The sequence below is a fragment of the Micromonospora sp. CA-248212 genome (assembly GCF_050948405.1).
Taxonomy (GTDB): domain Bacteria; phylum Actinomycetota; class Actinomycetes; order Mycobacteriales; family Micromonosporaceae; genus Micromonospora.
Map to the genome: position 1 here is coordinate 6,978,013 of NZ_CP192023.1, position 44,488 is coordinate 7,022,500.

At 70.2% G+C, this 44,488-nt stretch carries 43 protein-coding genes, 2 tRNA genes, 2 rRNA genes, 1 other RNA gene and 1 pseudogene (2 of these 49 running past the window's edge); 21 read left to right on the forward strand and 28 right to left on the reverse strand.

Annotated features, from left to right (window positions below):
• The 6 genes from ACQP03_RS32835 to ACQP03_RS32860 form a co-directional block, all read right to left on the reverse strand.
• On the reverse strand, window positions 1-411 hold the 5' end (the start) of the coding sequence (locus ACQP03_RS32835; protein WP_357132901.1) for an ABC transporter permease. The gene continues 597 nt to the left of window position 1, outside the view; the window shows 411 of its 1,008 coding nt (coding positions 1-411); the start codon lies at window positions 409-411; its stop codon lies off the left edge, out of view.
• Window positions 412-508: 97 nt separating this feature from the next.
• A complete protein-coding gene (locus ACQP03_RS32840) occupies window positions 509-2,182 on the reverse strand; it encodes an ABC transporter substrate-binding protein (protein WP_357132903.1) in 1,674 nt (557 codons plus the stop codon).
• A gap of 254 nt (window positions 2,183-2,436) precedes the next feature.
• The gene (locus ACQP03_RS32845; protein ID WP_357132905.1) at window positions 2,437-2,880 is read right to left on the reverse strand and encodes a hypothetical protein; all 444 of its coding nucleotides are present in this window, start codon (window positions 2,878-2,880) and stop codon (window positions 2,437-2,439) included.
• An 86-nt stretch (window positions 2,881-2,966) separates the two neighbouring features.
• Window positions 2,967-3,560: a recombination mediator RecR gene (gene recR / locus ACQP03_RS32850; RefSeq protein ID WP_355052561.1), complete on the reverse strand. Its 594-nt coding sequence runs from the start codon at window positions 3,558-3,560 to the stop codon at window positions 2,967-2,969.
• An 8-nt stretch (window positions 3,561-3,568) separates the two neighbouring features.
• Window positions 3,569-3,877, reverse strand: a complete 309-nt coding sequence (locus ACQP03_RS32855) for a YbaB/EbfC family nucleoid-associated protein (protein ID WP_357132973.1) — start codon at window positions 3,875-3,877, stop codon at window positions 3,569-3,571.
• Window positions 3,878-4,135: 258 nt separating this feature from the next.
• A complete protein-coding gene (locus tag ACQP03_RS32860; protein ID WP_433459601.1) occupies window positions 4,136-5,395 on the reverse strand; it encodes a hypothetical protein in 1,260 nt (419 codons plus the stop codon).
• A gap of 97 nt (window positions 5,396-5,492) precedes the next feature.
• Here ACQP03_RS32860 and ACQP03_RS32865 point away from each other — a divergent pair, with 97 nt between their 5' ends.
• Window positions 5,493-6,233, forward strand: coding sequence for a DUF998 domain-containing protein (locus ACQP03_RS32865; protein WP_357132909.1), 741 nt, complete (start codon window positions 5,493-5,495; stop codon window positions 6,231-6,233).
• On the opposite strand, the gene ACQP03_RS32870 is transcribed toward ACQP03_RS32865, so the two are convergent.
• Complete coding sequence (locus ACQP03_RS32870; RefSeq protein ID WP_357172705.1) at window positions 6,130-8,991, reverse strand: DNA polymerase III subunit gamma and tau; 2,862 nt, start codon at window positions 8,989-8,991, stop codon at window positions 6,130-6,132. The genes ACQP03_RS32865 and ACQP03_RS32870 overlap by 104 nt on opposite strands.
• 181 nt (window positions 8,992-9,172) lie before the next feature.
• An RNA gene (ffs, locus tag ACQP03_RS32875) (signal recognition particle sRNA small type) lies at window positions 9,173-9,262 on the reverse strand.
• Window positions 9,263-9,344: 82 nt separating this feature from the next.
• Here ffs and ACQP03_RS32880 point away from each other — a divergent pair.
• Together ACQP03_RS32880 and ACQP03_RS32885 are read left to right on the forward strand one after the other, a co-directional pair.
• A tRNA-Ser gene (locus tag ACQP03_RS32880) sits at window positions 9,345-9,429 on the forward strand.
• A gap of 76 nt (window positions 9,430-9,505) precedes the next feature.
• The gene (locus tag ACQP03_RS32885) at window positions 9,506-10,342 is read left to right on the forward strand and encodes a class I SAM-dependent methyltransferase (RefSeq protein ID WP_357392899.1); all 837 of its coding nucleotides are present in this window, start codon (window positions 9,506-9,508) and stop codon (window positions 10,340-10,342) included.
• A 63-nt stretch (window positions 10,343-10,405) separates the two neighbouring features.
• Here the strand turns inward: ACQP03_RS32885 and ACQP03_RS32890 are convergent, their stop codons facing one another.
• On the reverse strand, window positions 10,406-10,648 hold the full coding sequence (locus ACQP03_RS32890; RefSeq protein ID WP_357392898.1) for a flavin reductase: 243 nt from the start codon (window positions 10,646-10,648) through the stop codon (window positions 10,406-10,408).
• A 198-nt stretch (window positions 10,649-10,846) separates the two neighbouring features.
• Here ACQP03_RS32890 and ACQP03_RS32895 point away from each other — a divergent pair.
• The 4 genes and pseudogenes from ACQP03_RS32895 (at window position 10,847) to ACQP03_RS32910 (ending at window position 13,067) form a co-directional block, all read left to right on the forward strand.
• Window positions 10,847-11,613, forward strand: a pseudogene (locus ACQP03_RS32895) (helix-turn-helix domain-containing protein).
• Window positions 11,604-11,795, forward strand: a complete 192-nt coding sequence (locus ACQP03_RS32900; protein WP_357132918.1) for a DUF397 domain-containing protein — start codon at window positions 11,604-11,606, stop codon at window positions 11,793-11,795. The pseudogene ACQP03_RS32895 and the gene ACQP03_RS32900 overlap by 10 nt, the downstream one beginning before the upstream one ends.
• A 130-nt stretch (window positions 11,796-11,925) precedes the next feature.
• On the forward strand, window positions 11,926-12,480 hold the full coding sequence (locus ACQP03_RS32905) for a hypothetical protein (RefSeq protein ID WP_357132975.1): 555 nt from the start codon (window positions 11,926-11,928) through the stop codon (window positions 12,478-12,480).
• A gap of 92 nt (window positions 12,481-12,572) precedes the next feature.
• Complete coding sequence (locus ACQP03_RS32910; protein WP_357132977.1) at window positions 12,573-13,067, forward strand: hypothetical protein; 495 nt, start codon at window positions 12,573-12,575, stop codon at window positions 13,065-13,067.
• 57 nt (window positions 13,068-13,124) lie between these two features.
• On the opposite strand, the gene ACQP03_RS32915 is transcribed toward ACQP03_RS32910, so the two are convergent.
• Window positions 13,125-14,741, reverse strand: coding sequence for a carboxylesterase/lipase family protein (locus ACQP03_RS32915; RefSeq protein ID WP_433459605.1), 1,617 nt, complete (start codon window positions 14,739-14,741; stop codon window positions 13,125-13,127).
• Window positions 14,742-14,917: 176 nt separating this feature from the next.
• Here ACQP03_RS32915 and ACQP03_RS32920 point away from each other — a divergent pair, with 176 nt between their 5' ends.
• Complete coding sequence (locus ACQP03_RS32920; RefSeq protein WP_357132922.1) at window positions 14,918-15,853, forward strand: TetR/AcrR family transcriptional regulator C-terminal domain-containing protein; 936 nt, start codon at window positions 14,918-14,920, stop codon at window positions 15,851-15,853.
• A gap of 4 nt (window positions 15,854-15,857) precedes the next feature.
• Here the strand turns inward: ACQP03_RS32920 and ACQP03_RS32925 are convergent, their stop codons facing one another.
• Window positions 15,858-16,490: a TetR/AcrR family transcriptional regulator gene (locus ACQP03_RS32925; RefSeq protein WP_357132924.1), complete on the reverse strand. Its 633-nt coding sequence runs from the start codon at window positions 16,488-16,490 to the stop codon at window positions 15,858-15,860.
• A gap of 129 nt (window positions 16,491-16,619) precedes the next feature.
• Here ACQP03_RS32925 and ACQP03_RS32930 point away from each other — a divergent pair, with 129 nt between their 5' ends.
• The 6 genes from ACQP03_RS32930 (at window position 16,620) to ACQP03_RS32955 (ending at window position 21,878) form a co-directional block, all read left to right on the forward strand.
• On the forward strand, window positions 16,620-17,369 hold the full coding sequence (locus ACQP03_RS32930; protein ID WP_433459608.1) for an SDR family oxidoreductase: 750 nt from the start codon (window positions 16,620-16,622) through the stop codon (window positions 17,367-17,369).
• A 291-nt stretch (window positions 17,370-17,660) separates the two neighbouring features.
• Window positions 17,661-18,518 (forward strand): isocitrate lyase/PEP mutase family protein, encoded by an 858-nt coding sequence (locus tag ACQP03_RS32935; RefSeq protein ID WP_433459610.1) that lies wholly within the window; start codon window positions 17,661-17,663, stop codon window positions 18,516-18,518.
• Between the two features lies 1 nt (window position 18,519).
• A complete protein-coding gene (locus tag ACQP03_RS32940) occupies window positions 18,520-19,095 on the forward strand; it encodes a histidine phosphatase family protein (RefSeq protein ID WP_357132930.1) in 576 nt (191 codons plus the stop codon).
• 70 nt (window positions 19,096-19,165) lie between these two features.
• Window positions 19,166-20,221, forward strand: coding sequence for a thiamine pyrophosphate-dependent enzyme (locus tag ACQP03_RS32945; RefSeq protein WP_396832496.1), 1,056 nt, complete (start codon window positions 19,166-19,168; stop codon window positions 20,219-20,221).
• 48 nt (window positions 20,222-20,269) lie between these two features.
• Window positions 20,270-21,097 carry a TauD/TfdA family dioxygenase gene (locus ACQP03_RS32950; RefSeq protein WP_396832510.1) on the forward strand — a complete coding sequence of 276 codons (828 nt, stop codon included), beginning with the start codon at window positions 20,270-20,272 and terminating at the stop codon, window positions 21,095-21,097.
• A 4-nt stretch (window positions 21,098-21,101) separates the two neighbouring features.
• Window positions 21,102-21,878, forward strand: coding sequence for a class I SAM-dependent methyltransferase (locus ACQP03_RS32955; protein WP_357132936.1), 777 nt, complete (start codon window positions 21,102-21,104; stop codon window positions 21,876-21,878).
• A gap of 6 nt (window positions 21,879-21,884) precedes the next feature.
• On the opposite strand, the gene ACQP03_RS32960 is transcribed toward ACQP03_RS32955, so the two are convergent.
• Together ACQP03_RS32960 and ACQP03_RS32965 are read right to left on the reverse strand one after the other, a co-directional pair.
• On the reverse strand, window positions 21,885-22,658 hold the full coding sequence (locus ACQP03_RS32960) for a hypothetical protein (protein ID WP_357132938.1): 774 nt from the start codon (window positions 22,656-22,658) through the stop codon (window positions 21,885-21,887).
• A 208-nt stretch (window positions 22,659-22,866) separates the two neighbouring features.
• Window positions 22,867-22,953 (reverse strand) — tRNA-Ser (locus ACQP03_RS32965).
• A gap of 75 nt (window positions 22,954-23,028) precedes the next feature.
• Between ACQP03_RS32965 and deoD the strand changes: the two genes are divergently transcribed.
• Window positions 23,029-23,736: a purine-nucleoside phosphorylase gene (deoD, locus tag ACQP03_RS32970; RefSeq protein WP_334627940.1), complete on the forward strand. Its 708-nt coding sequence runs from the start codon at window positions 23,029-23,031 to the stop codon at window positions 23,734-23,736.
• A gap of 128 nt (window positions 23,737-23,864) precedes the next feature.
• Here the strand turns inward: deoD and ACQP03_RS32975 are convergent, their stop codons facing one another.
• Genes ACQP03_RS32975 through ACQP03_RS32990 form a run of 4 tightly spaced genes read right to left on the reverse strand, consistent with a single transcriptional unit; the run spans window position 23,865 to window position 27,362 of the window.
• On the reverse strand, window positions 23,865-25,064 hold the full coding sequence (locus ACQP03_RS32975) for an ABC transporter permease (RefSeq protein ID WP_357398980.1): 1,200 nt from the start codon (window positions 25,062-25,064) through the stop codon (window positions 23,865-23,867).
• Complete coding sequence (locus ACQP03_RS32980) at window positions 25,064-25,747, reverse strand: ABC transporter ATP-binding protein (RefSeq protein ID WP_396832511.1); 684 nt, start codon at window positions 25,745-25,747, stop codon at window positions 25,064-25,066. Before ACQP03_RS32980 ends, ACQP03_RS32975 begins: the two co-directional genes overlap by 1 nt.
• Before the next feature lie 8 nt (window positions 25,748-25,755).
• On the reverse strand, window positions 25,756-26,844 hold the full coding sequence (locus tag ACQP03_RS32985) for a peptidoglycan-binding protein (protein WP_357172731.1): 1,089 nt from the start codon (window positions 26,842-26,844) through the stop codon (window positions 25,756-25,758).
• A complete protein-coding gene (locus ACQP03_RS32990; RefSeq protein ID WP_357132945.1) occupies window positions 26,841-27,362 on the reverse strand; it encodes a hypothetical protein in 522 nt (173 codons plus the stop codon). The genes ACQP03_RS32985 and ACQP03_RS32990 overlap by 4 nt, the downstream gene beginning before the upstream one ends.
• A 132-nt stretch (window positions 27,363-27,494) precedes the next feature.
• Between ACQP03_RS32990 and ACQP03_RS32995 the strand changes: the two genes are divergently transcribed.
• The gene (locus ACQP03_RS32995; protein ID WP_357132947.1) at window positions 27,495-28,151 is read left to right on the forward strand and encodes a response regulator transcription factor; all 657 of its coding nucleotides are present in this window, start codon (window positions 27,495-27,497) and stop codon (window positions 28,149-28,151) included.
• Window positions 28,148-29,311: a sensor histidine kinase gene (locus ACQP03_RS33000; RefSeq protein ID WP_357132949.1), complete on the forward strand. Its 1,164-nt coding sequence runs from the start codon at window positions 28,148-28,150 to the stop codon at window positions 29,309-29,311. Before ACQP03_RS32995 ends, ACQP03_RS33000 begins: the two co-directional genes overlap by 4 nt.
• A 42-nt stretch (window positions 29,312-29,353) precedes the next feature.
• Here the strand turns inward: ACQP03_RS33000 and ACQP03_RS33005 are convergent, their stop codons facing one another.
• The 4 genes from ACQP03_RS33005 to ACQP03_RS33020 all read right to left on the reverse strand — a co-directional run bounded on the left by ACQP03_RS33005 (window position 29,354) and on the right by ACQP03_RS33020 (window position 31,251).
• Window positions 29,354-29,905, reverse strand: coding sequence for a nucleoside deaminase (locus tag ACQP03_RS33005; protein WP_363661552.1), 552 nt, complete (start codon window positions 29,903-29,905; stop codon window positions 29,354-29,356).
• 31 nt (window positions 29,906-29,936) lie between these two features.
• Complete coding sequence (locus ACQP03_RS33010; RefSeq protein WP_357132951.1) at window positions 29,937-30,464, reverse strand: tRNA adenosine deaminase-associated protein; 528 nt, start codon at window positions 30,462-30,464, stop codon at window positions 29,937-29,939.
• Between the two features lie 117 nt (window positions 30,465-30,581).
• On the reverse strand, window positions 30,582-30,749 hold the full coding sequence (locus ACQP03_RS33015; RefSeq protein WP_266247104.1) for a hypothetical protein: 168 nt from the start codon (window positions 30,747-30,749) through the stop codon (window positions 30,582-30,584).
• Window positions 30,750-30,861: 112 nt separating this feature from the next.
• Window positions 30,862-31,251, reverse strand: coding sequence for a hypothetical protein (locus tag ACQP03_RS33020; RefSeq protein ID WP_396832498.1), 390 nt, complete (start codon window positions 31,249-31,251; stop codon window positions 30,862-30,864).
• A gap of 61 nt (window positions 31,252-31,312) precedes the next feature.
• On the opposite strand from ACQP03_RS33020, the gene ACQP03_RS33025 reads away from it, so the two are divergent.
• Together ACQP03_RS33025 and ACQP03_RS33030 are read left to right on the forward strand one after the other, a co-directional pair.
• Window positions 31,313-32,080, forward strand: a complete 768-nt coding sequence (locus ACQP03_RS33025; protein WP_357172743.1) for a M23 family metallopeptidase — start codon at window positions 31,313-31,315, stop codon at window positions 32,078-32,080.
• A gap of 1 nt (window position 32,081) precedes the next feature.
• Complete coding sequence (locus ACQP03_RS33030) at window positions 32,082-33,152, forward strand: PHP domain-containing protein (protein ID WP_357132957.1); 1,071 nt, start codon at window positions 32,082-32,084, stop codon at window positions 33,150-33,152.
• A gap of 35 nt (window positions 33,153-33,187) precedes the next feature.
• On the opposite strand, the gene ACQP03_RS33035 is transcribed toward ACQP03_RS33030, so the two are convergent.
• Window positions 33,188-34,210: a DMT family transporter gene (locus ACQP03_RS33035; protein WP_396832499.1), complete on the reverse strand. Its 1,023-nt coding sequence runs from the start codon at window positions 34,208-34,210 to the stop codon at window positions 33,188-33,190.
• Between the two features lie 107 nt (window positions 34,211-34,317).
• Between ACQP03_RS33035 and ACQP03_RS33040 the strand changes: the two genes are divergently transcribed.
• Window positions 34,318-35,988 (forward strand): DUF885 domain-containing protein, encoded by a 1,671-nt coding sequence (locus ACQP03_RS33040; RefSeq protein ID WP_357132959.1) that lies wholly within the window; start codon window positions 34,318-34,320, stop codon window positions 35,986-35,988.
• 54 nt (window positions 35,989-36,042) lie between these two features.
• On the opposite strand, the gene ACQP03_RS33045 is transcribed toward ACQP03_RS33040, so the two are convergent.
• The 3 genes from ACQP03_RS33045 to nudC all read right to left on the reverse strand — a co-directional run bounded on the left by ACQP03_RS33045 (window position 36,043) and on the right by nudC (window position 39,619).
• Window positions 36,043-37,626, reverse strand: coding sequence for a DUF6114 domain-containing protein (locus tag ACQP03_RS33045; RefSeq protein ID WP_433459619.1), 1,584 nt, complete (start codon window positions 37,624-37,626; stop codon window positions 36,043-36,045).
• A gap of 80 nt (window positions 37,627-37,706) precedes the next feature.
• Window positions 37,707-38,258: a DUF6230 family protein gene (locus ACQP03_RS33050; RefSeq protein ID WP_357134900.1), complete on the reverse strand. Its 552-nt coding sequence runs from the start codon at window positions 38,256-38,258 to the stop codon at window positions 37,707-37,709.
• Window positions 38,259-38,698: 440 nt separating this feature from the next.
• Window positions 38,699-39,619 carry an NAD(+) diphosphatase gene (gene nudC / locus ACQP03_RS33055; protein ID WP_357134898.1) on the reverse strand — a complete coding sequence of 307 codons (921 nt, stop codon included), beginning with the start codon at window positions 39,617-39,619 and terminating at the stop codon, window positions 38,699-38,701.
• Window positions 39,620-39,800: 181 nt separating this feature from the next.
• On the opposite strand from nudC, the gene ACQP03_RS33060 reads away from it, so the two are divergent.
• On the forward strand, window positions 39,801-41,630 hold the full coding sequence (locus tag ACQP03_RS33060; protein ID WP_433459621.1) for a VanW family protein: 1,830 nt from the start codon (window positions 39,801-39,803) through the stop codon (window positions 41,628-41,630).
• Here ACQP03_RS33060 and ACQP03_RS33065 read toward each other — a convergent pair.
• The 3 genes from ACQP03_RS33065 to ACQP03_RS33075 all read right to left on the reverse strand — a co-directional run.
• Entirely contained in the window at window positions 41,603-41,857 is a 255-nt protein-coding gene (locus ACQP03_RS33065) for a hypothetical protein (protein WP_357134894.1), read from the reverse strand. The genes ACQP03_RS33060 and ACQP03_RS33065 overlap by 28 nt on opposite strands.
• A 219-nt stretch (window positions 41,858-42,076) precedes the next feature.
• Window positions 42,077-42,193: ribosomal RNA gene (gene rrf, locus ACQP03_RS33070) — 5S ribosomal RNA — on the reverse strand.
• Window positions 42,194-42,270: 77 nt separating this feature from the next.
• Window positions 42,271-44,488 (reverse strand): 23S ribosomal RNA (locus tag ACQP03_RS33075) (it continues 893 nt past the right edge of the window).

Genomic DNA, 44,488 nt, shown 5'->3' on the forward strand with positions numbered 1-44,488 from the left:
CAGCGTGCCCACCACCGTCAGGTGGTCGAGGATCCGGCCGCGCCAGCGGGCGGCGAGATAACCCAGTGGGACGCCCAGCCCAACCGCGATGAGCATCGCCGTGAGGGCGAGCTCCACGGTGGCCGGGAAGGCCCGGCCGATGACCTCGGTGACCGGGTCACCGGTACGGATCGAGTTGCCGAGGTCACCGGTGAGGATCCGCTGCATGAACTTGCCGTACTGCACGAGGATCGGCTGGTCGTAACCGAGCGCCTTGGTCAGCAGAGCCCTGGTCTCGGGGGTCGCCCGTTCACCGAGCAGCGCGTCGACCGGGCCGCCGGGCAGGTTCCGCAACCAGACGAAGATCAGCGCCGACAGGGCTATCAGCGTCACCACCAGCTGTAGCAGGCGGCGGACTATGACTCGCAACATCTCTCACACACCAGACTCTCGATGGTCGCGGAATCGGCCCGGGCGGGGGAAACCCCCAACCCGGGCCGATTCCGCCTACGGCATCAGCCGATTGACGTCACTTCTTGACGCTGACGGTGTTGAACCGCTCGTCGGTCAGCGGGCTGGCCTTCAGGCCCTCGACGTCCTTGGTGACGACGATCGCCGGCGGCGCGTGCCAGACCGGCACGGCCGGCAGCCACTTGGCCGCGATGTCCCGGTTGACCTGCTCCCAGGCGGCCTTCTTGCCGGCGTCGTCGACGGTGCCGTCGGCCTTGGCGATGGCGTCGAACATCTCGGTCATGCCCTGGTCGCCGAACTCGGCCTTGCCCCGGCCGAAGAAGGTGCCGACGAAGTTGCCCGGGTCGTTGTAGTCACCGGTCCAGCCGAGGATGTGCAGGTCCTGCTTGCCGAACGTCTGCACGTCGTCCTTGAAGCCGCCGTTCCACGGGCGAGGAACGCCGTTGACCTTGATCCCCACGGCCTGGAGGTCGTTGGCGAGGATCGTGAAGATCTCCTGCGGGTTCGGCATGTACGGCCGGGAGACGTCCGGCGGGTAGTAGAAGTTCAGCGTCAGACCCTCGGCGCCGGCCTCCTTGAGGAGCTGCTTGGCCTTGTCCGGGTTGTACTCGTACTTCTGCACGTCCGGGGCGTAGCCGAGCACGGTGTCCGGCATGAACTCGTCGGCGACCTTGGCGCCGGTCGGGCCCTTGGTCTGCGCGAGCTGCTGGCGGTTGAGCGCGTAGGCGATCGCCTGCCGCACCCGCAGGTCCTTGAGCTTCGGGTTCTTCTGGTTGATGCCCAGGTAGAGGATGTTGAACGCAGGGCGGGCGATGACCTGGAAGCCCTCGTCGCCGAGCGCCTTGGTGTCGGCCGGGGCCGGGAAGTCGATGCCCTGGACGGTACCGGCACGCAGCTCCTGCTTGCGGGTGTTCTCGTCCTTGATGATCTTGATGATCATCTTGTCGACCTTGGCCTTGTCACCGAAGTAGTCCGGGTTCCGGTTGAGCGTGATCTCGCCCTTGGTCTTGTCCCAGCCACCGAAGGTGAACGGGCCGGTACCGACCGGGTGCTCGTTGGCGAAGGCGCTGTACTCGAACGAGTCGCCGTTCTGCTTCACCGTGTTGGCGTCGTACTTCTTCAGCGCCTCGGGGCTCGCGATCGAAAGCGAGGTCAGCGCGAAGGCGCCCGGGAAGGCACCCTTGTACTTCTTGAGCGAGAGGACGGCGGTTCCGTCGTCCTTGGCCTCGCACTTGTCGTAGATCGACTCGCCGGCGCCCTCGGCCTCGTTCTTGGCGAAGCCGCCGAAGACGTCCATGTAATAGATCATGTTCGCCTGGGCCGCGGCGCCCTGCATGTTGTACCAGCGGTCGAAGTTGTAGCAGACCGCCGCGGCGTTGAAGGGGGTGCCGTCGTGGAACTTCACGCCCTGCCGCAGCTTGAAGGTCCAGACCTTGCCCGTCGGGTCGTGCTCCCAGCTCTCGGCCAGGCCACCGGTCAGCTCAGCCGTGCCCGGCTTGTGGCTCACCAGGGTGTCGAACATCTGCCGGACCGGCCGGAACGACTCGCCGTCGTCGTTGAAGATCGGATCGAAGTTCTTCGGGTCACCGGCACCCGCGAAGATGAAGGTGCCGCCAGTCTTGGCCTCGCCACTGTCGCCGTCGCGCTCGCTCTCCGCGCAGCCGGCCGCGCCGACCGCCAGAGCGGCAACGGCCGCGATGGCCATGGCCGTTTTAAGCCTTCTCGCCTGCATCTCTCACCTCTGTCATGCGCATGACCACGCCGAGCTGTGGCTCGGTCCGTGTGCGGGAGGCTATGACATGTAACACCGGAAGCGGAACGGCCGTCAGGCAATCGCTACCAACCCGACACCTTGCGCAGACGTCTAACAGTCATCGGCAGGACGAACGCATCGAGCGACACATCGACCGCGTTGCTCTGGGACGCGACGAGGCCACCGTCGGCCACCGGATGACGCGGGCCACAGACGGCATCCGGAGCGGTCGATCAGGAAACGGGCGGTGGGCAGACCTCCAACCGCTCGACGTCCGCACCGGCCCGGGCCGCGCCCAGGTCGTGGAACGTCACACGGTGGCACGCGTCGACGCTGACCCTGCCGAACATCGTGCCGTAGGGGGCGGAACCGTACACGGTCACCACCAGGTCAGGTGCCCGGCGGACTTCCCGCACCTCGACCTGGGTGCCCTCCGCGACCACCGCCAGGCGTTCGTCGGTTGGCGTCGGGTCGTCGGTGGCGACCACGGCGTCGCCGAACGACCGGGCGTTCCGGATCACGGTGGCGTCGGCCGCGGCCTCACTCGCGCGACTCTTCGCCGCGAGTCTCCGGCTCCCCACCTCGATCGTCACAAGGACGCCGGCGAAGGCCAACGCCAGCACGGCCGTCAGCACCGCCGGAGCCCAGGACCGCTTTTCCGAACGCCGCGTCGCCACACGCCACCTCCCCAGGTACGCCGATGGGCCCGCGCTCATCGCGCGGACCCAGTCAGTTGTAGCCCACCGGTGACGATCTGTGGGGGTCAGACAGCCCGGCGGCCCTCGAAGGCACGACCCAGGGTGATCTCGTCGGCGTACTCGAGGTCGCCGCCGACCGGCAGACCGCTGGCCAGCCGGGTCACCGCGATCCCCATCGGCTTCACCATCAGCGCCAGGTAGGTGGCGGTCGCCTCGCCCTCGGTGTTGGGGTCGGTGGCGAGGATCAGCTCCCGCACCGCGCCGCCGCTCAACCGGGTCAACAGCTCCCGGATGCGCAGATTGTCCGGGCCGATCCCTTCCAGCGGATTGATCGCTCCACCCAGCACGTGGTAGCGGCCCCGGAACTCACCGGTCCGCTCAATGGCCACCACGTCCTTCGGCTCCTCCACCACGCACAGCACCTCGTCGGTGCGGCGCGGGTCGCGGCAGATCCGGCACTGCTCGGACTCGGCCACGTTGTAACAGGTCGTGCAGAAGCGCACCAGCTCCTTGACCTTGCGCAGCGCGCCGGCCAGCCGGTTCACGTCGGCGGGATCGGCCGAGAGGACGTGGAACGCGATCCGCTGGGCGCTCTTCGGGCCCACGCCCGGCAGTCGCCCCAGCTCGTCGATCAGATCCTGGATGGCGCCTTCGTACATCTGCCGGCTCAGAAACCGGGCAGGCCGAGGCCGCCCATGCCGCCGGTGACCGGGCCCATCTTGCGCTCGGTCAGCTCACGCGCCGCCTCGGCGGCGTTGTGCACGGCCGCCACCACCAGGTCTTCCAGCGTCTCCACATCGTCCGGGTCGACGGCCTTAGGGTCGATCTTGACGGCCTTCAGCTCGCCGGCACCGGACACGGTCGCGGTGACCAGCCCGCCGCCGGCCGTGCCGGTCAGCTCGGCCTCGGCCAGCTCGGCCTGAGCGACGGCGATCTGCTGCTGCATCTTCTGCGCCTGCTTCAGCATCTGCTGCATGTTCGGCTGTCCACCTGGGCGCACGGATGGCTCCTTCTCGCACTCGTCTGCTCGGCCGCCGACCAGCCTAGCCGCTGGGACCGACGTCGCCGTGCCCGGTGCGTCCGCCCACGCCGGGAGCGCCACGGCTGGCAGATCCGGTCGTCGGCGATGAGCCGGGCTGGGGAGATCGAGCCGCCGACCTCACCACCCGGCTCGGCGGACCGACCCGGTATCAGCGACATCGCGTGCCCCACCCGGCGGGTACGCGGTGGCTGGTCAGAACCGATCGAGCTGCGCGCGGACCAGCGACTCGACGATCGGCACCGACCCCGCCGAGCCGCCCGCCGCGCTGGCGATCACGATGAGCTGGTCGCGCCCGGCGACCGCCCACACGCCGGGCCGTTCGGCACCGATGAAGACCGTCGACCCCGGGACGCTGGCCAACTCGGCCAACTCCCCGGGAGTGACCTGCTGGAGGTCGGCATAGGAACGCCGGAACTGGTTGGCCGACTCGGTCGAGTTGAACTCGAGCAGGGTGATCGAGATCGAGGTGCCGTCCGGTTGTGTCCAGGCCGATCCGGCCACGTGGACGACGTCGGCGTCCGCCTGCTCGGCGAGCAGGAAGGTCCGCTCCCGGGAGAGCGGCAGCACCCGGCCCAGGTCGACCTGGTCGTCGCCCGCGGCGGGCGCGACGGTCGTCGAGCCGACCGGTGCCGCCACCACCAGGGTGTCGAGCGCATCGAGCTGCTGCTCCTGCGCCGATCCGATCGCGTGCCAGGTGACGGTGACCAGGAGGCCGGCCACACCGAGAACCGCCACCACCCCGACGATCGGTGCCGGACGCCGCCACCACGGGGCCATCGTTCGGACGTTCGGGCGTGATCCCTGCCAGACGAAGGGTGTCGACTCCGGCACCGCCGGCGGGATCGTCGCGGCCCGTTCGTCGTCAAGCGTGGCGTCCGCAGCCGGAAGCGCGGCGTCCACTGCCGGAAGCGCGGCGTCCACTGCCGGAAGCGCGGCGTCCACTGCCGGAACCGCGGCGGGGGCCGGCAGCTCCGGCAGCGTGGTGACGGCGCGCACGAGCAGCACCACCCCCACCAGGCCGAGCCACACGCCACCGAGGAGGGTCGTGCTGGGGCGGTCCTCCAATGGGAAGCCGCTGACGTCGATGGCTGCCGTGGCGGGCAGGAGGGTGCCGATTCCCAGCACCATGCCGAGCAGCATGGCCGCCAGCCGCAGACCGAACCGCCACGGCGGGCGCACCCAGGCCACCACCGGCAGCGCCAGCAGGGCCACCCATCCGACGCACAGCGGTTGCCAGTAGCCGGGTAGCTCGGTCAGCGCGAAGGTCCGCACCTCGGTCGAGGGCGGACTACCGATCAGTTGGTCAAGCGTGGTCAGACCCGGACGCACGGAGACCCATGGCACGGTCCATGCCTGAACCAGGATGAACAGACCGACGACGGTAGCCACCGCGGACTTGACGCGACGACTGCCGGTATCGGCCGCCCCCTCTCTGGCAGAGGTGATCTTCACGGCGCACATCCTGACAGCACAGGTACGGCTACCACTACCCCGAACCGGCCGTCTGCCGGTAGTGCGCCGCTACCCGCCGTACTGGTCTGCTCGACGTATGAATCTCAACCGCAGTGGCCGCGTCGCCGCGCTCTGCTGGGCGGTGGCCGCGCCGATCTTCCTCGTGGCCAGTCTGATCACCGGCCTGCGGTGGCGCGAGCCGACCTACAGTTGGGCCACCCACAACATCAGCGACCTCGGCAACGTGCACTGCGGGATCTGGGACACCACCCGTCCCCGTCTGGTCTGCTCGCCCTGGCATCCACTGATGAACGCGGCGATGCTGGCCACCGCCGTACTGCTCGCCACCGGACTGCTGCTGACCTGGCGACTGTTCGGCCGGGGCACGGTGGTGCGCTCGGCGCAGATCCTCCTGCTGCTGGCCGCCGGTGGGTACGCCCTCGCCGCGCGCTATCCGGCCGACGTCGACGAGAACCGACACGTGCTGGGCGCGTTCCTGATCATGGGTGTGGGCAACGTCGGCCTCCTGCTCGCCGGTTTCGCGCCCGACTCCACGGTGCTCGGCCGATGGCGACGACTCTCCCTCGCCGCCGGGCTCACCGCGTTGATCGGGACCGTCCTGTTCGTCGCCCAGCAGGGCACCGGCATCGGGGTGGGCGGCATGGAACGCGTCGCCGTACTGCCCTTCCCGCTGTGGGCCTGCTGCCTCGGCGTCCTGCTGGGCGAAGCGCCCGCTACCGAGCATCCACCTCGTCGATCTTCTCAGCGCCGAAGGTCTCCCGCAGCAGCCGTACCGCCTGCTCCTCGCTCGACTCCCGGGCCGTCTTCTCGTCGATGACCTCGTCCAACGGCTCGTCGCCCGGGTCGAACCCCTCGTAGGTGGGTTTCGCCGCCGGGGCCGCGCCGCCCGGCCGTCCGCCGCGCAACGGTCCGTCGTAGTCCGGGTCGTAGGGAGGTTCGCCCGCCCATTCCGCGTCCGCGGTGGGCCGGCTCGCCGATGGGGTACGCGCACCGCGCCCCGCCGCCGCCGCGCGAGCCGCGGCGATGGCGCTGCTCACCGGTGCGCCACCGGCTGACGCCGGCTGCCGGGTCGCCGGTGTCGGGTTGTCCCGCCCGCCCGGCTTACCGCCACCGGCCAGCGCGCCGGGGCCACCCGCAACACCGGGTCCGCCGCCGTTGGCGATACTGCCGTTCGTCCTTGCACCGTTCGTGCCGGTCGATGCGGGGTCGCCCGACGTGGCGTCGGAGCGTGCGGTGCCTTCGGCTGACGCGCCGCCGGGGCGGGCAGCCTCCGGCCAGGCCTCGTCATCGGCCGCCTCGGCGGCCGGCGCTCCGCCGCCGGGGAGCGCTGCCTCCGGCCAGTCGTCCTCCAGGCCGGCGGCGGTCGAGGTCGGCACGGCCGGTGGGGTGCTCGTCGGGCCCGAAGCGGCAGCCGCAGCGGGCACCGCACTCGGACGGGATGCCGCAGGCGGCGCACTCGACGGGCCGGAAAGGGCAGCCACAGTCGGCGCGGCGCTCTGGCCGGGCTCGACGGGCGGCGCGCTCGTCGGACTGGCGGCGGCCGCGTTCGGTGTGGCGGGTCGGGTCGGCGCGGCCGCCTGGGGACGCGGGCCGGACAGCGACGCGGCACCCCGCTCGCCGGCCACCTCGCAGCGGATCTGCCAGCGCCCGCCCAACTCCTCGTAGAGCGCGTCGGTGAGCACCGCCGCGTGGTCGGCCATCATCTTGGCCAGCACGGAGGACTTCACGGTCAGGACCAGCATGTCGCCGTCGAGTTCGCGGACCACCGCGTCGCGCATCAGGGCGGCGATCCGCTTGTTGGTCCGGTTGACCTTGCCGACCACGTCGGGCCAGACCCGCCGCACCGCTACCGCGTCCAGTGGCGGGGCCGGCGTACCGGGGCGGGGCGGAGCGGGCGTCGCCGGGTCGGGCAGTACAGCCGACGGCGGTACCGCGCGACGCGGGGTCGAGCCGGTGCCCGGTCCGGCGGGCGACACGGGCGCGGCCGTCGGGGCGGCGGCCGACGCGCCGGGCGACACCGGAATCGGGGAGTCCGCTCCCGAGGGCGCGTGCACACCTCGGCTGCCCGAGGCGACATCGGCCGAGCCAGCAGCGCCACCGGCACCCGAGGCGGCATCCGGCCTGCCAGCAGCGCCACCGGCCGCCGAGGTGGCATCTGCCGAGCCAGCGATTCCGGCGGCCGAGCCGGCGGCGGTAGCGGTCGGGGCGGCCGAGCCGGCGGCGGTCGGGGCGGTGGAAGCCGAGGCAGCTGCGGTTCGCGGAGCCGGGGACGCCGTCGGGTCGACATCCCACGGCGGGGCGGACGTCGGGGCGGCGGCGGGTGTGGGGGCTGCGGCAGCCGGGACCGGAGGGGCGTGCTGTGGGCGTACCCCTGGGGTGGTGGCCGGCGCGGACCCGGCGGGGTCGGCGCCACCCAGGGTGAGGCGGCGTTCCATCCGTTCGAGGCGCTGGAGCAGGCCGCCGGTGGAGTCGTCCACGCCGGGCAGCAGCATCCGGGCGCAGATCAACTCAAGCAGTAGGCGGGGTGCGGTGGTGCCGCGCATCTCGACCAGGCCGTCATGCACGATGTCGGCGCAGCGGGAGAGCGTGGCCGAGCCGAGTTGCGAAGCCTGGGCGGCCATCCGCTCGATCTGGTCGCCCGGGCCGTCGATCAGACCCTTCGCTGCGGCGTCCGGCACCTGCTGGATCACGATCAGGTCGCGGAGCCGTTCCAGCAGGTCGGAGGCGAACCGGCGCATGTCGTGCCCGGCCTCGGCGACCCGGTCGACGGTGGCGTAGGCGGCGGCACCGTCACCGGCGGCCAGCGCGTCGCACATCTCGTCGATCAGCGCGGAGTCGGTGACCCCGAGCAGGGAGACGGCCCGGGCGTAGCTGACGCCCTCCGGGCCGGCGCCGGCGATGAGCTGGTCGAGCACGGAGAGGCTGTCCCGCATGCTGCCGCCACCGGCGCGCACCACGAGCGGGAAGACCGCCGGCTCGACGGTGACGCCCTCGGCCTGGGTGAGCTGCTCCAGGTACGGGCGGACCACCTTCGGCGGGAACAGCCGGAACGGGTAGTGGTGGGTGCGCGACCGGATCGTGCCGAGGACCTTCTCCGGCTCGGTGGTGGCGAAGATGAACTTGACGTACTCCGGGGGCTCCTCGACCAGCTTGAGCAGGGCGTTGAAGCCCTGGGTCGAGACCATGTGCGCCTCGTCGATGATGTAGATCTTGAAGCGGCTGCTGGCCGGCGCGAAGAAGGCGCGCTCGCGCAGCTCGCGGGCGTCGTCGACGCCACCGTGGCTGGCCGCGTCGATCTCGATCACGTCGATGGAGCCGGTGCCGTCGGCGGCCAGCGAGCGGCAGGACGCACACTTGCCGCACGGTTCGGGGGTGGGGCCCTGCTCACAGTTGAGCGAGCGGGCCATGATCCGGGCGCTGGTGGTCTTGCCGCAGCCGCGCGGGCCGGAGAAGAGGTAGGCGTGGTTGAGCCGGCCGCTACGCAGCGCCTGCGACAACGGCTCGGTGACGTGCTCCTGCCCGATGACCTCGGCGAAGGTACGTGGCCGGTACTTGCGGTACAGCGCCAGCGTCACTCGTCCCGCCTCCTCTCGACCGAGCCATTCTGCGCCGGTCGGGCGCGGGTGACCACCCACCCCGCCGGGTCGCCTGGACCGTCGCGCTTGATCGACTCGGCTTCTTGGAAACCGGGGTGTCCGCGCGCCTCTGACAGCCCGACATCATGCACGTCGGTGTGGATCAAGGCCCCGGGAACGAAAAGGCCTCCCGTGCACCCGGCAGAGCTCGCTTATCCTTGCTGCCTTCCGGCCCTGGGGAGGTTCACGAGATACCGCCGCACGGGAGGTGACGCCAACCCTACCCGACGGCTCGTCGATCTTCGGGGGGTGGTGGGGTGTCCCGGTCGACGGCGGCCTGTATCCTGGCTCGCGGAGGATTCGCCTAGAGGCCTAGGGCGCACGCTTGGAAAGCGTGTTGGGTTTACACCCTCACGAGTTCGAATCTCGTATCCTCCGCTCGCGGAGCATGATCGACGCCCGGCAGACCGATAACAGGTCGGCCGGGCGTTGTCGTTGTGGTCTCATCGATGCCATGGCTGACTCGACCTGGCAGTGGGACGAGACGTTGTACGCCGGCAGCGCCCGGCACTACAGCGTCGGCCGGTGGCCGTACCCGCCCGAAGTCGCCGAGGCCGTCGGCACGGCGCTCGACCTGGACGGCACCGGCCGGCTCCTGGACGTGGGCTGCGGTCCCGGTTCGTTGACGCTGCTGCTCGCGCCCCTGTTCGAGGCGGCGGTCGGGGTGGACGCCGACCGGGACATGCTCACCGAGGCGCGACGCCTGGCCAGCGAGGCCGAGGTGACCAACGTCGAGTGGCGACACCTGCGGGCCGAGGAACTGCCCGCCGACCTGGGTACGTTCCGGGTCGCCACGTTCGCCCAGTCGTACCACTGGATGGATCGGCCGCTGGTGGCCCGCCGGGTCCGCGACATGCTCGCGCCCGACGGGGCCTGGGTTCACGTCGGCGCCACCACCCACCAGGGCATGGCCGACGACGACCCACTGCCGTACCCCCGTCCGCCCTGGCCGCGGATCAACGAACTGGTCGCGCGCTACCTGGGGCCGGTCCGCCGGGCCGGACAGGGCTCGCTGCCCACCGGCACCCCCAGTGGCGAGGGAGAGATCATGCTCGCCGCCGGCTTCTCCGGCCCCACCCGGCTGACCGTCGAGCAGGGGATGGTCGTGCAGCGGTCGGTGGACGAGCTGACGTCGGCGGTGTTCTCACTGTCCAGTTCGACGCCGCACCTGTTCGGCGATCGGCTGCCCGCCTTCGAGGCGGACCTGCGCGAGCTGTTGACGACGGCGGCGCGGGACGGCTTCTTCGCCGAGCGCCGGCGCGACGTGAGCATCGTCATCTGGCGACCCTGACGCCGCCGCACTCGGGCGGTCAGCTCCCGCACAGCCCCAGAACCGCAGTGCAGCCCAGAACGCTCACCCTCGGGCGCGGGTCCAGGCCAGGAAGCGGTCGGTGAGCCGGGCCGGATCGACGTCCCCGAGGTGTTCGCTGGCCTCGCTCAGCAGCGTCGCGAGGTAGATCGTCAGCGCGACCCGATCGCCCCGGTACTCGCCGAGCAGCCGGAGCTTCGCCGCCGAGCAGGGCCAGGCGATACCGCACGCCTGACAGCGCCAGGTGGGTCGGGTCGGCAGGTGGTTCCGGTGGCGACGGCGCGGCATGGGTGGACCTCCTTCCCTGGTGGAAGGGGTCACCCCGCCTCCGCGTCGGGGCGACCCCGGGACTGACGCCGACCGCCGGGCTGCTGCGCCTCCACCGGCCACGCCGTCTTCTGTGGACCACAGTGCGGCGCGTCACCGGGCACCTACAGGGCGTAGCTATATGGTTCTCAGATATTCGAGACATCCGATGGAGGGGCCGTGAACGACGCGTTGCGGGTAGCACTGAACGACACCGGGCACACCACCGAATCCCTCGCCGAGAACGTCGGCGTCGACCCGAAGACCGTCGCGCGCTGGTTGACCGAGGGGCGCATCCCGCATCCTCGGCACCGCCTGGCGGCAGCGGAAGCCCTCCACAAGAACGTGTCGGACATCTGGCCGGACACTGCGAGACGTCGTGACCCCATTTGGTTCCGTCCCTGGCAGGAAATCGAGCGCGAGGCGGTGTCCCTGCGGTGGTACGAGTCGACCGTTCTGCCGGGGCTGTTGCAGACCGAGGCGTACGCCCGAGCGGTCCTCGGCGGCGCGGGCCTGATCCCCGGAGCGAGGTCGAGCGGCACCTCGCCGTTCGACTCAACCGGCAGGGTGTGCTCAAGCGGGACGACCCGCCGCAGTTCACGGCGGTCATCGACGAGGCGATCCTGCGCCGGCCGGTGGGCGGCCGGTCGACCATGCGCGAGCAGATGCTGGCCCTCGTCGCGGCCTGCGCCGAGCCGCACATCCGGGTGCACGTCGTGCCGGCCTCGGTCGGCGCGTACGCCGGACTGAACGGGCCGTTCGTGATCGCGCACAGCCACGATCATCGGGTCGCCGGCTACCTGGACAACCAGCTTCAGGGACAAGTGGCTAGCGACCCCGACGACATCGCGGCCATGATGGCGGCATGGGAGAACGTGCGCGGCGAGGCGCTGTCGCACTCACAGTCGGTCGAGCTGATGACGGAAGTGGCGGAATCATGGAGTTGAATGGCGCGCGGTGGCGCAAGAGCACCCGCAGCAGCGGCAACGGCGGCGCGTGCGTCGAGGTCGCCGACAACCTGCCCGGCGTGGTCGGCGTGCGGGATTCCAAGGACCCGACCGGTCCGGCGCTCGCCTTCACGCCGACGGCCTGGCGCGCGTTCCTGGCCGATCTCGGCGACCGCGCCTGAGTCCCCGACCACGCACCCGCCGGGCCGCCCGGTTCCGCAGCGCCGCGTACCGTGCCAGGCACGGACGGCGGCGAGGACGACCGTCGTACACATGTTCTATCCACAGGTTGTGGACGACGGCGGGGGTGTGATGGCGTACCAGCTCAGCGCGGTGGTCGCGGACGCGGACCTGCTCCGCGAGCACACCGCCGAGCTGGACCACGCCGTCCTCGGTGAGCTGCGTCAGGATTTCGCGCTGCTGCCGGTCACCCCGCAGTTGGTGGCCGAGCTGACCGGATCGCTACCGGACTACGTGGCGGACGACCGCAGCGCCGAGCAGCCGTTCGACCTCGTGTTGTCGCCGCCGCTGGTCGAGTTGCTGGCCGTGTGGTCACGTTCGGGGCCGGTGGCGTACCTGGAGGCGGAGTTCGGCGGCGGCGTCGGCCACCAGTCGGCCGTGGTGTGGCTCGGCGGGGCGCTGTCCTGGGGCCCGCGCTTCGACGACGTGCTGGAAGCCCCACGGGAGGAGTGGCCGATCAATGCGGCACTCGTCCGACTCGGCGTCGAGCGTGGGGCATGGATTGATCCGTTCGCCGAGCTGGGGTTGCATCTGGAACGCAACACCGCCGGGTGGCTGGCGCACGGGCGGCGTCGGCTCAGCGCCGACCACTGGGACGATCTGATCGAACAGTGGGAAAACCAGTAATCCGTCGGCGGGCAGCAACCTGAACGGCCCAGCCCCGTTGGGGACTGGGGGATTCCATGAAATTGCGACAATTCACGTTTATTGCCATGCTGCTGACTGCCGCCTCGATCGCGGGCAGCGGTGCGCCGTCCGCTGGGCCGATGCCCGCGAACCGGCCCGCCGGCGTAGTCGAGATCATCGACCTGAACGGCCTGCGCGACATCGAGTTCGGTGACACCGAGGCCGAGCTGACCCGCCGGGGCGTCCTGCGTACCGACCTGGACGCCTGCGGACCGGTCCTCGCCGGCCACGACACGGCCAGTCCCGTCTTCGTCGAGGACAAACTGGTGCTGCTGTGGGTCGGCGACCCGATGCGCACACCGGAGGGCATAACGGCCGGCTCACCGGTCGAGGAGGTCTGGGACCGCTACCCGTCGGTCACCCGGCTGCCCGCTCCACAGGGGACACACCGGCTCGACGGGCTGCTCGCCCGCAGCGGCGACCGCGCGTACCTGTTCCTGCACGACGGGCGCACGGTCCGAAAAACCATCGCCGGGTACGCCGAGTGGGCGCGCCGCCTCTTCGACGAGGGCGCCGGTCCCTGCTGACCCGCCTCGGCACGGCGGGCGGCCGGTCCACGTTCGGAACGACCGCCCGCTCAGATGTCAGCCGCGCAACGACCGCCAGAAGTCGTACGAGTGCTCGGCCGCGAAGTCCGTCGTGCCCGACCCGCCGCCACCGGCCAGCACCCGCACGTACCCGGAACGGTCGCGCAGTCGGGGCCACCCGGGCCGACCCGTCCGGGCGAAGTTGCTCCAGGCGCGGACCATCTCGCCGGAGAGCCGCCGCTGGGTGGGCGTGAAGGCCTCGGCGTAGTCGACGTCGAACAGGTACGGCAGTTCGGCGCAGTGGTACGCGCCGGTCGGGAAGGTCGGCGTCGGCCCTTCGGCGAAGAACGGCGCATCCTCGTCGGCGAACTCGTACAGGTACGTCGGCACGGTCCGGGCGAACGCCAGCGCGGCCGAGTAGATCGGCTCCGCGTACGCCTGGTCGGTCCACACGGCCCCCAACGCCTCGCTGGCGGAGCGCGTGTCGTCGCTCGGATAGCGGGCCAGCACCTCCTGCGCCCGGTCGCCGAACATGGCGCGTACCTGCTCGCGGTACTGGTCGTCGGTGAGCGGGCACGACTCGGGCGGCTGCCCCGGGACGGGCGGCTGGGGGCAGTTCATCCCGCTGCGTTCCATCCCCCACACCTGGAGCGTGGACTCGTCGCGGTTCGTCCCGGTCAACACCGGCACCGGGTGCAACCGGCCGCTGACCAGCGCGTCCGCCGGATCCACCGGCAGGGTACGGCCGTCGACCACCGGGCCCAGGTCGACGCCCGCGCCCGGGTAGCCGACCGCGTCGACGAGCGTTGCGGCGTCCCGCCCCCGAAGGCAGGCGGCGAGCACGCCAGGGTCGGTGCAACCCACCCGCCCGGCCAACTCCCGCGCCGCCTCGACCGCCTCCGCCCGGGTCTGAACGGGGTTGGCGCACGAATTGCTCTGCATGATCGCGCGGTGGAACAGGCCGGCGGAGCCGGGCGCGGCGAGGTGGGCGCAGACACTTGTCGCGCCGGCCGACTGGCCGGCCAGGGTGACGCTGCCCGGGTCCCCGCCGAAGGCCGTCGCGTTGCGGCGCACCCAGCGCAGCGCCGCCTGCTGGTCCTGCAACCCGTAGTTGCCGGTGGACCCGTCCGGCCCGGCCAGCGCCGGATGCGCCAGGAAGCCGAGCGCACCGAGCCGGTAGTTCACCGTGACGACGATGACGTCGCCGTCGGCGGCCAGCCGCTCCCCGCCGTAGGCGTCACCCTGGCCGAAGCGGAAGTCGCCGCCGTGCAGCCACACCAGCACCGGTCGTGGCGTCCGAGCGGGGGTGCGGGGCGTGGTGACGTTGAGGTAGAGGCAGTCCTCGGACGCCGACGGGTCGTCCATCGGCAGCCCCTTCAGTTGAGCGCAGGCGGGGCCGGGCCGGGTCGCGTCGCGTACGCCCGTCCACTGTGGCCCGGGTCGCGGTGGGGCCCAGCGCAGCGCGCCCAGCGGCGGACGCGCGTACGGGATGCCCTCGAACGTCAGGTGGTCCGGCGCGACGGTCCCCCGGAGGGCGCCCTGGTCGGTCCGCACCACGGCCGCGCCCTGGCGATCGGCAGCCTCGGCGGCCGGGCCGACCGCCGTCGTTGCCGTCGCGAGGAGCGCGGTCGCGCCCATCGCGACGACCCACCGACGGTACGGGATGCTGGTCATCACAGTCTCCGATCATCGAACCCGGTACGGCGTACCGGCCGTCTGCGGCGAGCATGTCGATTCGGCGACGGGTCGACCAGGTAGCTCTAGTGCACCCACGAGCGGCCGGCTGGAAACGTTGACGGACGGGTTCGGGTGCTCTAGTGCGCTAGGCTTCGGCCGGCGGAAGGGCGACCGTGCCGGAGATCGACGAGTCCACACCCCCGTACCTGCGCATCGTCGCGGAGCTACGGCGGCGCATCGCGTCCGGCGAGCTGGGCCCCGGCGACCGGGTGCCGTCCACCCGCCAGCTCGTCCGGGAACGGGGCGTCGCGATGGCAACCGCGAGCCGCGCCCTCACCGCGCTCCGGCAGGAGAACCTGATCCGGGCGGTGCCCGGCGTGGGCATGGTGGTCGCCGGCTCGGAGCCCGCGACGCCCGGTCGGGGCGGACGGGCCGAGGTGCGGCGCGGACCCCTGCACGGGGTGACCCGCGACCAGGTGGTGCGTACGGCCATCGGCATCGCCGACGCCGAAGGGCTGGCCGGGCTCAGCATGCGGCGCATCGCGACCGAGCTGGACGTGCCGACCATGTCGCTGTACCGGCAGGTCCACGGCAAGGAGCACCTGCTGCTGCTGATGGCGGACGCCGCGTTCGCCGCGTATCGGCTGCCCGGCACGCTCCCGCCCGGGTGGCGGGCCCAACTGGAGCTGCTCTGCCGGCTGCAGTGGTCGATCTACTGTCGACACCCCTGGCTGGCCCAGGTCGTCTCGTTGACCCGTCCGCTGATGGCCCCGCACGCCGTCGCGCACACGGAATGCGCCCTGCGCGCCCTCGCCGGATGCGGGCTGGACCGGCACACCCGGCTGCACCTGGTGGTCGCCCTCGCCAACCACGTGCGGGGTACGGCGGTGAACCTCCAGCAGGGGGCCGAGGCGGAACAGGACACCGGCCTGACCGATGACGAATGGATGGTGGCCCAGGCCGACGCGTTGGGCCGGCTACTCGCGGCCGGCGAGTTCCCGCACCTGGCCCGGCTCTCCCGGTCGGCAATCGACCTCAGCGCCGACAGCCTCTTCGAGTTCGGGCTGCAACGGCTCCTCGACGGGGTGGCGGCGCTCGTTCGAGCGTGAGCGCTCAGGCCGGGTTGTCCGCAGTCGCGGGGCGGCGCGCCCCGGACACGGCGGCGAACCCGGCGAGCGCGATCTCCGCCGTCTGCCGCAGCTCGTCGCGAGGGACCCCGGCGGCGGCGTGGATCGCCTGCCCCTCGGTGACGCTCATGACGAATCGGGCCAGCGCGGCCGGGTCGGCGTCGGTCGGCAGGTCACCCTCGGAGACGGCACGGGCGAACCGGTCGGCGAGGGCCCGCTCACCGGCCAGACGGCTGGCGGCGAGGAATTCCGCGACCCCCCCGTTCTCGCTGGAACAGGCGGTGCCGCCCTGGATCGACAGGCAGCCGGCCGGGCGGTCGGGTCGGGTGACGGCGAGCACGTTCTCGCGCAGGAGAGTGGCGACGACCTCGTACGTGGTGCCCTGGGCGATCGCGTGCCGCGCGTACCCCATGTCCTGTTCGGCGTAGCGGGCCACGGCCTTGCGGAACAGCTCCTCCTTGCCGCCGAAGGCGGCATAGAGGCTGGGCTTGTTGATGCCCATGGCCGCGGTGAGGTCGGTCATCGAGGCGCCTTCGTACCCCTGACGCCAGAACACCTCAAGCGCGCGCTCCAACGCCTCGTCGACGTCGAAGCCCCGAGGACGCCCTCGTACCGGCACGGTCGATCACCTCCGGCACCCATCCTAGCCGCGATGAAACCGATCGGTACAGAAATTTGTCGCACGGCCCAGGGGTTGCTACGGTCGGATCAGTACCGCTCGGTACACAATTTTCGAAGGAGACCGATCGTGGGACAGCTCGACGGCAAGACCGCCCTCGTCACCGGGGGCACCACCGGCATCGGCCTGGCCGCCGCCCGCCGCTTCGCCGCCGAAGGCGCGTACGTCTTCGTCACGGGCCGGCGCAAGGGCCCGCTGGACGAGGCGGTGAGCAGCATCGGCGTCAACGCGACGGGCATCGTCAGCGACGTCGGCAACCTCGACGACCTGGACCGGGTGATGCGGGCCGTCGAGGAGCGCGGCGCGGGGCTCGACGTGCTGTTCGCCAACGCCGGCGGCGGCGAGTTCCGGCCGCTCGACTCGATCACGGTCGAGCACGTCGCCACCACCTTCGACACCAACGTCTACGGCACCATCTTCACCGTCCAGAAGGCCCTGCCCCTGCTCAACGAGGGCGCCTCGGTCGTGCTGACGGGCTCGACGTCGGCGGTCAGCGGCATTCCGGCGTTCAGCGTCTACGCCGCGTCCAAGGCCGCCATCCGCTCGTTCGGCCGCTCCTGGGCCGCCGAGCTGATGGACCGGAAGATCCGGGTCAACACACTCGTGCCCGGCTCCACCGAGACTCCCGGACTCGCGGGCCTGGCTCCCAGCCCCGGGGAGTCGCCCGCCCTGCTCAAGACGATCGCGTCCACCGTGCCCATGGGCCGCCTGGCCCACCCGGACGAGATCGCCAACGCGGTGCTCTTCCTCGCCTCCGACCAGAGCAGCTTCATGACCGGCAGCGAACTGTTCGTCGACGGCGGCGAAACGCAGCTCTGACGGGAGAACGCCCGGTCGATCCGCAAGGGGTCGCACCGGGCGTTCCCGTTTTTCCCGAGCGGTGGCGGCCGCACCAGCAACCTCTTCGCCCCGACCCCGTTGAGGCCTGGGGGATTCAATGGAGGGGCTGACCTGCCGATACTGACAGGTTGGCCGACGCATCGATTGGCATCATCCTCGAATACCGACGGAGCCGCTTCCGGGCCCGCTCGACAAGCACTGAGATCGTCGGCAGTATCACGGGAAGAGGTGCCAACCTGCCCAAGGATCCCTAGTCGGAGGAGCCGCAGCGTGACGGTACGTCGAGAGAGGCCCGCAAGACGTCTTTCCGACCTGCTGACAGGGGACAGAATCGCGGCGGTCGCCGGCGCCCACGACGCCCTCTCAGCCCGGCTGGCCGAGCACCGGGGTTTCGACGCCATCTGGGTGAGCAGCTTCGGCGTCACGAATTCACTTGGCCTCGTCGACGAGGGTGTCATCACTCTGAACGAGATGCTGGATGCCGCCTGGCGCATCAAGCGCTCCACCTCCCACCCGGTCATCGTGGACTGCGACACCGGCTACGGAGACGTGATCAACGTACGGCGGCTGGCCCGAGAGGCGGTGGACCGGGGCATCGATGCGATATGCCTCGAGGATCAGGCCTTCCCCAAGAGGAACACGTTCCTGGATGGTGAACACCAGCTCGACGATGTCCATCGCTTCTGTTCGAAGATCACGGCCGCCGCCGGATCCCGGACCGCTGATGACTGCCTGGTGGTGGCTCGCACCGAAGCGCTCTCCCAGGGGTTCTCCGTGGACCACGCACTCGAACGAGCGAACGCTTACGTCGAGGCCGGCGCCGACGCGATCATCATCCAGCACCGATCCAGTGACATGCACGCGCTGGAGGCGTTCGCCGACGGCTGGCGCGGGAGGGCGCCCCTCGGGGTGCTGGCCACCTCCATCCGCCAGACAGGCTTCGAGGAGATGCAACGCGCCGGCTTCGCCCTGGCCATCTACGCCAATCAGGGGCTGCGTGCCGCGGTCAGAGCCATGGACGACACGTACCAGTCCATCCTCGGAGCGGGCGGACGTCAACCGGCGGATCTGGCGCTCGCCTCGATGGAGGAGGTCCTGAAGTTGCAGTCGGAATCAGGGTGGAATTGAGATGGAGCTTCTCCTCCTGCGCCACGGTGAGACGGAGTGGAATCTCACGGGCCGGATGCAGGGACTCAGCGACACCCGTCTGACCCGGGCCGGCATCGACCAGGCTCACCAGGCGCTCGCCTCCCTCCCCCCGTTCTCGCAGGTATGGACCAGCCCGCTGCAACGGGCCCGCCTGACCGCCGAGGCGATCGCGGAATCGCAGGACATCCCGTGCCGGGTCGACGAACGGCTGATCGAACGAAGCTGGGGGGCCTGGGAAGGCATGCTGCCGGAGGACGTCGACCAGAAGTGGCCGGGTTGGCGGGCAGCGGGCCGGAAGCCGGACGGATACGAACATGACGAATCCGTCTTCCGCCGCTTCCTGGAATGGCGCGACTCAGTCACCCACGACGGTTCGGCGACGCCGCTCGTAGCCGTGACCCACGGCGGTTTCATGAGCGCGGTGGTCCGCGTTCTCGGCGGCTCGGACAGCGGGTACAAGAATCTCGAGGGCGTATGGATAGGCGAGGTCGAGGAACGGCCATTCATCCGACGCCACGAGGAGTTCATTCCGAACGCACGGAAGCTGACTCGATAAGGGACGGGTGAGCGTGGAGGCGGCAGGCGCAGCCAAACGAATCAGAGAGACCTTCGGCCTGGTCGTCGGTGTGCCGGACTCCTCTCTGACGTTCCTGGGTCCGATCTGGCAGCAGCCGGGCGAGGACGCGTCCGTGTGCACCAACGAGGGCTCCGCCGTGGCGCTGGCCGCCGGCTGGGCGCTCGGCGGCGGCAGATGCGCGCTGGTCTGCATGCAGAACTCGGGACTGCTGAACGCCTTGAATCCCCTCACCTCGCTGACGCACGCCTCCGTCCAGTCCGTCCCCCTGGTCCTCCTCATCGGAATGCGGGGCTGGGCCGGCGACGAGCCTCAACATGAGGCGGTGGGCCGCGCCACGACGAGCCTGCTCCGCGCGGCGGACATCCCGTTCCGCACCACCTGCGCGTCCGACCTGTCGGACGTCGTCTCCACGCTGGGCCTGGCCCACCAGCAGGCGGTTGCCAGCAACACGGTGACCGCGGTCCTGGTCGAGGCCGGCGCCGCGCGTCCGCCCACACCTCCGGCGACGGGAGGCCGTGCACTGGAGGACTGGACCAGTCGCGACGCCGTACGACTGGTCCTGGACACTGCCCCGTCCGGAAGCATCGTCGTCGGCTCAACCGGCTTCAACAGCAGACTCGTGCACGAGTACCGCACGGACCATCCCGGCCGGTTCGACGAGTTCGTGTACTGCGTCGGCGCCATGGGTCACGCGTGCTCCGTCGCTCAGGGTCTGGCGGTGGCCCGCCCGGACGTGCCGGTCATCTGCGTCGACGGCGACGGCTCGGCCCTGATGCATCTGGGAGCGGTGCTCCTGCCCACCGCGCTCACCGTCCCGAACTACCGGCACGTGATCGTCAACAACGGCAGCCACGAGTCGGTCGGTGGCGGCGACACGCTCGGATCCCGCTTCAGCTTCTCGGCCCTCGGGCACGACCTCGGCTGGCCCACGGGAGTGTTCCGCGGCCCGACCACGCCTGATGTCCTCACCGCGCTGGCCCGACTGCTGAACGCGACCGGCCCGGTGCTGGTCGAGATGCTGACGCGCCCCGCAGGCGTCGGCCCACCTGCTCGGCCCCGGCCGCCGTTCGTGCGGACGAGGACGACGTCCCATCGGTTCCGGTAGGACTCCGAGGAGGTATGAGTCGTGAATTTCACCCCGTACCAGGTGTTCATGGATCCCGCCGACGTGGCGCGCCTGGAGCGACAGCCGCGCGGGACATGGCGCCGGCAGGTGAGCCGGTTGGTTGACGCCTGCGGCATCGGTGAGGTGCTCACCACGCGCGGCATCGCGGTGTTGTCCGGGCTCGACGATCTCCCCGGCCCGCAGTTGCGGGTCGTCTTCCCCCTGATCTGCGAGGCGCTCGGGACGTTGATCCCACAAAGCGTCGGCCCTTCGGCACAGTTGCTGAGAGAGGTGACGTACCGGGGGAACGACCTGTCGGATCGCACGCTCCGCTACTCCGACAGCCGGGACGGCGGAAGCTTCCATACCGACGGCGTACCCGTTCCCGGCGAGGTGCCGGATCTCATCGCCCTTCTCTGCCTGCGTCAGGCGGCGGCCGGCGGTGAACTCGTCTTCATAGACTCGCAGGAGATCCTGCGGCTGGCGTCGGCACAGATGCCGGACATCCTCGACGTCCTGGGTAACCAGTTCCACTTCGACCAGCGGCGCAAGGACGCACCCGGTGCCACGATCGTACGGCGGGTCGTCGAGCGCTCGGGGGCCGACGACCGCGCGCACCACTTAACATATCTGCGGGACTATATCGAGTCCGGGCATGCGATGCCGGGGGTGCGGCCGCTGACTCCGGCCGAGACGAGGGCCATGGATCTCCTCGACGCCGTGATGGCCAGCGAGGCTCTACACATCGAGGGGCGGCTGCTCCGGGGGCAGATCGTGATCAGCGACAACCGGCGTTACCTGCACGGGCGTCATGCCTTCGTCGACGCGTCCGAGGGCGCGGGGAGACTGATGCTGCGAGCCTGGATCAGGCGATGATCAAATGAGCAAGTACATCGACTTCCACGATCCTCACAATCGGGACACCTACGTCGGGCGGTCCGCGGACCCCGCCTGGTCGACGCTCTTCGCGCGACTCATGCGCCCGGAGGGTCGGTTGGTCGCCGACCTGGGATGCGGCGGTGGCATCTACACCAAGGCGATCGCGGGCATGGCACCGCAGCTGGTCGTCGGGATGGACTCGTCGCACCTGTCATTGGAGTCGGCCCGGAGCTACTGCCAGGGAGTCGACCGCGTGTCATTTCTGCTGACCGACGCGGAGGCCGTGGGCGCGGAGGACGACGTCTTCGACGGAGTCGTCGAGAGAGCTCTCATCCACCACTTCACGACGTTGCACCGCAATTTCCGGGAGGCCCGCCGCATCCTGAAACCCGCCGGCCTGCTCTGGGTCCAGGACCGCACGGTGGACGACGTCCTCCTACCGCCTTCGGCGGAGCACATCCGTGGCTACTACCTCGCCTTCGACGAACGGCTGAGGGCAACCGAGATCGAACGCCGGCGACGAGAGCCGGATGTCACGGCCGCTCTCCTGGAGGCAGGATTCCGGCTTGTCAACAGCAGCAAAGTCTGTGAGCTGCGCAAAGTGTTCCGCGAACCGGGCGAGTTGTACGAGGAGATCGTCCTGCGGCGCGGCCGGTCCCTGCTCCACGCGCTCAACGACCGGCGTATCCGTCAACTAGCCGACTACGTCGTCGAGCGGATTCCTCGTTGGCCGGCGGTCGAACGCGACACCTGGACGGTCTGGATCGCCGAAAAGTAGCCGCTGTCATGGCGCGTCGAGGTAGGTGTTCTGCTTGAGAGCCGCATCCCAGAGGATCTTGATCTGCGACGCGTACAGGGTATAGGTGGGATTGCCGGGTCGCACCACGTAGGAAACCGTCGCCTGGTCGGCCTCGTTCTCGTGCAGGTAGTGCTGGACGCGAATGAGGGAATTCTCCGACAGCCGGTTCACGTCGATCGCGATGAAGGCCATGGGCATGATGCGGTCCGACACGGCGAACTGAATATTTCCGCTGCCCCGCAAACGGATGTAGAGATCCTTGAAGAGGTTCGCCTGATTCAGGTACCGCTGCTGACTGTGGCGCTCGGAGTCCGAGTACCTCATCCGCCGAAACCCCTCGAGGACGTCGAGGTCGCCCACGTTGAGCACCAGGAAGCGCACCTGCACACGTCTGTTGAGCCCGGCGAACAGATCCTTCGCGGCCACGAAGCCGGTCAACGTGGTACCACTGATGAAGACGTCGTGACGCGCCGACGCCACAGCGGTTCTCCAGTCGAAGGTGTGGCGTTCGACGAACTCGACACCTATTCCCCGATGGGCGAGCGTCCTCGCAATTTCCTCGGTACTCCTGGTCAGCACTTTCCAGCGACTGCTGAAGAGAATGAAGAAGTCAATGACGATCATCGCCAGGAGTGCTTCAATGAATGTGAGATGCAGATTTCGTTGATTGAGGACCTCGGTGACGACCACCGCAGTCAGCGCGAATATCGCCTGAAGCGTGATGAATGCCGCGTCCAAGAACCTCAGAAGCCTCTTCATCGCCACTCCCCGAAACGGCCGAGTCGATGGAATTCAAGTGTGCGGAACCGCCTGGACACCGGAAGCTCATAGAGTTACCACAGTTAATGTGATGATCGCAACCAGTAGAAATTTCGTCTCTTCTGCAAAGTCTCACGCAGACCTTGACGGCGGAGAACAAGCAGCGCGCCGGGGACCGTACGGTCCCCGGCGCGCTGCTACGCACGAGCGGTGGCGGCGGGATTTGAACCCGCGGAGGGCGTAAACCCTCACACGCTTTCGAGGCGTGCTCCTTAGGCCACTCGGACACGCCACCGCCGACGAGGGTACAGGACCGCGGGTTCGGACGCCGAACCGGTATCGCCCGAGCCGGCCTGGCAGGATCTTTGCCATGAGTACGCACATCGGCGCGAAGCCGGGCGAGATCGCCGAGCGGGTCCTGATGCCAGGTGACCCCCTGCGGGCCAAGTGGATCGCGGAGACCTACCTCGAGGGCGCGACCTGCTACTCGACGGTCCGGGGCATGCTGGGCTTCACCGGCCGCTGGAACGGCGTCGACGTCTCCGTCCAGGGCTCCGGCATGGGCATGCCGTCCGCCTCCATCTACGCCCACGAGCTGATCAACGAGTACGGCGTGAAGACGCTGATCCGGGTCGGCTCCTGCGGCGCTCTCAGCACCGACCTGCAACTGCGTGACGTGGTGGCGGCGATCGGGTCGTCCACCGACTCGAACATGAACCGGATGCGCTTCGACGGTCTGATCGACTACGCCCCGGTGGCCGACTTCGGGCTGCTGCGTACCTCGGTCGAGGTGGCCGAGCGGCGCGGCATCGCGATGCACGTCGGACCGATCCTGGCGGCGGACGCCTTCTACACCGACCGGCCGGACCTCTACGACACGCTCGCCGACTACGGCGTGCTGGCGGTGGAGATGGAGTCGGCGGCGCTCTACACGATCGCGGCCCGGTTCAAGGCTCGGGCGCTGACCGTGCTGACCGTCAGCGACCACATCAAGACCGGCGAGAAGACCACGTCGGAGGAGCGGGAGCAGACCTTCAGCCAGATGGTCGAGATCGCGCTCGACACGATCATCGCCTGACCTTCCGGGGACGGCGCACCGCGGAGAGCGTGATGACTCACAGGCATCTTGATGCCTCACAGTCATCACGCTCTTTCGCCCACGCCGGGCCAGGCCACGCCACGCCACGACACGCCGGGCCACGCCGCTCAGACAGCGGTGAGCGCCTCCGTCGGGGCGAGCCGGGCGGCGCGGACCGCCGGGTAGAGGCCGGCGAAGCCGCCGATGACCAGGGTCGCACCCACCCCGCCGAGCATCGCCCACGCCGGCACCACGGTCGGCCAGTCCTGGGACAGCGCGTATCCGGTGGTGACCAGGATTCCCAGCAGCACCCCGCCGACCCCGCCGAGCGCCGAGAGCAGCAGCGATTCGGCGAGGAACTGGGTGCGTACCTGACCTCGGGTGGCCCCGAGCGACCGGCGTAGGCCGATCTCGGCCCGGCGTTCCAGCACCGAGATGACCATGGTGTTGGCGACGCCGACGCCACCGACGAGCAGGGCGACCGCGCCCAGCCCGAGCAGCAGCCCGGTGAAGGCGGCGTCGGTCGCCTCGGCGGCGGCCAGCGCGTCGGACGGGCGGGACACCTCCACCTCGTTGGGCGCCTCCGGGTTGGCGGTCGCGCCGAGCACCGACCGGACGGCCTCGACCTGTGACTCCTCGGCCCGGGTGTAGACGGTGCTCGGATGCCCGTCGAAGCCCAGATAGTCGGTCGCCGCCGACCAGCCGACCAACGCCGACGTGTCCAGCTCCGGGGCGAGCGGCACGGGAGCGAGGACACCGACCACGGTGAACCACCGCCCGCCCAGCCACACCTGTACCTGCGGATCCGCCTCGCCGACCCCCAGCCGGTCGGCGGCGGTCGCGCCGAGGACCACCGCTGGGTAGCGGGCGGTGGCCTCGTTGAGCCACGTTCCGCTGGTCACCTCGGCCCCGACGGTGCCGAGCAGGTCCAGGCGGGCCGCCCGGGTGGCGATCCCGCCCGTCTCGGCGGCCGGAATCCGGTCCGAGCGGTAGACCTTGGCGTCGGACACCTGCCCGGTCGCGGACACCTCGGTCACCGGACCGATTCGGCCGATCATGGACACCGACTCCTCGGGGAGCTGGGCGTCCGCGCCGAACAGGGTGTTGCCCGGTTCCACGGTGAGCAGGTTGGTGCCGAGCGCGTCGAGCGCCCGGTCCAACTCGGCCCGGGACGACGAGGAGATGCCGACGACCGCGATCATCGCGGCGATGCCGATCGCGATGCCCAGCGCGGACAGGAACGCCCGCAGGGGTCGGGTCCGCAGGCCCACGCCACCGACGCGCAGGACGTCCCCGGGGCCCATCCGAGCCGGGGTGAGCACCGCCATCAGCCGACCCCGCCCGCCGCGAGGACCGAATCGTGCCGCACCGCGCCGTCCCGCATCCGTACCTGTCGGGGCAGGCTGTCGGCGATCTCCCGATCATGGGTGATCACCACGACGGTGGTGCCGGCCCGGTGCAGCTCGTGCAGCAGTTCCAGCACTCCGGCGCCGGACGTCGAGTCGAGGTTCCCGGTCGGCTCGTCGGCGAGCAGCACGGCCGGCTCACCCACCACCGCCCGGGCCACGGCCACCCGCTGCCGCTCCCCGCCGGAGAGTTCGTGCGGCCGGTGCCCCAGCCGGTGGCCCAGGCCGACCCGGACCAGCGCGGCCTCCGCACGGTCGCGCCGCCTCCGCAGGGGTACGCCGGAGTAGAGCAACCCGTCGGCCACGTTGTCCACCACCGGAACGCCGGGGGCCAGGTGGAACTGCTGGAACACGAAGCCGATGCGGGTGGCCCGCAGCGCCGACAGCTCCCGGTCGGTGAGCTTCGCCGCGTCGTACCCGTCGATGAGGACGCTGCCCGACGAGGGCCGGTCGAGGGTGCCGATGAGGTGCAGCATCGTCGACTTGCCCGACCCGGACGGGCCGACGATGGCCACCAGCTCGCCGTAGCCGATCCGCAACGACACGTCGTCCAACGCGACGACGCCGCCGGGATACCGCTTGCTGACCCGGTCCAGCACGATCACGTCGCCCGTCACGCCGGCACCACCACCGTCGTTCCCTCGGCGATTCCCTCGCCGGTGACCTCCACCCGCCCGTCGGCGAACAGGCCCGTGGTCACCGCCACGATCCGGCGGGCGCCGCCGTCGACGACCTCGACGCCGTAGCCGCCCTCGGCGAGGGCCAGCAGCGCCGCCACCGGCACAGTGAGCACGTCCGCGCGTTCCGAGGCGGTGAAGGTGACGTCGACGCTGGCCTGGTCGAAGCCGGCGAGGGCCTTCGGATCGGTCACCGTTACGGTCACCTCGATCTTCGTCTCCGCCTCCGCCGCCTGGCCGTTGGCGCCGGCGGAACCGGTCTGGATGACCGTCTCGACCGTGCTGATCGTGCCGTTCACCGCCCGGCCGTCCGGCAGCTTGACCGCGACCTTCGCGTCGCGCTTGGCCAGCCGCTGGTCGTCCACGTCCAACTCGACGGTGACCACCCGGCTGGTGCCGGTGTAGGTGAGCACCGCCTGACCGGGCTGGGTGACCGCGCCGACGTCGAGCTGGTGGCTCTCCACCCGCACCTCCCCGTCGGCGTACACGACGCGCGCGGGCTCGACCCGGCCCGTCTCCGCCAGGCCGAGGTCGTCCTGCCACTCGCGGACCGCGTCGGCGGTCGCCCCGGTGTACTCGTCATCGACCGTGAATCCGTCGTAGCCGAGCGCCACGAGGTTCCGCTCGAACTGCGCGACGTCGGGGCCCTCCACCCCGGGGGCGAGCGTCCGGTACGCGGGCAGTCCGCCGTACAGGAGCACCACCTCCGCGTTGTCGACCAGGTAGAGCGCCTTGCCCCGCCGTACCGTCGACCCCGTCGCCGGCAGTCCGGTGAGCGTGCCGCTCAGCCTCGCCGTGGCGGTACGCGTCGTGCCGTACCCCAGCTCGCCGTCGGCCGTCTGGGAGTCGGCGAGGGTCTGCCGGGTGATGGCGGCGGTGGCCGCCGAAGCGCCGGCCTGGGCGGCGTCGCCGCCGCTCCGGCCGCCGAAGCCGACCGCGGCGATCACGCCCACGGCCGCGACCAGCAGCACGACGCCACCGACGAGGGCAGCCCGCAGCGGTACGCGTCGGGTGGTGCCGGTCACCGGCCACCGCCGAACTGCGGCGCGTACTGCCGGCACTTCTCCATGGCGGCGCGCAGCGCCGGGTCACCGAGGTCGAGCCCGCTGTCGCCCTTGGTGATCTGGATCCGTCCGTCGGCGTCCGGGTCCGGGAAGTTCGGCACGCCGTTCTCCCGCATGCACTTGGCCATGGTGCGCATCTGCTCGGCCTGCTCCGGGTTGAGCTGGGGACCCTGCCCGCCGTTGGGCAGTTTGTCGCGGCACTTCTCCATGGCGGACTGCACCTTCTGCGGGTCGACGTTCTCGCCGAACCGGAACGCCGGCCGGCCGCCCGCCTCCGGGTCGGGCATCTCCACCCCGTTCTCCCGCATGCACCGGGCGAACGCGAGCTGCCGTTCCGAGTCGTCCGCCGGTGTGGCGCTCGCCGTCACGCCGTCCTTCGCCCCGCCGGCGGTCGCGACTCCACCGCCGTCGTCCGCTGGGCCGCACCCGGCCAGTGCCAGCACGAGCAGGGCGGGGATCGCGAGTATCTGTCGCCGCATGGTGTCCGCCTCCGTTTCCTCCTCCGGCGCGGATCGCCGGACGTTGCCGCCCAGTTCACGGCAGCGGACGTATCCGGGGCGTAACCGTGCACGGTTACGCCGCCGTTACCCGCCAACGGGGACCATGGACGGGTGAGAGTGCTGGTGGTCGAGGACGAGAACCTGCTGGCGGACGCCATCGCCGAGTGGCTGCGCCGTGAGTCGTTCGCGGTCGACGTGGCGTACGACGGGGACGCCGCGCTGGAACGGCTCGGCGTCAACGAGTACGCCGTGGTGGTCCTGGACCGGGACCTGCCGGTGGTGCACGGCGACGACGTGTGCCGGGCGATCGTGGACGCGGGCGGGGAGACCCGGGTGTTGATGCTGACCGCCGCCGCGGCGGTACGCGAGCGCGTGGCGGGCCTGGCGATCGGCGCGGACGACTACCTCACCAAGCCGTTCGCCCTGGTGGAGTTGTCGGCGCGGGTGCACGCGTTGACCCGTCGCGCCCGCCCGGCCGCACCGCCGACGTTGCGCCGCGCCGGGATCCAGCTCGACCCGGCCCGCCACGAGGTACGCCGCGACGACCGGCACGTGGCGCTGTCCCGCAAGGAGTTCGCGGTGCTCGCCGAGTTGCTACGCGCCGACGGCGCCGTGGTCTCCGCCGAGGAGCTGCTGGAACGCGCCTGGGACGAGCACATCGACCCGTTCACCAACGTGGTCCGGGTCACCATGGTGAAGCTGCGCCGTAAGCTCGGCGACCCACCGGTGATCGAGACGGTGCCGGGAGCGGGGTACCGCATCCGATGAAGCGGCTCACCATCCGCGGTCGCCTCACCCTGATCTACGGTGGGCTCTTCCTGCTGGCCGGCGTGGTCCTGCTCGCCGTCACGTACGTGCTGGTGGACCAACGGACGCCCCAGCCGTTCGGGGTGAAACTGAGCGACCTGCCGAAGACCACCGCGACGCCACCCAAGCCGGGCAACGGGCAGAACATCGAGACGCTGCGCGCCCTCGTCGAGGAGGCGCAGAGCGAGGCGAGGCGCAACGCGTTGGAGTCGCTGCTCACCCAGGGCGGCATCGCGCTGATCGTGGTGTCGGCGGTGGCCATCGCGTTCGGCTGGCTGCTCGCCGGGCGGGCGTTGCAGCCGTTGCAGCAGGTCACCGACACCGCGCGGCGGATCGCCGGGGCGGACACCGCCGGTCGCGGGCTGCACGAGCGGATCGCGCTCGCCGGTCCCCGCGACGAGGTACGCGAACTCGCCGACACGTTCGACGAGATGCTGGAACGGTTGGACCGTTCCTTCGACGGGCAGCGCCGGTTCGTGGCGAACGCCTCGCACGAGCTGCGGACGCCGTTGGCGCTGAACCGCGCGCTGGTGGAGTTGGCCGTGACGCGGCCGGACGCGCCGGAGGAGACGCGCAGGTTGGGCGAGTCGCTGCTGGCGGTCAACGAGCGGCACGAACGGCTCATCGACGGGCTGCTGACCCTCGCCGACTCGGAGAACGAGCTGACCGAGCGGACGGCGGTCGACCTGGCGGAGGTCTGCGCGCACGTGATCGACCAGGCCGGCAAGCAGGCGCCCGACCTGCCCGTACACCGGTCGCTCGCCCCGGCCCCGACCAATGGCGACCCGGTGCTGTTGGAACGGCTGACATTCAACCTGGTGGAGAACGCGCTACGGCACAACCTGGCCGCCGACGGATGGGTCGAGGTGCGCACCGCCCTGGTGGACGGACGACCCACCCTGACGGTGACCAACACCGGCCCGCTGATCGCCGGCTACGACGTCGAGACGATGTTCCAGCCGTTTCGCCGGCTGTCGCGCGAGCGGGTGGCCGGTACGCGTGGTTTCGGACTGGGCTTGTCGATCGTCCGTGCGGTTGCCCGGGCCCACGGCGGCACCGCCGAGGCGCACCCCCGCCCGGGTGGCGGCCTGGTCGTCACGGTCACCCTGCCCGCAACCTGACCACCCGCCTCCCCCGCGCGGGGCCAGCGAGAGCGCGGGGCCTCAGCGGAAGAAGGCGCGCAGCACGGCGGCGGTCTCGGCTTCCAGCACACCGCCGTACACCTCGGGACGGTGGTTGAGCCGGCGGTCGCGCAGCACGTCCCAGAGCGAGCCGGCCGCACCGGTCTTGGGTTCCCACGCGCCGAAGACGACCGTGGAGACCCGGGCGAGCACCAGCGCGCCCGCGCACATGGTGCACGGCTCCAACGTCACCACCAGCGTGCAGCCGTCCAGCCGCCACTCGCCGGTCCGTTCGGCCCCCCGGCGCAGGGCCAGCACCTCGGCGTGGGCGGTGGGGTCGCCGGTCAGTTCCCGCTCGTTGCGCCCGATCGCCAGCTCGCCGCCGTCCGGGCCGTAGAGCACCGCGCCCACGGGAATGTCGTCGACGCCACCGCTGGGGATCGCCGGGTCGGTGACGGCGACCTCCAGGGCTCGGCGCATCCACCGCTCGTGCCGTTGCCGTCGCCCGATCCCACCGGGGTCGGCCAGGCCCTCGTGCGCGCCCGGCCCGGCTCGGCCCACCGCGCCGGGCGTCGGCTGGCCCGGCCGGATCATCTCCAACGACGGGTCGGTGGCGTCGGCCGGCTCAGACCTCACGCAACTCCTCGACCTCGTCGGCGCAGCCGAGCGCCTCGCAGATCTCGGCGGTGACGTCCGCCGGCAGCATTCCCTCGGTGCCGCAGAGCGTCAGCAGCTTCTGCGCGGAGATGCCCAGGTTGGCGAGCAGGTCGGCGTCGCCCACCGGATCGGCCTCCGGGTCGACGGCGGGCTGCTCGCTCTCCTCGTCGCCGCTGGCGGCGGGGCGCGGCTCGTCGTCGCCGTCGAGCCCGGTCACCGACGTCTTCAGGTCACCGACCAGCAGTTGACCCAGCCGGGACTCCTCGGCGTACGCCGAGTCCGATCCGAAGACCCGCAGGTCCTCGCCCTCGTCGAGACGCAGGATCACCAGGTACGCGTCGTCGGCCTCGACAAAGAGCAGCGACACGTCGGCTTCCTGGTCGACGTCGCGCAGCCGGTCGGCGACCTCGTCGATGTCCGTGGCACCCCGAAGGTTGACCTCGGTCGCGGTCCAGCCACTGTCATCACGCACCACGGCCGCAGCGAAGTACGACACGGTTCCCCCAAAAGCCCTCGGCACAGCGCCGACTCGTCAAGGGTGCACGTTAGCCGGTCGGGTCGGCAGGCGACCGGTCAACGCCCCGAGACGCCGGCCAAACCTGACAAAGTCCGATCAGCCAGCTACCCGACGGCGGGTGGCGATGAGTTGGCGTAGACGCTCGGTGCGCTCTCGCTGCGGCCGGCTGCGCTGGCGTACCGCCCGTGCGCCCGCCAACTCGGCGAGCAACTGGAGGCGGCGGCGGTTGCGATCCGGGTCCTGCCGCGGGGTGGTCCAGGCCATAGTGCCGAGAGTGCCGAGTCTCGGCGGCCACGTCAAGACGGCGTTCGCTCCGCAGCCAACCGGGCACGCGACGCAGTCGCCCACGCCCTGATCCGGGTCGGTCCGGCCTCGCTCACCACAGCGGCCAGTCACCGCTCGTCGCCCAGCGCACGGCCACCACGGCGGCGGCGATGCTCCAGCCGCCGGCGGTCACGATGGCCACTCCGGTGGCCACTCCACGGTCGCCGTACCGCACCAGCACCAGCGCGGTGGCCCAGGCGAGCAGGCCGGCCACCACCGTCCACCACGCGTAACCGACCACGTCGGTGCCGAGGAGCCCGAACAGCAGCAGCCAGGCAGCCGCCGCACCGCCGCCGGAGGCGACCCCAGCGCCGGTCACCGGGTGCGGTTCGCGGTAGGTCGGTCTGGTCGGTGGCCCGGCCGGGAAGAGCCCCGACGGGGTACGCGACGCCGGGCGCGCGGCGGCCGGGTCCGGGATGGGGCCTTCTCGGGCGATGCTCACCGGCTGCCCTCCCTCACGCGCGTCGCTCGTCCCCACGGTACCGGTCTGTCAGGATGGCCGAATGCCCTCGCCGACGATCGGTCGCCGCGTGCGTCCGGCGTACCCGATCCTGTTGCTGCTCGCCCCGATGCTCGCCGCCGGTTGCGCGACCACCCGGCCCGGGGTGCCGCCGGACGGCGTCGCCGCGCCGTCGCCGTCGGCGGTCTGGGCGACCGGGGAGCAGCCGGCGGCCCCGCCGGTCGCGCCGACCACGAACGCCCCGGCCAGCCCGACGCCGTCGTCGGCCACGCCGTCGCCGAGCGCGCCCCGCGCCGGGGTCCGGCATGTCTTTCCGGTACGCGCCGACAACGTGGACTACCACCCGACGCACGGGGCGTACCCTGCGACGGACGTGTTCGCGAACTGCGGTCAGCCGTTCGTGGCGGTGACCGACGGCAAGGTGCTGGAGGTGAGTCGCGTCGACAGGTACTCCAAGAGCGGGCCGCAGGGCCCGGACAACGGCGGCCTGTCGGTGTCGCTGCTCGGTGACGACGGGGTGCGTTACTACGGCTCGCACCTGAGCGTCGTCTCGTCCGGCGTCGAGGCGGGGGTCCGGGTGCGTGCCGGCCAGCAACTCGGCAAGGTGGGCCGGACCGGCAACGCCAACAACGTCTGTCACGTGCACTTCGGGATCTCGCCGCCGTGCGCCGGTAAGGACGGGTGGTGGATCCGGCGCGGCGTGATCTGGCCGGCGCGCTACCTGGACTCGTGGCGGCGCGACGGCAACCGGGAACCGGCCGCCGAGGTGACCGCGTGGCAGCGCCAACACGGCTGCCCGAAGGCTCCCTGACATGGCCGCCCGGGACCCCATCGCCGACCTGCGCCGGATCGCGTTCCTGTTGGAGCGGGCGAACGAGGCCACCTACCGGGTGCGGGCGTTCCGTTCGGCGGCCACGGCGCTGGCTGGCCTGCCGGCGGCCGAGGTAGCCGAACGGGCCGGCAACGGCACCCTCACCGAGCTGGCCGGTGTCGGCGACGTGACGGCTCGCTGCGTGGCGGAGTCCCTGGCCGGTGAGGAACCGGTCTATCTGCGCCGGCTGGTGGCGACCGAGGGCAGCGACCTCGATGCCGAGGCCGCGGCGCTGCGCGCCGCCCTGCGGGGCGACTGCCACACCCACTCGGACTGGTCCGACGGCGGCTCGCCCATCGAGGAGATGGCGCTGGCCGCCGTCGAGTTGGGTCACGAGTACCTGGTGTTGACCGACCACTCGCCGCGGCTGACCGTGGCCCGGGGGCTGACCGCGGCGCGGCTGCGCCGTCAGCTCGACCACGTGGCGCAGGTCAACGCGGCGCTGCCGGAGGGTTTCCGGATCCTCACCGGCATCGAGGTGGACATCCTCGCCGACGGGTCGCTCGACCAGGACGAGGAGTTGCTGGCCCGACTCGACGTGGTGGTCGGCTCGGTGCACAGCGGCCTGAAGGACGAGCGGTCGAAGATGACCCGGCGCATGGTGCGGGCCGTTGCCAACCCGCACCTGGACATCCTCGGTCACGTCACCGGCCGGATGGTGTCGTCCCGGCCGGCCGGGGTGACCGGCCCGGGTGACAAGGGGCACCGGGCCCGGACCCGCGCGGAGAGCGACTTCGACGCGGACGCCGTCTTCGCCGCCTGCGCGGAACACGACACCGCAGTCGAGATCAACTCCCGGCCGGAGCGGCAGGACCCGCCGAAGCGACTGATCCGACGCGCCCTGGAGGCGGGCTGCCGCTTCGCGATCGACACGGACGCGCACGCGCCCGGCCAGCTCGACTGGCAGCGGTTCGGCTGCGAGCGGGCCGCGCGCTGCGGCGTCCCGGCCGACCGGGTGGTCAACACCTGGTCGGCCGAGCAGCTCGTGGAGTGGACCCGCAACCGAGCCTGACCGGCGGTCCGGACTGGTCGAGGCATGGCGGCGGGTCAGCGGCGGGCGGGCTCGACGGCGGGCGCGGCGGGCTCGACGGCCGGCGCGGCGGGCTCGACGGCCGGCGCGGCGGGCGCGCTCACGCCGACGACCGGTCGGGGCGTCCGACGGCCGAACACGCCCTGCGCGACCGCGACGCCCAGCAGCACGATGAGCGCACCGACCGGCTGGTGCCAGTTGAGCCGCTCGTCCAGCACCACGGCGCCGATCAGCACCGCGAAGATCGGAATCAGGTACGTGACGGTGGACGCCGTGCTCGCGCCGGCCAACCGGATGTTGCGCATGTTGATGACGAAGGCGAGCCCGGTGCCGAGCGCGCCGAGGGCCAGGACGCTCGCCACGACCTTCGCCGACAGCTCGGTGGGCAGCGGCGGCGCGCCCGCGACGAACGGGGTGACGATGGCGAGCTGCACGGTGGCGAGCAGCAGCTGCGCCGTGGACAGGGACAGCCCGGAGTGCGTGCTGCCGGCGATGAACCGCTTCTGGTACGGGATGGCGACGCCGTAGCAGGCGGCCGCCCCGAAGCACATCACCTGCCCGACGAAGTGCGCCCCTCCGATGCCCTCCCAGACCCCGAGCACGACGAGTACGCCGACGAAGCCCAGCCCGAGGCCGATCGCCCGGCGTACGGTCAACCGCTCGGTCCGGAACACCAGCACCGCGAGCGGCAGCACGATCAACGGCGTCGTCGCGTTCCAGATGCCGGCGAGCATCGACTCGACCCGTTGCTCGCCGTAACCGAAGAGGGTGAACGGCACGGCCACGCCGAACGCGGCGACGACGGCCAGGTGCGCCCACACCCGGGGCTCACGGGGCAGCCGGTCGCGCAGCACCGCAAGGACGACCAACAGGGTCAGCGCGCCGGCGCCGACGCGGTAGAGGGTCAGCTGCACGGGGTGCAGCTCGGCCACGCCGACCTTGATGAACAGGAAGCTGGAGCCCCAGATGGCGGCGAGGGCGAAGAAGCCCGGTAACCAGGCCCGCAGCGGGACCCTGTCAGGAGCGATATCGGTTGTCACCCCTGACACTCTGCCGGAGGGGTGCGACAGAGTCGTCCGCTTTTCCGCTGCTTGGACACGACAATTGACATCGACATCCTGACCGGGCGGTCACGTAGTGTCGCAGCGTGGGACGAATTGATGAAATCGCCAACCGCTACGTGGACAAGTGGGCGCCGTTGAGCCCGACCGGCGCGACCTACGTCGGCATCGCCGGCCATGACAACAAGCTCGACGACCTCTCACCGGACGGATACCGGGCGCGCGCCGACCTGACCCGCGAGACGCTCACCGAGCTGGAGACGGCCGAGCCGGACACCGAGGCGGAGCGCACCGCCAAGGAGGCCATGCAGGAACGGCTCGGTCTGGACCTGGCCCGCTACGAGGCCGGCGAGACGACCAGCGAGGTCAGCGTGATCACCAGCGGGCTGCACGAGATCCGCATGGTGTTCGACCTGATGCCAACTGCGACGGCCGACGAGCAGGCCAACATCGCCACCCGGCTCAACGGCCTCGCCGGCGCGCTGGAGGGCTACAAGACCACGCTGCGTGAGGCGCTCGCCGACGGGCAGGTCAGCTCGAAGGTGCAGCTCGTCGAGGTGGCCAAGCAGTGCGACATCTGGACCGACCCGACCGGGGACAACTTCTTCCACGGTCTGGTCGAGCGGCTGGGCGCGGACGGCACCCTCGGCGCCGAGCTGCGCAGGGGCGCGGCGGCGGCCACCGCGGCCACCGCCGAGTTCGGTCAGTTCCTGCGGGCCGAGCTGGCCCCGCACGGGCGCGACAAGCAGGCCGCCGGCCGGGAGCGCTACGAACTCGCCTCGCAGTACTTCCTCGGCGCGAAGATCGACCTCGACGAGACGTACGCCTGGGGTTTCGCGGAGCTGGCCCGCCTGGAGGCGGAGATGCGGGTCGTCGCCGGGCGCATCGCCGGTTCGGGTGCGACGGTCGACGAGGCGGTGGCGCGGCTCGACGCCGACCCGGCGCGCACGATCCAGGGCAAGGAGGCGTTCCGCGACTGGATGCAGGCGCTCGCCGACAAGGCCATCGCCGAGTTGCACGGCACCCACTTCGACATCCCGGAGCAGGTCCGCCGGATCGAGTGCTGCCTCGCGCCCACCAGCGACGGGGCCATCTACTACACCGGGCCGAGCGAGGACTTCTCGCGGCCTGGTCGGATGTGGTGGGCGGTGCCGCAGGGCATCACCGACTTCTCCACCTGGCGCGAGGTGACGACGGTCTACCACGAGGGCGTGCCGGGGCACCACCTTCAGGTGGCCCAGACGGCCGTCCGGGCCGACCTGCTCAACCGCTGGCAGCGGCTGCTCTGCTGGGTCTCCGGGCACGGCGAGGGCTGGGCGCTGTACTCGGAGCGGCTGATGGACGAGCTGGGTTACCTCCAGGACCCGGGCGACAAGCTGGGCATGCTCGACGGTCAGGCGATGCGCGCCGCACGGGTGATCGTCGACATCGGCATGCACCTGGAGCTGGAGATCCCGAAGGACAACCCGTTCGGCTTCCACCCGGGCGAGCGGTGGACGCCCGAGCTGGGTTGGGAGTTCATGCGGGCGCACTGCCGGGTGCCGGACGAGAACCTGCGCTTCGAGCTGAACCGCTACCTGGGTTGGCCGGGACAGGCGCCGTCGTACAAGGTGGGTGAGCGGATCTGGTTGCAGGCACGCGAGGACGCGATGGCTCGCAAGGGCGCCGACTTCGACCTGCGGGAGTTCCACCGGCAGGCGTTGGACCTGGGCGCGCTGGGCCTCGACCCGCTGCGCAAGGCGCTGGCCCGACTCTGACCGGTGTTCAGCTCGTGGGGCGGCGTCCGGTCCGGACGCCGCCCCACGCTGCGGTCACTGCAACGTCTGCTTGAGGGTGGGTCGGCCGGTCAACGTGTCGCAGGAGATGAAGGCCAGGTCGATCTGCGGGTCGGTGAACGTGAGCGGCAGCGGCGAGGTGACCGGGATGCCGTCGGGGAAGGGCAGGTCCGGAGTCAGGGTGACCTTGATGCCCAGGAACCGGCCGACGAACCGGGTCGCGTAGAAGGTCACGTCACCGTCGATCGTCAGTTGGTCGGTCTCGCTCAACAGCGAGCCGCCCGAAGGCCCCGCGACCAGCAACGCGAAGTCGCTTGTCACCGCCTTGCTCATGGTGAACTTCAGCGCCCGCATCTCGCCGTTGGCGGTGCGCAACGGCTCGACTCCGCGAAACCGCAGGTTCGTCATCTCCACCTTGGACCCGGTCAGTTTCGCGGGGGTGGCCGAGACCTTGGGCATGTCCGGGTCCGCGGCCAGCTTGGGCAGCGGCTTGCCGGGCTCGACGGGCGCGGGCTTGGTCGGCTTCGGGCTGGCACACGAATCGTCGGGGGCGCGGGTGGGGGTCGCCGTCCGGGTCGGGCTGGGTGTGGCGCTGACGCTGGCGGTGGGAGTGGCGCTCGGAGTGGCCGACGCGCCGGCTCGCGCGGCGCTGCCGGTGGGCTCGGCCGATCCACCTGTCGGTTCCGCCTCGTCGTCGTCGCCGCCGGTGAACAGGTCACCGATGCCGTCGACGATGTCGGTCAGCAGATTTCCGTCCGACTTATCCGACGTGGCGGTGGGGCTCGCACTCGGGCTCGGGCTGGCCGGAGAGGTGGCGGGGGTGCTGGGCCGGACCGACGAGGTCGGGGTTGGGCAGGAGGGCGCCGCCGCTCGCACCGGCGACGCCCAGTCGACCGTCGTCAGACCCGCGCTGGCGAGGCTCATCAGGAGCAGCGTCACCACGTACGTCTTCGGGTCGCGGGCCACCGTCGACCTGGTCTGGGACGCCTCCGGCTCGGCGGCGAAGGGCGGCATCTCCGTGGTGTCGCCCGCGCTCGCCCGCTCAGCCGGTGCTGGTTCGCGCAACACGGCACGCGGCTGCGGGAGGATGTCGGTGAGCGGCCCGGTGACCTCGTCCTCCCGCTCGCGCTCCGGCAGCAGCTCGTCGACGAGCGGCGCTTCGTCGGCGGTGGCGCCGTCCTCGGCCCGCTCGTCGTCCGGCTCCTCGGCGGCCAGGGGCACCGCCGCGGACTTCTTCACCGGCACCCAGGCGAAGCCGAGCGCGCTACCGACCATGCCCAGCAGCATGCCGATGAAGAACCCGCCGAGGTTGACTCCGATCAGCGAGTAGACCGCGGTCACCGCGCCGACGATGGCATAGAAGATCCGCTGCGCGGGGCTGAGCCACATCAGGAGGCCGCAGGTGACCAGGATGGTGGGGATCAACCAGGACAGGAAGCCGGTCGGGCCCATCTGCAGGGTCAGCCCGGCCAGGCTGACCTTGGTGGTGCCGAGGATCTCCACTCCGGCCAGGATGGTGAAGAGGCCGCCCCAGAATGGCCGGGACCGCCGCCAGCGGCGGAAACCGCGCCAGGCCTGACCGACACGGCCGGGCTGCGCGCGATGAGTGGCGGTCGACACGTACGTCCTCCTGGGGTGAAAGGGGTGGGCAGGACCGAGGCTCGCGAGGGGCGCCCCTCGCGAGCCTCGGCGGCGTCAGCTCAGAAGCATTCCTTGGCCTCAGCGCCGACGTTGACCTTCAACTTGAGTCCGGTCAGCGTGAAGGTGCCGGCGGTGGTATAGCGGGCAACCTGCTCAAGGTCCTTGATGTTCACGTGCGTGGCGTCCTGGCCGAACGAGCCGGCCGGAGCCGGGCCGAGGTCACTGGCGTCCTTACCGATGTTGATGTCGGTGAACTCGGCGTCACCCTCGAGCGACTCCATCGCGATCAGCAGGTTCTTGGCCACGGCCTCCTTGCCGGGGGCGTCGCCGGCGTTGATGGTCAGCACGATCTTGGGCAGGCCAGGAATGGAGGCGTCGACCGACTGGCACAGCTTGGTCAGGTGGGCCTCGCCGATCTCCGACATGGCCACCGGGACGATCTTGCCGTCCTTGGTGGTCACGATGCCGCCGTACTGCTTGAAGCCCTTCCCGTCGAGCTCGGAGGCGGAGATCTTGAACGGCTTGCCGGCGACGGTGATGTTGGCGGCGATGGCGCCGTTGGCCATACCGAAGACGATGCCGCCGACGGCGACCGCAGCGGGAACCATCATGGCGGCGAAGCGACGCCAGCGGGTGCCACCCTGCGCCTGACGGGTTTCCGAATCCTTCACGGGTCCTCCTCGAACCGGGGGTCACCGATCGCAGTCGCGACTCGGGACTACGGGAAAGCACGTGGCCGCTGCGTCCCGCTCCGGGGGATGGGTCGGCGGATCGCGCAGTGTGCGGATTGGATGCTCTCGCGAAGCGACGTACCTCACAAGGGCGCTGCTACTGGCCGGTAACCCGCGCTCGGCGTCAAGATTTCTGACCGTCACCGTCAGTCAGGTCTACGCCGACCCGCTCCCGCGACAAACCATCAAAATTGGGGCGGATGACTCCAGAATCTTCACCAGCGGTAGTTGCTGCACAGCATTGTTACATTTACGTAACGCCGGGCTGAAAAGCCGCTGAAGACGACCCCGAACTCATCCGTACGGCTGAGCCCGCAAGGTCAGCGCGCCTCGGCGAGCCAGTCCGTCAGCAGCCGGTGGTCGATCGAGTCCACCCGGCCGAGCCGGCGACCTGCCGCGACCCGCTCCCGTAGCTCCTCCCGGGTGAACCAGCGCGCCTGGAGCAACTCCACGCCGTCCACGCGTACCTCGTCGGACGTCGCCGTGGCCCGGAAGCCCACCATCAGCCCGGCGGGGAACGGCCACGCCTGCGACCCCTGGTAGGTCACGTCGGTGACGGTGATCCCGGCCTCCTCGGCCATCTCCCGGCGGACCGCGTCCTCCAGGCTCTCACCCACCTCCACGAAGCCCGCCAACGTCGAGTAGGAGTCCTCGGCCGCCCCCGCGTGCCGGGCGAGCAGGCAACGGCCGGCCGAGCCGGGCGCCTCGACCAGCACGATGATCGCCGGTTCGATGCGGGGGAACAGCAACCGACCGCACTCCGCGCCGGAACAGGTCCGCACGTGGCCGCCACCACCGGCGACGGCCACCGCGCCGCACGTGCCGCAGTGACGCTGCTGCCGGTGCCAGTGCAGCAACCCCCGCGCGTACGCCTGGGTCGCCGCGCCCGCCGGGTCGAGTCGCCCGACCAGCGCCCGTACGTCGACGGCCCGCGCCGCCCCCGCCATCTCGACGGCGGCGGCCTCACCGAGACCGGAGAGGTCCACGGCGAACACCGCGACGTCCCCGTCGAGCCCCAGGAACACGGTCTCCGCGGCAGCCGACCGGACGAGTGACGCGCGGTCGGCCGTCAGCCGGACCGGACCGTCTCCGTCGACGAGACAACGGTCCCGCCACAGCGGCAGCACCACCGTCGCCGGGTCGTCGAGCAACGCGTCCAGCCGAGCCGGGTCGGTGCGTAACGCGCCCGCCCGGTCCAACCAACCCCCGCCGTACGCCAACACCCGCTCCGCAGCGTCCACCCCGCCACCGTGCCACGCCCGTCCCCCGGCGCGGGCACCGACCCCACGCCCCCGCGACACGCCGGGCGACACGCGGTGGCAGCACCGAACGGGCACAGCCCGCGCGGACGGCCGGCCATTGGTTACCGTGGTGTCCTCCGGGAGGGGGGACCTCCCGCGGCACCTGGCGATCGAGGTTGCAGTGACGCTGTACGGCGACAAACGTCCACCCGTCGACGACCGGCCGACCGTGCAGGTCACGGCAGTCACCTGGCCGGACGACGAGCCGGACGTTGTCACACCGGCGACGGCCACCGCCACGGGCGAGCCGGACAACAGCGGCCGCCGTCCACGCCGCGTACGGATGCTGCTCGGCGCGGGCATCACCGGCGGCGTCCTCGCCGCCGTCGCGGGTGCCGGCGCCTGGGCGTACGCCGGTGACGTGCCCCGGGGCACCAGCGTGCTCGGCACCGAGCTGGGCGGTCGGAGCCGCAGCGCGGCCGACCGGGAGTTGCGGGCAGAGCTGGAGCGGCGGGCCGCAGCCCTCGCCGCGCCCCTGCGGATCACGGTCGGGGAGCGCACCGCCGAGATCAATCCGGCCGACGTGGGACTGGCGGTCGATGTGGCGGCCACGGTTGCGGCAGCGGCCGAGGCCCAAGCGCACCCGGTCAGTCGGCTGGTCGGTTCCCGTACCGTCGAACCGGTCGTCACCGTCGACGCGCCCCGCCTGGACGCGGCCCTGCGCACGGCGCTCGGCGACCAGGTCCGTCCGATGACGATGCCGGCCATCTCCTACCAGGGCACCACACCCAAGGTCGTACGCCCCAAGCCCGGTCTCGCCTTCGACCCGCAGCGCTCGGTCGACGCCGTCCGGGCCGGCTGGCTCGCCGGCACGCCGGTCACCGTGCCACTGGTGGAGAGCCAGCCGGCGACCACCGCCGAGGAGGTGGACCGGCTGGTCGCCGAACTGGCCAAGCCGGCCGTCTCCGCACCGGTCACCCTGCGCACCGACCGGGGCTCGGTGCAGGTGCCACCGGCGGTCATCGCGAAGAGCCTCCGCTTCACCGCCGACAAGACCGGCAAGCTCACTCCGGCGGTGGACGTCAAGCGACTGCGGACGGCCCTCGGCGACAAGCTGAACGCGATCGAGGTGCCGCCGAAGGACGCCACGATGACCATCGCCGGCGGCCGTCCCACGGTCGTGGACGGGCGCGCCGGGCAGCAGCTCGACACCGCCACACTGAGCCGCGACCTGTTGGCGGTGCTACCGAAGCCCGACGGACGCGAGGTGACCGGAGAGCTGAGGGAGACGCCGCCGGAGGTGACTACGGAGAAGCTGGCCGCTCTGGGCATCAAGGAACGGGTGTCCACCTTCACCACGCGCTTCACCGGCGGAATGGCGTCGCCGCGCAGCCAGAACATCGCCACCATCGCCAAGAAGGTGGACGGCACGGTCGTGCTGCCCGGCAAGATGTTCTCCCTCAACGGGCACACCGGCGAGCGGGGTTACGCCCAGGGCTACCAGGACGCGCCGGTCATCCTGGACGGCAAGCTGGTGCCCGGCGTCGGGGGTGGCACGTCGCAGTTCACGACCACCCTCTTCAACGCCACCTACTACGCCGGCCTCCAGGACGTGGAGCACAAACCCCACTCGTACTGGTTCGACAGGTACCCGGCCGTCATCGAGTCGACAATCTTCTGGCCGAACCTGGACTTCAAGTTCCGCAACAACACCGAGTACGGCCTGCTCATCGACACGTCGTACACGTCGAGCTCGGTGACCGTCTCCATCTGGAGCACGAAGATCTACGACAGCGTCAAGACGGAGTACGGCCCGCGCCGCAACACCACCACGCCGAAGCTCATCCACCTCGAGCCCGGCCCGAAGTGCATTCCCAGCAACGGCATCAACGGCTTCACCCAGGACGCCTTCCGGGTCATCAAGAAGGACGGCGTGGTGGTCAAGCGGGAGAAGTTCACCTGGCGCTACGACGCCGAGCCGCGCTACGTCTGCGGCCCCAAGCCCTCCTGAGCCCGCCCGTCGGAGTCGTCGGCAGCCGACCTCGGCGTCATACGCTGCTCCTGTACGCGGATCTCCGCGCGGTAGCGCGTCGCCGCCGGATGCCACATCTCCTCGAACGGCCCCATGACCTCGCCACCGACACCGCGGCGGCGACCGCGTACGCCCAGCCACCACAGCCCGGCCAGCACGACAGCCACGCAACAGCCAAAGACGAGAAGAATCAGCACGTCCCCCACAGACCGACCCTAAGTCCAGTAGCCACCCACCGAAGCCCCGCCGACCCCTCCACGTGCCCCGGCGCCCCTCCCGTTGCCACTGTCATCGGCGTGTCATCGCAATAACTTCATGATCACCGGCGCCGAATGGGGGCCGGGGGCGCGGGACAAGGGGTGGGGTTCTTCTTGGGGGAATGCAGGAATGGCCACCCCGATAGGGGTGGCCATTCCTGAAAGATTGTCCGGCGGTGTCCTACTCTCCCACACCCTCACGAGTGCAGTACCATCGGCGCTGGAGGGCTTAGCTTCCGGGTTCGGAATGTGACCGGGCGTTTCCCCTCCGCCATGACCGCCGTAACTCTATGAACATATCAACCATCACCAACACGGGTGGGTGTTTGTTCAGAGTTGCACAGTGGACGCGTAGCAGCTTAGTAGTCAAGTCCTCGGCCTATTAGTACCGGTCAACTGAACCCGTTACCGGGCTTACATTTCCGGCCTATCAACCCAGTCGTCTAGCTGGGGGCCTTACCCCACCAAAGGTGGGTGGGATACCTCATCTTGAAGCAGGCTTCCCGCTTAGATGCTTTCAGCGGTTATCCCTTCCGAACGTAGCTAACCAGCCGTGCCCTTGGCAGGACAACTGGCACACCAGAGGTTCGTCCGTCCCGGTCCTCTCGTACTAGGGACAGCCCTTCTCAAGTATCCTACGCGCACGGCGGATAGGGACCGAACTGTCTCACGACGTTCTAAACCCAGCTCGCGTACCGCTTTAATGGGCGAACAGCCCAACCCTTGGGACCTGCTACAGCCCCAGGATGCGACGAGCCGACATCGAGGTGCCAAACCATCCCGTCGATATGGACTCTTGGGGAAGATCAGCCTGTTATCCCCGGGGTACCTTTTATCCGTTGAGCGACACCGCTTCCACTCGCAAGTGCCGGATCACTAGTCCCGACTTTCGTCCCTGCTCGACCTGTCAGTCTCACAGTCAAGCTCCCTTGTGTACTTGCACTCAACACCTGATTGCCAACCAGGCTGAGGGAACCTTTGGGCGCCTCCGTTACCTTTTAGGAGGCAACCGCCCCAGTTAAACTACCCACCAGACACTGTCCCTGAACCGGATAACGGTCCGAAGTTAGATACCCAAATCAACCAGAGTGGTATTTCAAGATTGCCTCCACCCATACTGGCGTATGGACTTCACCGGCTCCCACCTATCCTACACAAGCTAACTCAAGTACCAATGTCAAGCTATAGTAAAGGTCCCGGGGTCTTTCCGTCCTGCCGCGCGTAACGAGCATCTTTACTCGTACTGCAATTTCGCCGGGCCTGTGGTTGAGACAGTGGGGAAGTCGTTACGCCATTCGTGCAGGTCGGAACTTACCCGACAAGGAATTTCGCTACCTTAGGATGGTTATAGTTACCACCGCCGTTTACTGGCGCTTAAGTTCTCCGCTTCGCCCCGAAGAGCTAACAGGTCCCCTTAACGTTCCAGCACCGGGCAGGCGTCAGTCCATATACATCGAATTACTTCTTCGCATGGACCTGTGTTTTTAGTAAACAGTCGCTTCCCCCTGCTCTCTGCGGCCATACAACGCTCCACCCGCGCGGGGCTTCACGTCTCCGGCCCCCCTTCTCCCTAAGTTACGGGGGCAATTTGCCGAGTTCCTTAACCACAGTTCGCCCGATCGCCTCGGTATTCTCTACCTGACCACCTGTGTCGGTTTGGGGTACGGGCCGCTAAGAACTCGCTAGAGGCTTTTCTCGGCAGCATAGGATCACTGACTTCACCTGAATCGGCTCGGCATCACGTCTCAGCCTTCATGCGTCGCGGATTTGCCTACGACACGGCCTACACGCTTACCCCGGCACAACCACCGGCCGGGCTCAGCTACCTTCCTGCGTCACCCCATCGCTTGACTACTACCCGCCAGGTTCCCACGCTCCCTCAGATCAGTCCGAAGACCTCACCAAGTTCGGGTGGTTAGCACAACGAGGTTCATCAGGGACGCTCTTTCGCGGGTACGGGAATATCAACCCGTTGTCCATCGACTACGCCTCTCGGCCTCGCCTTAGGTCCCGACTCACCCAGGGCGGATTAGCCTGGCCCTGGAACCCTTGGTCATCCGGCGGAAGGGTTTCTCACCCTTCTTTCGCTACTCATGCCTGCATTCTCACTCGTGCCGCGTCCACAACTGGGTCACCCCGCTGCTTCACTCGCGGCACGACGCTCCCCTACCCATCCACACACCTGCACAAGGAATCAAGTCCAAGCGAGGTTAAAATGTGAATGCCACAGCTTCGGCGGTGTGCTTGAGCCCCGCTACATTGTCGGCGCGGAACCACTTGACCAGTGAGCTATTACGCACTCTTTAAAGGGTGGCTGCTTCTAAGCCAACCTCCTGGTTGTCTATGCGACCCCACATCCTTTTCCACTTAGCACACGCTTAGGGGCCTTAGCTGGTGATCTGGGCTGTTTCCCTCTCGACTACGAAGCTTATCCCCCGCAGTCTCACTGCCGCGCTCTCACTTACCGGCATTCGGAGTTTGGCTGATTTCGGTAAGCTTGTGGGCCCCCTAGACCATCCAGTGCTCTACCTCCGGCAAGAAACACGCGACGCTGCACCTAAATGCATTTCGGGGAGAACC

Excerpts from the sequence above, each read along its gene's own strand:
- ACQP03_RS32840 (WP_357132903.1), bottom strand. The coding sequence starts at position 2,182 with ATGCAGGCGAGAAGGCTTAAAACGGCCATGGCCATCGCGGCCGTTGCC.
- recR (WP_355052561.1), bottom strand. The coding sequence starts at position 3,560 with ATGTACGAAGGCGCCATCCAGGATCTGATCGACGAGCTGGGGCGACTG.
- ACQP03_RS32855 (WP_357132973.1), bottom strand. The coding sequence starts at position 3,877 with ATGCAGCAGATGCTGAAGCAGGCGCAGAAGATGCAGCAGCAGATCGCC.
- ACQP03_RS32865 (WP_357132909.1), top strand. The coding sequence starts at position 5,493 with ATGAATCTCAACCGCAGTGGCCGCGTCGCCGCGCTCTGCTGGGCGGTG.
- ACQP03_RS32885 (WP_357392899.1), top strand. The coding sequence starts at position 9,506 with ATGGCTGACTCGACCTGGCAGTGGGACGAGACGTTGTACGCCGGCAGC.
- ACQP03_RS32890 (WP_357392898.1), bottom strand. The coding sequence starts at position 10,648 with ATGCCGCGCCGTCGCCACCGGAACCACCTGCCGACCCGACCCACCTGG.
- ACQP03_RS32900 (WP_357132918.1), top strand. The coding sequence starts at position 11,604 with ATGGAGTTGAATGGCGCGCGGTGGCGCAAGAGCACCCGCAGCAGCGGC.
- ACQP03_RS32905 (WP_357132975.1), top strand. The coding sequence starts at position 11,926 with ATGGCGTACCAGCTCAGCGCGGTGGTCGCGGACGCGGACCTGCTCCGC.
- ACQP03_RS32915 (WP_433459605.1), bottom strand. The coding sequence starts at position 14,741 with ATGACCAGCATCCCGTACCGTCGGTGGGTCGTCGCGATGGGCGCGACC.
- ACQP03_RS32940 (WP_357132930.1), top strand. The coding sequence starts at position 18,520 with ATGGAGCTTCTCCTCCTGCGCCACGGTGAGACGGAGTGGAATCTCACG.
- ACQP03_RS32950 (WP_396832510.1), top strand. The coding sequence starts at position 20,270 with ATGGATCCCGCCGACGTGGCGCGCCTGGAGCGACAGCCGCGCGGGACA.
- ACQP03_RS32955 (WP_357132936.1), top strand. The coding sequence starts at position 21,102 with ATGAGCAAGTACATCGACTTCCACGATCCTCACAATCGGGACACCTAC.
- ACQP03_RS32960 (WP_357132938.1), bottom strand. The coding sequence starts at position 22,658 with ATGAAGAGGCTTCTGAGGTTCTTGGACGCGGCATTCATCACGCTTCAG.
- deoD (WP_334627940.1), top strand. The coding sequence starts at position 23,029 with ATGAGTACGCACATCGGCGCGAAGCCGGGCGAGATCGCCGAGCGGGTC.
- ACQP03_RS32975 (WP_357398980.1), bottom strand. The coding sequence starts at position 25,064 with ATGGCGGTGCTCACCCCGGCTCGGATGGGCCCCGGGGACGTCCTGCGC.
- ACQP03_RS32990 (WP_357132945.1), bottom strand. The coding sequence starts at position 27,362 with ATGCGGCGACAGATACTCGCGATCCCCGCCCTGCTCGTGCTGGCACTG.
- ACQP03_RS33000 (WP_357132949.1), top strand. The coding sequence starts at position 28,148 with ATGAAGCGGCTCACCATCCGCGGTCGCCTCACCCTGATCTACGGTGGG.
- ACQP03_RS33005 (WP_363661552.1), bottom strand. The coding sequence starts at position 29,905 with ATGATCCGGCCGGGCCAGCCGACGCCCGGCGCGGTGGGCCGAGCCGGG.
- ACQP03_RS33015 (WP_266247104.1), bottom strand. The coding sequence starts at position 30,749 with ATGGCCTGGACCACCCCGCGGCAGGACCCGGATCGCAACCGCCGCCGC.
- ACQP03_RS33025 (WP_357172743.1), top strand. The coding sequence starts at position 31,313 with ATGCCCTCGCCGACGATCGGTCGCCGCGTGCGTCCGGCGTACCCGATC.
- ACQP03_RS33030 (WP_357132957.1), top strand. The coding sequence starts at position 32,082 with ATGGCCGCCCGGGACCCCATCGCCGACCTGCGCCGGATCGCGTTCCTG.
- ACQP03_RS33050 (WP_357134900.1), bottom strand. The coding sequence starts at position 38,258 with ATGATGGTTCCCGCTGCGGTCGCCGTCGGCGGCATCGTCTTCGGTATG.